The sequence below is a fragment of the Pseudarcicella hirudinis genome, from assembly GCF_900115665.1.
Lineage (GTDB): Bacteria > Bacteroidota > Bacteroidia > Cytophagales > Spirosomataceae > Pseudarcicella > Pseudarcicella hirudinis.
Map to the genome: position 1 here is coordinate 57,672 of NZ_FOXH01000012.1, position 57,671 is coordinate 115,342.

A 57,671-nucleotide genomic window follows, 5' to 3' on the forward strand; every position below is an offset into this window, starting at 1 on the left:
TTTCTGGAAAATGGAAAATCCGACAAATCAACAGATCAGTTCTTCGAGCGTCTTACCGATTTTGCTTTTTTTAATGACTTATCTGCTTTGCTTCCTCAAAATGCTGATCATAAGACAATTGCTGATTACTTTTTGACCGAAAAAGGGCTTGATTATGGCAATTTACCAAAGGGTCTGTTAAAATTTCACCCATACGAAACAGGTCCGAGAACTCCTGTTGAAGAGCATTTGGTTGAAGCTGCTCATTATGCAACAGGAAACGGCGTGGCAAAACTACATTTTACGGTTTCTCCGGAACATAAGAACAATTTCAATGATCTCATTACCAAAGTTCTGGAATCCTATAAAACAAAATTCGGCATTGATTATACTATTACTTTCTCTGAACAAAAATCATCAACGGATACCATTGCTGTAAATCCTGATAATACTCCTTTCAGAGAAAAAGATGATAGTCTTCTTTTCAGACCAGCCGGACATGGTGCTTTACTGGAAAATCTGAACGCTATCAGCGCAGATATCGTCTTCATTAAAAATATCGATAATGTGGTACCAGATCGTTTAAAGCAAACCACTTTCGATTATAAGAAGGCATTGGCAGGAATTCTTCTGGAGTATCAGACAAAGATTTTTGATTACCTGAAAAAACTTCAGTCGCCGGCATCGGATTCTTTATTGGAAGAAATTGCAGTATTTCTGGAAAATGAGCTCTGCATTCTCCCTGAGAAAGAATTATCTTCTCTTTCGAATGAAGAGAAAAGCCAGTATTTTATTACAAAGCTAAATCGCCCGATTCGTGTTTGCGGAGTAGTTCCGAATACAGGAGAACCAGGCGGTGGTCCGTTCTGGTGTAAAAATGCTGACAATACTACTTCTTTACAAATTGTGGAGTCAGCACAGGTTGACATGGATAATGCCGAACAAAAATCTATTTTCAATAACTCAACCCATTTTAATCCGGTTGACTTGATTTGTTCGTTAAAAGATCATTTGGGAAATGCATATGATTTATTGAATTTCCGTGATCCTAAAACCGGATTTATTACCGCAAAATCGAAAGATGGCAAAGACTTAAAAGCACAGGAATTACCAGGTTTATGGAACGGTTCGATGGCAGACTGGAATACATTTTTTGTAGAAGTACCGCTTATTACATTTAATCCTGTAAAAACTGTTAATGATTTGCTGAGAGAAGAACATCAGTAAATTTTAGGATTTTAAGGAATTTTAGCCAAAAAGGATTACACCTTCTTGGCTTTTTATTTCTCCTGATTGAGCAAAATTCGTTAATTTTACTGTCAGACCATACTCGGTTGCATTTATATGGAATCAGACATTTGGCTTTAGATTATTCGGGTCCGGGAAATTAAACCAGACTCTGCACTTGAAAAATAGTGTATTTGAGCAGAAAACGATATAAGAACATATGACTGAAGAGAAAGAAAAATCGCTGAATTTTATTGAAGAAATCGTAACAGAAGATTTAAAAGCCGGGAAAAACGGTGGGAAGATTGTTACACGTTTTCCTCCTGAACCAAATGGTTATCTGCATATTGGCCATGCTAAATCAATTTGTTTGAATTTTGGTTTGGCCGACAAATTCGGAGGAGAAACCAATCTTCGTTTTGACGATACAAACCCTGTAACTGAAGAAACAGAATACGTAGATTCTATCCGTGCAGACGTACGCTGGTTAGGTTTTGAGTGGGAAAATGAATTCTATACTTCAGATTATTTTGACAATCTTTACGAATTTGCCATTCAGTTAATTAAAAAAGGGCTGGCTTATGTTGATGACTCTTCAGCTGAGGAAATCGCCAATTTAAAAGGATCTCCTACTCAACCTGGATCAGATAGCCCGTTCCGCAATCGTTCTATAGAAGAAAACCTCGATTTGTTCCAGCGCATGCACGCCGGAGAGTTTCCTGACGGAGCAAAGGTATTGAGAGCCAAAATTGATATGGCTAATCCGAATATGCACCTGCGTGACCCTTTGATGTACCGTATTAAACATGCACATCACCATAGAACAGGCGACAAATGGTGTATTTACCCGATGTATGATTTTGCTCACGGACAATCTGATTCTATCGAAAGCATTACGCATTCAATTTGTACACTCGAATTTGATGTGCATCGTCCTTTATATGACTGGTATATAGAAAAGCTGGAGATTTTTCCTTCTCATCAGTACGAATTTGCCCGTTTGAATCTTTCTCATACTGTTATGAGTAAAAGAAAATTGCTGCAACTGGTACAGGAAGGAATCGTGAATGGCTGGGATGATCCGCGTATGCCAACAATCTCTGCATTACGCAGAAGAGGTTTTACGCCTTCTGCCATCAGAAATTTCTGCGAAAGAATTGGTGTAGCCAAACGTGATAATCTCATTGATGTCGGTTTATTGGAATTCTGTATCAGAGAGGATCTGAATAAGACTGCTGACAGAGTTATGGCCGTGCTTGATCCTTTAAAAGTAGTGATTACCAACTATCCTGAAGGGCAGGTTGAGGAAATGCATGTGGAAAACAATCCTGAGGATAAAGAATCCGGTTCAAGAATCGTTCCTTTCAGTCGTGAAATTTTCATTGAAAAAGAAGATTTTATGGAAGTGGCTCCGAAGAAATTCTTCCGTTTGGGCCCAGGCTTAATGGTTCGTTTAAAAGGAGCTTATATCATAAAATGTGATGATTTCGTGAAAGATGAAAACGGAGAAATTACAGAGATCCACTGCTCATATATTCCTGAAAGCCGCTCAGGATCAGATACTTCCGGCATAAATGTAAAAGGAACTATACATTGGGTTTCTGCTGCTCATGCCGAGAAAGCTGAGATCAGGTTATATGACCGTTTGCTGATCGTGGAAGATTCCAGCTCTGTAGGAAATGATTTTAAGAAATTCATTAACCCTGAGTCTTTAATAGTTATCCGGGATGTGCTGGTAGAACCAAGCTTAAAAGAGGCTGATTTAGGTACAAATTACCAATTTATCAGAAAAGGTTATTTCTGTCTGGATAAAGATTCTACTCCCGATGCGCTGGTTTTCAACCGTACGGTAACATTAAAAGATACCTGGGCAAAAGAGATGAAAAAATAAAAAAAAGGGCGAAACTGATTAATTTCGCCCTTTTTTTATACAGCAATTTGTCCAAAATATAAGACAAATCAATACACTGCCTTATAGTCAATAACAAAAGTTATCTGCGATGCCTTGCCTTTTTCTACTGTTACCGGGTAAATATTTCCTGCTATATCAAATGAATTGGCATAAAATCCTTTCTTATCTTCTTTCACAAATAATGAGTACTGGCCTTCAGGCAGATCTATGCAAAACTCTCCCTGCTCATTTGAAGTAACCTTTCCGATTAATTTTGTCGGTATAAACTGGTAAAAGCCATCTTTAGGTTTAGCAATTTCCATATTCGTTAATTCATAAATAAATAATTCCCTTACAACTGGTCTTCCCTGAGAAACAGGCCGGTCAGGAGAGGGCATCAGATTTCCTGCCTTCCACAAAATTTCACCACAAATCCCCTGTTTAACAGTCATTTCTTTAATTTTTACAGGTTGCTTTGATTGAATTTCAGACTTTTTCCGAGGTTTTTGACAACATAATGAATTCATTGATATTGTCAGAATTGATAAGATTAACCAGAATTTATTCATAGTAAAAAGAAATCCCTGAACTTTGAGCTTTCAAATCAACCTCACAGTTCAGGGATAATTATTGTTTGATAAAATTCTCAGACTATTTTCTCTTGAATAACGAATCTACAAACTCTTTCTTATTGAAAACCTGTAAATCTTCTATCTTTTCTCCGACACCAATGTATTTTACCGGAATCTTGAACTGATCTGAAATACCGATTACTACACCACCTTTGGCCGTCCCGTCAAGTTTTGTAATTGCTAAAGCCGTTACCTCAGTAACCTTTGTAAACTCCTGTGCCTGAATAAAAGCATTCTGACCCGTAGAGCCATCCAGAACCAATAAAACTTCATGAGGAGCATCAGGTATGACTTTCTGCATAACACGCTTAATCTTCGAAAGTTCATTCATAAGATTTACTTTGGTATGTAAACGTCCGGCGGTATCGATGATTACAATATCTGCATCCTGTTCCACCGCTTGTTTTACGGCATCATATGCTACTGAAGCAGGGTCAGTATTCATTCCATGATCAATTACCGGAATACCTACCCTTTGACCCCATAATTTAAGCTGATCTACTGCTGCCGCCCGGAAAGTATCTCCGGCACCTAATACGACCTTGTTTCCGGCCTGATGAAACTGAGAAGCCAATTTACCTATCGTGGTGGTTTTGCCTACACCATTCACGCCAACAACCATTAAAACAAAAGGTTTTTTGTCAGATTTGATGAAAGCATTTTCAACATCAGAGGATTTATTTTCAGCTAACAGTTCTGCGATTTCCTCCCGAAGAATTCCATCTAATTCATTCGTCGTCAGGAATTTATCTTTAGCAACCCTGTCTTCAATTCTTCTGATAATTTTGATGGTCGTTTCAACGCCTACATCTGATGAAATCAATATTTCCTCCAGTTCATCCAGAACATCTTCATCTACCTTTGATTTCCCTACAACTACACGGCTTAATTTTGAGAAAAAACCCTCTTTTGTCTTTTCAAGGCCTTTATCCAATGATTCCTTTTCTTCCTGCGCTAAGGGTGCTTCTTTTTTCTTAAAAAAATCAAATAATCCCATAAATAATATGACTGAGTGATTGAGTAATTGAAAATCAGGAAACTATGCAAAACTAAATTTGCTGTTTTTCCGGTTTTCTCTTAACAAAGATAAAACAAAAAAAGTCCCCCGAACTGATTAGACGGGGGACTTTCTGAGAAAATCTTTTATTTATAGTGTGTTTGTGAAAATTCACACAAGTATTGATTGCTTGTGTAAAAAACATCAGACTATAAAATTATCCTTTCAATGCGTTAACCGCTTCGTCTTGCAAAACGATTTCTTCTTTGAAAGTGTAAGCTCCTGTTACAGGATTCTTTACAGCTTTGATAATTTTTGCGTATTTAACGCCACCTTCTTTCTTAAGGGTTGCAACTACTTTCTTTGCCATTTTTAGATACGTTAATAGTTATTCATTAATCTGTTATTGTTATGTTTTCCGATAACTTTATAACCGATAACTGATAACTGAATAAAAATTACTTGATTTCTTTATGAACAGTTACTTTTTTCAAGAACGGATTATATTTCTTCAACTCGATACGAGCTGTTGTGTTTTTACGATTCTTGGTAGTGATGTAACGAGACATGCCTGGAACACCTGTAGCCTTTTGCTCAGTACATTCCAAAATTACCTGGATTCTATTGCCTTTCTTAGCCATTGCTTTGTTGTATGTTTTATGTATATAAGCCAAATCTACCAAAGGCACCTGGCTACTCTTTTCAAATTAGGACTGCAAAGGTAGTAAGTTTTTGAGCTATAGCAAAATAAGTTCATAACTTTTTATGTAAAATGTTTCAAAATACCTAAAAATTTCGGAAAGTTTTTTTTAAATCCGGATTCCGGGTCAAATTTGCTTCTCATAACAGGACATTTACGTTTAAATTTTACGAATTTTACAGTATGAATAAAGTCCAGTATCAGTTTCGCCCTGAAAACTTTAAACTTTCTGACCCGAACAAGTATCAATTAGAGAACCTGAAGTCAGAAGAAATGATATTATCCCTTGGTCCTCAGCACCCTTCAACACACGGAGTATTACGGGTTGAAGTTATTTCTGACGGGGAATTGATCGTTGATGTTGTTCCGCATCTGGGCTATTTACACAGGTGTTTTGAGAAACATGCTGAGTCTTTGCCTTTCAACCAGATCATTCCATACGTTGACAGAATGGACTATCTGGCAGCCATGAATTCTGAACATGCGTATGCCATGGGGGTTGAGAAAATGCTCGGAATTGATAAAGATATTCCGAAAAGAACTGAATACGTCAGGGTTTTAGTTTCTGAACTAAACAGATTGGCTTCACATTTCGTGGCGATCGGAACTTATGGCCTGGATATTGGGGCGTATACTCCGTTTTTATGGCTCATGCGTGACCGCGAGCACATTCAACGCTTACTCGAATGGGTGTCAGGTGCCAGAATGCTCTATAACTATGTGTGGATCGGCGGGCTTTTTTATGACCTGCCTCTGGGTTTTGAAGAACGTTGCAAGGAATTTATTAATTACCTGAAGCCCAAGATGACAGAGTTAAAACAGCTTGTTATCGAAAATAAAATATTTGTTCAGCGTACCGCCAATGTAGGTGTTTTGCCAATGGATCTTGCCATAAATTATGGTTGTACCGGTCCGGTACTGAGAGGATCCGGTTTAAAATTTGACCTCAGAAAAGTAGATGCCTATTCTGTCTATCCTGAAATCGATTTTGATATTCCGGTTGGAAAAGGAGAAATGGGTACTAAAGGTGATTGCTGGGACAGAAATTATGTCAGGGTGCTGGAATGTGATGAGTCTATCAAAATCATTGAACAATGTCTTGAGCAATTGATCGGAACCCATAAACGCACTGTAGATTTTGACCCTCAGGCTTTGGTTCCAAAGAAAATTCGCCCGCAGGCTATGGATTTCTATACCAGAGCAGAAAACCCCAAAGGAGAACTGGGATTTTTCTTCCGGACGGATGGTCGTTCGGATGTACCTTTAAGATTAAAAGCCAGAGCATGTTCGTTTCATAATCTTTCTGTATTACATGAAATCAGTAAGGGAGCCATGCTGGCTGATCTTGTGGCTATTATTGGTTCTCTAGATTTGGTGATGGGAGAGGTTGACCGTTAATTTGCTAAAAAATGCTATCTTTATTTCATTATAATTGAACAGATAACAAGCCTGTTCAATTCTTCAACAATCTTAAAAAATGTTCAATTTAGATCCCGATAAAACATACCCCAAAAAGTTATATTCAAAGTCAGTAATCCGTTTTCAGGACTGTGATCCTTTGAAACACCTGAACAATGCAAAGTATTTTGACTACTTTTTTAATGCGAGAGAAGATCAGGTAGCAGCGGTTTATAAGTTTGATTACAATGATTATTTCGAGCATAACATGACCTCCTGGGTGGTTTACAACCATCAGATAGCTTACATTAATTCTGCTAAAGTAAGCGAATGGGTCACCATTATTTCTTCCGTGATTTATTTCAATGAAAATACAATGGTTACCGAATGCGTCATGACGGACGAAAGTCGTCAGGTTCTGAAAGCGGTAATCTGGACGACGTCCAAATATATTGACGTTTTAACCGGAAAGAAAACAGATCATCAGCCTGAAGTAACTAAGTTTCTTGAAACAATTTGTGCAGAAGGCATTGATTTTGAAAACATTACATTCAACTCCCGCATCAAAATCATTAAACAGGAGTTAAAAGACGGTACTTTTATTTAAGAATTGGTTTTCCTGATTTTTTCAACAAAACGACCCGATTGCTATGAACAAATTTCTTGTGTTGATTGTAATTTTCTTTTCATCCGTAGTTTTTGCCAAAGCTCAGAAAATCTGCTTTTACAATGGGAAAATTTATACGGTAGATTCCAGAAACTCCACGGTCGAAGCAGTTGTTGTTCAAAACGGAAAAATAATTTACGCAGGAAACAGTCCTGAGGCCCGTTCAGTGTGGTCAGACAGTCGTACCAGAATGGTAAATCTGGAAGGCAAATTAATGCTTCCCGGTTTTATCGATAATCATACGCACTTTGCAGATGGCGGCATGTATCTGCTCGGAGTGAATCTGCGGGAAGCAAAATCAACCGCTGAATTCAAAAGTATTTTAAAACAATATGTTGCAAGCCATAAAGGAGAATGGATTAAATCAGGAAACTGGGATCATGAAGCCTGGGAAGTAAAAGAGCTTCCTACCAGGGAAATGATTGATGATTTTTCGGCAGATACACCCATTTTTGTTGACCGCTTTGACGGCCATATGGCACTGGCCAATTCCAAAGCTTTGGCGCTGGCCGGGATCACCAAAGACAGTCAGTCGCCTGACGGTGGTGAGATTGTAAAAGACCCTAAAACAGGAGAACCAACAGGGATATTGAAAGATGCTGCCATTCCATTGATGTATAAAGTTATTCCTCCTCCTACACCTGAACAAAAATTAAAATATATTCAAAGAGCTTTACAGGAGGCCCGGGAAAACGGAATCACAAGTGTTCATGACATTACATTTCAGCCAGATCTGATTGCTTATCAAAAGCTTGAAAAGGAAGATAAACTTACCTGCAGATTCTATACCAGACTTCCTCTCGAAATTTATGAAAATCTTGTAAAAACAGGTATTCAGGCCGGGTTTGGTTCTGAAAAAATAAAATTAGGTTCTTTAAAGGCCTATGCTGACGGCTCTCTTGGTTCGAGTACTGCGTTAATGTTTAAACCTTATAACCAAAATCCCAATACCCGTGGACTTGCTTCTGACATTGTGATAAATGGCAATCTTCGGAAATGGGCTTTGGATGCGGATTTAAATCATTTACAACTTTCAGTTCATGCTATTGGAGATTCTGCCAATTATCTGATGCTGAAGTTATTTGAGGAAATCACTGATAAAAACCCAAAATGGGACAGAAGATTCAGAATTGAACATGCACAACATGTTCGTTTTGAAGATATTCCAAGATTTGCAAAACTGGGTGTCATTGCTTCCGTACAGCCATATCACTGCATTGATGATGGTGTCTGGGCTGCCAAACGCATTGGTGCGCGTATTGATTACACACATCCGTACAAATCTTTTCTGGAGGCGGGTGTCAAATTATGTATGGGATCAGACTGGTCGGTAGCTCCTCTTAATGCGATATATGGAATTTATGCGGCAGTAACCCGAAGAACCGTTGACGGAGCCAATCCGATGGGATGGATTCCCAAACAAAAAATACCTGTACAGGAAGCGATCAAAGGTTATACCATCAACAATGCATTTGCCGCTTTTGAAGAAAAAATCAAAGGATCTATCGAAGTTGGTAAAATGGCTGACATGGTTGTCCTCTCAGAAGATATTTTAACCATTCAACCAGAAAAGATTCGGGATGTAAAGGTAGTTATGACTATTTTTGACGGTAATATTGTTTATGAAAAGAAATAGGTCATTTTAAAGAAACAGAAGACTTCAAAAAAGGCATTTTGAAAATTACTCGAAGCCTGAAACAAAATCCATGAATGAAATCAACGAGCTTTGGAAATATCTTACAGATTCCGAAGAAATCATACGTGCCGGATTAATAGTTATTACCCTGATTGTCTTTGCTGAAAACGGCTTGTTTTTCGCTTTTTTTCTTCCCGGCGATTATCTCCTTTTTCTTACCGGAGTTTTCGGAGGAACCGGTGTACTGAAAGAACCTTTAGGCGTTATTCTGCTAACAATCTTTACGGCAGCTTTTCTAGGTTCACTAACCGGTTATCTGACCGGAAGATTTTTTGGCAATTCTCTTCAAAATCGAAAAGAAAGCTGGTTTTTTAAGAAAAAGAATCTGGAAAATACCAATCAGTTTTTTGAAAAAAACGGAAGCCTTACATTGATTATTAGTCGTTTTTTGCCGGTAGTTCGTACTTTTGCCCCAATTCTCGCCGGAATCAGTCAGATGAGTTTTCCTAAATTCTTATTTTACAATGCTGCCGGAGGAGCTATCTGGGTTTGTGTACTGGTGGCGGGCGGGTATTATCTGGGAGAACAGTTTCCCTGGATAGTTAACTATGTACACTATGTCATTATTTTCTTCCTGGCCATTACTACTTTTACGGTAGTTAAAGGTTATTTAAACATTAGCAAAAAATAATATTGAGCACCCGCTTCTGATTTCGATCAGATTATTTCAGGTAAAACGTTTTCTATCATGGTATCAGATTTTGGTTATATCCTTTTATTTATCATTACTGCTGTTACATTCTGCGCTGTTGCACTGGGCGGAGCATTTATGTTACGACCAAACCGACCAAATATAGAAAAATTATCTACCTACGAGTCAGGCGAGGCACCTGACGGAAATGCGAGCGTGAGATTTAATATCAGGTTTTATATCATTGCCCTTCTTTTTGTACTTTTCGATGTTGAGTTAGTTTTTTTATTCCCTTGGGCTACCGTTTTTGGCAACAAAATTCTTATTGAAGAAACTGATGGTGTCTGGGGTTGGTTTGCACTTTCAGAAATGTTCATTTTTATTGGCATTCTTACCTTAGGACTGGCATATGCCTGGGTAAAAGGATATCTTGACTGGGCAAGACCTGTCGTTAAAAACAGCAATTATCAGTCTAAAATCCCTGCATCAGCCTACGAAAAAATTAATCAGAAATACTAATTCAAAAAAAAATCAGTATTTAAATGTTACCAAATCTACCATTCCCCGTCTCAAATAAATATCACATCAATCATCCCATATAAAAAATCATACATTAGTTTTTTACACCCTTGCAACCATTCCACTGTATTCAAACGTCTTTATCATTGAATGCAGAACCTAATGGCTCGTATCATGTTCAATCAATTGTTTTTGTTTTGTATTTTTTTAATACAAGTCATTCGTGGCAATTTCTTGTCATTGTTAATGGCTTTACGATAATTTAACTTTTTATTGATCGGGTTTGTATTTGATGCTATAGAAAATTCCCCTTAACTTTGGGTTATTTTTATACCTTATAGATTAAAATCTACCCTAAAATCTAATTTTTTGTAATGGCTCAATCCTTACCTACTCAACCTTTACTTTTATCAGGTAATTTGCAAAAGACCAAGTATCTTTATCTGCCTGATAGTCAGTCAATGATTAAGGTTTCTTCCAAAGAAATTATACATTTGGAAGGCATTCGCAACTACACAATTGTATATCTGAGGGACGGTAAACAACTTCTCTCTGCCCGGACGCTTAAAACGTATGAAAAAGAGCTGGCCGATCTGGATTTTGTCCGTGTACATAAATCCCATTTGATTAATCTTAATTATCTTTTGAGTTATGACCGTGAAAATGCTACCTTTCTGAAACTGAAAGATCAGAAACAGGTCCTGATTTCAAGACGTAAGCGTAAATCTTTTCAGGAGAGGCTTAATAACTTTGAATGGTCTAACAATTAGCATGTATTAATGGAGCTATATCTTCTTATCAGAATTCCTTTTTTGTGGGTTGACGGTATGGCTCTTTTTCCATTTATTCTGATAAAAGACCGCAAGCCAACCCTTCAGCTCATTACCCATGAGCGGATTCATCTCAGACAGCAAATCGAGTTGCTCATTATTCCTTTCTACCTTTGGTATATTTCGGAATATCTTTTTAATCTGATCAAATACCGAAATCACTATAAATCTTACAGAAATATCAGCTTTGAAAAAGAGGCATTCTCAAATGAATGGAATTCAAAGTATTTGAAAAAAAGAAAGTTCTGGGGATTTCTGAAATATTATTAGACTACCAGAGATTCTGAGGACAAAGCAGTTTCTGTTTATTATGAAGCATCAGACCTATTACAATTTCATGAGAACCTTTTGAACGGTCATTGAGCCCGGAAAGGGTATAATCATAAGAATAACTGAGGTTCAGATTCGAATTAATGTTCACACCAACAAGCCCCACAACCGCATCATTTCTTCGATAGGACGCTCCAAACCAAAATCTATTGTTATACATTGCCTTGATGTTCACATCATAAGACAATGGTGCCTGACGTACTCTTTTAAGCAAGACCGAAGGCACAACTGACCAAAATTCCCCAAGTTCCTGCCTGAAACCTGTTGTAACATAATATTGAGTATAAGTAGATCCTAGCCAGACATAAGGATTTGGTGTATTGCTGTCAGAAACAGAATAATTAAAATTCTCAAAAATCATATTGTTCCCTGAAAGCCCGAGAAAGAAATTGCGGGAATATAACCACGCTCCAAGATTCAATTGTGGTTGAATTGCCCTGAGTTTTCCATTGTATATAGCAGGATCCGGATTATCTTTCACAGTTAAATTATCAAAACTAAAAGTATATTGAGATATACCTACCAAAGCTCCCAAAGACAATTTAACTGCGGCAGTTAAAGGAATATGATACGCATAGGTAAGCCCTAAACTATTCATGGTACTCTGACCGATTTTATCAGAAATAAACTGAAAACCCACACCATGATGCCCGGGTACACGGGGAGAACCTTTAAAAACAGGTGAAGGATCAGAAGTTCTTCGGATAGTCTTGCTGATATAAGGCCTCGGTCCGGAACTGGTACGGTCAGGCTTTCCCATTGCCCAGTGTCCCGATAAATAATAAGTAACAGGAGCTCCCGGAAAATCAGTCCATTGATTACGATAAGAAGTTTTAAGGTCTGTATAATCTTCTATTCCGGAGATGGCGGGGTTCAGTATATAATTGTTCATCATATACTGACTATATTGGGGCTTTTGCTGAGCCAAAGTATTCAGACTAAGAAAAAGAAAGGCCGGGAGTACAAGTTTTTGCATAAATACTTTAAGAATTGTTTCAAATAGCGCAGAAATATTAATGTCTGAAAAAAAATCTTTTAAATATAAGGGGATTTCACCAGTTTTAATGAATTTTCAAAATCAAAAGAACAATCTTTACCATCAAAACGTTAGAATACTGAATTAACATTATTAATACGCTCGGATTAAATATTCGCTACTATAAAAATGCAGGTAAATACACTCCCTCTCAGAGAGATACACCAATTCTCTCCTCTTTTTCTAGATTATATCACTAAACAGGAAAAACTTAAATCCTTCTATTGTCAATTCCCGGATATTGAAGGTTTTGGTGAACAATTAAAACTTAAGACATTTGACCCTTCAAAAAGAGAAATTCTTGTTCAGGTACTTGAAGATCAATATAAAAATATTACAAACAAACCCAATATTCAGATTTTATCGGACGAAAATACTTTTACGGTTACCACAGGACATCAACTCAACATCTTCACCGGTCCTTTGTATATTATCTACAAGCTGATTACCACAATCAATCTCGCCAATTCCCTGAAAAAAGCCTATCCTGAATACAATTTTGTTCCGGTTTACTGGATGGCTACAGAAGACCATGATTTTGCGGAAATAGATCATTTTTCTTTGTTCGGCAAAACACATCAATGGCAAACAGAACAAAAGGGTGCCGTTGGTCGTATGAATCCCAATGAAATCAAAACCATTCTGGAGGAAATCTCTGAGAAAATACCTCTTTTCGAAGAAGCATATAACAGACATGATACATTGGCGGATGCGGTAAGATTCTATTTCAATGAATTATTCGGAGCACAGCATCTGGTTATTATTGATGCTGATAACAGAGCACTGAAGAAAGTATTTTCTCCAATTATCAAGGAAGATATTCTTTCTCAAACGACTTTGCCTGTTGTTCAGGAAACTTCCGAAAAATTAGAACAGCTTGGTTACAAAACTCAGGTAACACCAAGAGAAATTAATTTCTTCTATTTAAAAGACGGACTTCGGGAAAGAATTGTCAAAGAAAACGGACAATACAAAGTGTTGAATTCTGACATTCATTTTTCAGAAGAGGAGATTTTGAAAATGATAGAAAACGAGCCGGAGCATTTCAGTCCGAATGTAATATTAAGACCCGTTTATCAGGAAACTATTTTACCCAATCTGGCTTATATAGGAGGCCCTTCTGAAGTTCCGTACTGGCTGCAATTTAAAGATGCTTTCGATCATTTCAAATTGGCATTCCCGATTTTAGTTCCCAGAAACTTTGCCTTGATTATTAACAAATCTTTGTCAAAAAGGATGGAAAAACTAGGTCTTTCAACATCAGAACTATTCCTTGATGAAATAACGCTGCGCAAGAATTTTGTAGAACATAACTCTAAAAATCAACTGAGTCTTTCTGCCGAAACTGAATCTTTTTCAGAAATTTTCCAGGAAATCCTGAAAAAAGCAGTAAGAATTGATAAAACGCTGGAAGGAGCCGTAAACGGGGAGAAACAAAAGCTGATTAACGGTCTGGAAAACCTCGAAAAACGCCTGAAAAAAGCGGAAGAAAGAAATCAGGAAACAGAGGTTACCCAATTGGTAGGACTAAAACAAAAGTTGTTTCCAAACGGAGGATTACAGGAGCGTTCAGAGAATTTCCTGAATTTCTATCTCAATAATCCTGACTTTCTGCTTCAGCTCGGAGCAGTTTTTGATGCTTTGAATTTTGAGTTTTACGTACTTACCGAAGAGTAATAATCTAAAAAAGCGAGGGACATGACGGTCCCTCGCGCTGTATAGTGATATGTTAGTGTTTAAATTTTACTGGGTAATTTCCCGTATTTCTTCTTAAATGCTGAGGAAAAATTGCTCAGATTTGCAAAGCCTACATAATTTCCTGCCTCAGAAACGGTCATTTTTCCACTTACAATCAGGTCTTTGGCAACCTCCAATCTGCAATCGTTATAATGCTCGTGGACGTTCTTGCCGAAAACCTGCTTAAATATTTTCTTGAATTTTGATTCACTCATACCTGCTCCGATCGACAATCCTTTAATCGTCATAATCTTACTGAAATCATGATGCATAGAATGTTCTATTCTGACTAGATGCTGCAGATCACTGGCATTTACTTTATCTACTTTCGGCAGAATATTTCTTTCTGAAAGCTGCGAGAAAATCTGGGCCAGAAACTCATAAATTCTGCCTCTAAGCATCAGCCGTCCGGACGAAACAGTTGTATGCGTATTCAGAATTTTTTCAAACAAATCAACCATTTGAAGGCTCGGCTGGTAATTGACATTGATAGGATTGCTGTCAATAAGAAGTTTTAAAAGTGAGTCTTTGGGGTTACTATTGTCGATAAGTCCATTATTGAGCAGCCAATGTTTATTCATCAGAATCGTCAAAATCACGGCACTATCACCCTGTTCAAAGGTTTTGGAATGAGAAACAGCTCCTTTCCACAATAGCATATTGATATTCTTACTACCTCTGTTTTCTACAAAAAACTGAAATTCTTCTTTATCCTGAGGAGGGGGATGGAAAGGAGAATGTTTTTGTGTGTTAGCAAGCGTGGTAAAAGTTATTGTAAAAAAATCCTCCTGATCTAAAAAAGATTTACTGTTGAATACCAGTTTCTGATTTGCTTTAAATTGCCAGATTCTGACAAAAAAATCCTTTTCAAACTCAAAACAACTTACAAAACCCTCAGCGAGGTGAACCGGAAAGTCCAGTTTACTTTGTTGAGGTCTTGTGCTTAACTGATCAGCTAAAAACCCAAGCCATTCCTCGGCGGTATTCGAACGGCCATAAAATTCAAAATTCATATTAAATCGATCGTAATCTACCTTCTAATTTCATGAAATTACACAAACCCTCCGCAATATTCGACCATGATAAACAAAAAAGTACGAATTGGCGGATTCGTACTTTGAAGCCTCTTTACAATGGCGGTCGTAAAGCAGAAGCTAAAGTTTTAGAAATTAACAGTAAGTGCTTATTAACTTCAATCAAATTTAACAATTAAAAAATAGCCATCATTAACCGATTTGGACACATTTTTGCCCGTTATAGCTTCATTTTACCGGACAATTTATGTACTCACCATAAATACTTAACATGGATCAACTTTTATAAAACCCCGTTTAAATTATTCTCCGGGAAAAAAAGAGCGAATCCTGTGATTTTGCTTCTTACTTTTCCTATAATTTATATTGAAAAACCCTCAGTACAATTTTCATTTTTACTCTCGTTTCTGAGGTTATGAAATTCAAGGATAATCTGATGTTTCTATTCCTTTTATAAAGATTGGATTTCCGATATTGTCAGTTTTTATTCAAAATTATTTCCTTAAAAAGAATCAATTAGGCATGATAATCGTTACTATTGCAAAAAATCCAATTGATTGGGCTGGGTGAAAACAAATGAAGAGTTATTCTTTTAAAGGAACCTCTTCCATATTCGTAATAAATATGCTTCCACAAGCTTTTCTGCAACATCTTAGCTATAAGCACTCAAAAACTGAGACATTCCCTTCCACGTCAGAAGTTCAGCGTCTTTTTACAGAACTGGTATTGACTCTTTTTCCGGAGCAGACGCAAAAACATTTAAGTTGTACAGAGGAATTACAGGAAGTTTTTGACAAAATTGAATTCTCTCTGGCTAAAATGCTTGCTGGCATGCAAAACCATCTGGAGGAAAATGCAGCAGCCATTTCATCGAAGTTTTTAGAAAAAATTCCGGAGATATACAGGTTACTTAACACAGATATTCAAGCCATACTAAACGGTGATCCTGCAGCACAGAGTGAATATGAAATTGTAAGAGCTTATCCTGGCTTTTATGCCATTGCTTTTTACAGACTTGCTCATGGCCTGCATGAGTTGAACGTTCCGTTGATTCCCAGAATTTTAACTGAATATGCGCATTCCAAAACAGGAATAGATATTCACCCCGGAGCTGAAATAGATGAGTATTTTTTTATCGATCATGGCACAGGCATTGTTATCGGAGAAACGACTCATATCGGGAAACACGTAAAGTTATACCAGGGTGTAACATTGGGGGCCTTATCGGTTAGTAAGGAAATGGCTTCTATGAAAAGACATCCGACTATAGAAGACCATGTGGTGATCTATGCCGGTGCCACTATTTTAGGAGGAGAAACTATTGTTGGCCATAATAGTATCGTTGGAGGTAACGTATGGCTGACAAGGAGTTTAAAACCTTATACGAAAATTTATCATCAGGAAAGCACCAGAGTCATACAGGATTAGAAATTATTATACTTTGCTGAGAAATCGAAAAAAGAGAAAGGATATTGAGAAAGTTTCCCGGCAAATGAAATTTGTTAATTGTTTATTGTAAATATGGCAACTCTTTTAGACTTAGTAGGCAATACGCCGCTTGTTGAATTAAACAAAATCAATCCAAATCCAAACGTAAAAATTTACGCCAAATTAGAAGGAAACAATCCGGGAGGTTCTGTAAAAGACCGTGCAGCTTATAGCATGATTAAGGGGGCATTGGAGCGTGGAGAAATCAAACCCGGCATGAAACTGATAGAAGCAACTTCCGGAAATACTGGGATTGCATTGGCGATGATTGCGAGACTATATGACCTTGATATTGAACTTGTAATGCCAGAAAATTCTACAAAAGAAAGAGTTTTAACAATGGAGGCATTTGGCGCAAAAGTTACCTTAACTCCTTCTGAAGTCGGCATTGAAGGCTCCAGAGACTATGCTGAATCTAAAGTTGCAGAAGGTGGTTATTTTATGTTGGATCAGTTTGCTAATCCTGATAATTATCTGGCACACTATAAAAGCACCGGTCCGGAAATATGGAGAGATACAGAGGGCAAAATCACTCATTTTGTCAGCTCAATGGGAACCACCGGAACAATTATGGGGACTTCCTTATATTTAAAAGAACAAAATGAGCAGATTCAGATAGTAGGATGCCAACCTACTGAGGGTTCAAAAATACCAGGTATCCGCAGATGGCCGACAGAATACCTTCCGAAGATTTATAACCCTTCAAGAGTGGATAAAATTATGGATATTTCTGAAGAAGAAGCAAGGTTAATGGCCAACAATCTTGCGAAAATTGAAGGAGTTTTTGCCGGAATGAGCAGTGGAGGAGCAGTTTCTGCCGCAGTCAGATTGGCGAAAGAAATTGAATCAGGAATAATTGTTTGTATTATATGCGACAGAGGGGATCGTTACCTTTCCAGTGATTTATTCGGATAAAATATTGATTTTTGTGGAAGAAAGAGTTTCTGATTTTGAAAAGGCAGAAACTCTTTTTTTTTTATAATATCTACTGCATTACTCCGAGAATCTTAAATGTCTTTTTATCTCCCAAAATAACCTTCTGATATCCCTCAATGAAATACGATTTTATATGTCCGTTTTCACAATTCATCTGAAGTTTTTTCTCTGAAGAATACAAGTTGTTATCTGTCTGAATTATAGCCTCAATCTGAACCGGAATATCTTCATCATTGAGTTGGATAACCAGTTTTTTGACAGGTATCTTCTCACCGATTTTGAGGGAATACCATTTTAACCCATTCTCGGAAAGGTTATCATAACTCTGGCTATAAGCTGATTTATTAATGTCAGCCTGGAGAAAAAGCTCCAGTTCTTTTGCCCAGTCGATATCCTTAATCGTTTTCACCTCCTTTTTATCTCCGACAATTACAGTTTTGAGTACTGCCGGTTTAGTTTTGTCCAGTAATTTAATCTGGGCATCTATAAAACCTTTCAAATCGAAGTATATTTTGGCTTTATTCCCCGTATCAGACTGGCATGCTCCCAGATAAAAAATACAAGCCAGAAGAATAAGTTTTGATTTCATAATACAAACCTAACACAAAAGACCTGTAAGGTGTTCAATTCCTCACAGGCCTTTCTTAAAAATCCTTTGATTTTTAACCTACAAAAGACTGAATCCTGTCATTTCCTTAGGCTGATTTATTCCCATTAATGCTAAAATGGTAGGAGCAATATCCCCCAGTTTTCCATCTTTGATAGGATTCTGATAATCATTATCCACTAAGATACATGGAACCAGATTAGTAGTATGAGCAGTATTCGGTGTGCCATCTTCATTAATCATATAATCCGCATTACCGTGGTCAGCAATGATGATAAAAGTATAGCCATGTTTCAAACCTGTTTCTACTAATGCTCCGGCACATTGATCAACCGTTTCTGCCGCTTTTACTACTGCTGAAAATACACCGGTATGACCAACCATATCCGTATTAGCGAAATTCAGACAAACAAAGTCAACCTCCTCTTTCTCTAATTCCGGAATCAATGCATCTCTGAGGGCTTCAGCAGACATTTCCGGCTGTAAATCATAGGTTGCCACTTTGGGTGAATTACGCAAGATATTCACCTGACCTTCAAATGGTTCTTCACGACCACCCGAAAAGAAGAAGGTAACATGCGGATATTTCTCTGTTTCTGCAATTCTGATCTGTTTTTTACCAGCTTCTGAAACAACTTCCCCCAACGTTTTTGCCAGATTATCCTTGTCGAAAATAACATGAACTCCTACAAATTTATCATCATAGTTTGTCATGGTCAGATAGTACAAATCTAATTTGTGCATATCCTGCTCATGGTAATCCTGCTGAGTTAATGCCTGAGTAATTTCACGTCCGCGGTCAGTACGGAAATTGAAACATAATACTACATCACCATCTTTAATTTTTGCAATAGGTTCATTATTACCATCAACTGCAATAATCGGTTTGATAAATTCGTCCGTAACATTCTCTTCGTAAGATGCTTTCACTGAAGCAAGCACATCTGTAGAAGGTGTTCCGACAGCATTAACCATTGCATCGTAAGCCAGTTTTACACGTTCCCAGCGATTATCTCTGTCCATCGCATAATAACGTCCGGTAATTGAAGCAATTTTTCCGGTAGTTTTAGACAAATGCTCCTGCAAGTCTGTCAGATAACCTAAACCACCTTTAGGATCTGTATCACGACCATCTGTAAAAGCATGTACAAAAACATCTGAAAGTCCTGCCTCAGAAGCAATAGTACATAGACCTTTCAAATGATTAATATGCGAGTGAACCCCTCCGTCTGAAACCAGTCCGATAAAGTGAACCGCTTTATTATTTGTTTTTGCATAAGCAATCGCTTCCGCTAAAACAGGTTCATCCTTCAGCGTATTTTCTTCAACGGCAAGGTTTACTTTTACAAGATCCTGATAAACAATTCGTCCTGCACCCAGGTTCATGTGCCCTACTTCAGAATTACCCATTTGTCCGGCAGGTAAACCAACTGCTAATCCAGATGCTTCAAGTTTAGAATGCGGATATTTTGGGTATAATGAGTCGATAAAGGGGGTTTTGGCAGCATCAATCGCTGAAACCTCTGGTTTGGTAGCAATGCCCCAACCATCTAAAATCATGAGTACTACTTTCTTATTCACGTATTGATTAGTTATTTTCTTTCAAAAATAAACAAATCTTAGCATTATTTACTAAAGAAAAAGTTCAAGAAATATTCAATTTTAAAACTTAACAAAGGGTATGCAACCTTTTTACCGCTGTCGTTCGTCTATTTCAAAGGAAGCTGTAACCTGCTTCTTTCCTGATAGCTTAGAAAATCCTTTCAGGACATATTTTTAACTCTGATTATCACACCCATTTTGAAACAGCAAAAACTGCTTAATTATATGAAAATTGTTACCAGGTTGATTCTGTTATGTATAATTCTTCCGGTTTTCAGGGTTTTTCCGCAAAAAACAGCCAGACTTACCTGGGAAAAAGATTTACTGAAGCAGTCAGCAGTGAATTGGTATAACTTGTCTCCCGCTAAACTTGAAGTATCTCCTTCCGGCAATTCTTTAGTAAGTTTCTCATTCGAAGCCTATGATAGTACGACTCCAGGAGGGACGAATAGTAAAACACTGATAATGGCTGTTGATAATAATGGGAATACTTTGTGGCAAAGCTCAAATCTTTACAAAAACTCAAAGAATCAGATATTTTCCAATACTTCTAATCCCAATTACATGCTGCTGACATGTAATAGCACTAAAACAGGTCTCATTGAAAAAGATAGTATCTTCTTTTTCGACAGAAATTATCAATTATTGAAAGGTTTTGACGTTCATAGTCCCAATACTTATTTATCAGGTGTAGAAGATGGTGTTATTTACAGTGATCCGACGAATACGCTTATAAAGTATGACGTTACCGGAAAAGAACAATGGCGATTCAAAAATGACAGCTTTGTTTTACTCATTAGTTCTAAAGCACCATACATCGGCATGCTGCAAAATACGGAGGAAAAACACCAGTATATTTTCCTTGATAAAAACGGGCAAAGAACTGCTGCCACATTTCAAAAAGAGTCTTTTAATGCAGTATTTCCAACTTCCGATGGAGGATTCTGGCTGGAAACCAGTAATACAGCTCTGAAATATTGCAAGTTTGACGCAATCGGAAATCAGACTGCAACATTAAGTATTTCTGATCTGCCTGCATTTGCAGCGGATGGGAAAAAGACCGTTTGTGTACTGCCAGATAATTCCTTTGTAATAATGTATACTAGAAAGGATCGTCAGTTAGGATTAGCAAAAGTGGAACCTAATGGAAACATAAAAAGTCTTATTCCTGGGATATCAATTCCGCAAAATATGGTGAATACATGGCCCTGGCTTCTCAGGCCGCTCAAAGATAATTCTGTTCAGTACATTCTTGATTTGCCGGTTTTAGCAATAGAAGCCAATACTCAGTACTTCATTGGTCATTCCAACTTTGACAACTCAAATGTAAGCTGGCAAAAAGAAATCGGAGGTGGTGCATCCAACGGAATAAGCGGCCGACGTATCGTTTTCGGAGAAAATGATACTTTTTTTCAGATTTATCCGAGACCCGACAATCCTCCTTTAAAATATTTTAAGATTTACGACAATTCCGGCCAGCTTAAATGGGAAAGTACTAAAGTTGTTAACAGTCCTCTGCAAAATGCCCAGAAATGGACTCTTACCAACCATACACTTTATGCCAGCATGATATCGGATCAACAGGCTGCTTTTACGAAAACAGATTATGTTACAGAAAAGGAGTTATTTTCTATCTCTCTTGATGTAAATGACTATATCAAAGACATTCAAAAAGATACAATCTCCGGAAAAGAATATATCTCCTACCTTTCAGTATCTTCTACAGACAATACACTCGTAGAGCAAAAAATTCGTCTTGTTGACAACAATGGCGTAAATCTGTGGGAATATAAACTCCCTGGAGCAATGACATATCTTTATGCTTTATCAGGCATTTCACCTTATCTTCAGACGAGAACAGCAGAAAACGATAACTTTCTGGCACTAAGTATTGACGTAAACCGCCAGACCTACACACTCCGGAAACTCAGTCCTCCCTGCATTTCTGAATTAACGGCTCTGGCCTACTCAATGGGAAATACAAATCCCTGCCCTTCTGAAAAGGTAAAACTGGTTATTGATAAAAAAGAAGGTTTTACTTATCAGTGGTTAAAAGATAACGTAAACCTTAGTCATGAGGGGAAAGATGCCGTCCAGGATGTGTCAGAATCCGGTATTTACAAGGTAGTAGTAACAAATCCGGTTTGTCAGCAAAGTGCCGTCTCAAATGAAATTCCTATAGTTTATAAAGCTGCTCCTTCGGCATTACTTACAGTTGACACACCGAAGAAAGACTATATTTCTGTCTTCAGATTGATTGCTACTACAGAAGGTAATTCAAGCTATCGATGGAGAAAGGATGGCATTGATATCTTCAATGCCACACAATCGACTTATGATGCTACGCTTTCGGGAACATACGCGGTATTAGTCACCAAAGAAGGCTGTTCCAGCCTTTCAAACAGTGTATTGATAAATATCCTTACCCCGCTTGCTACTGAAAAAGAAGAAGGTGCTGAAACCAGAATTTTACCTAATCCCAACAATGGCTTATTTAAGATTGAAGTACCTTCTAATCTGAAAAATGCTGAACTACAGTTATTTGATAGCCTGGGCAGGGAAAAGCATTTCAAATTATCAGGAGAATATCTTGAGATTGACAATCCGCAAAACGGGATCTTTTATCTGAAAATTTACCAAAACAATAAACTAAGTACTCAGAAAATCGTAGTTCTTAATTAATATCCCGGTTTACTGAAACAGGTTGCAGGAATGGTATCCTGCAACCTGTTTTTTTTATTCCTTTTATCTGATCAACCAACTCAATTGCATGCAACCATTTAGCCTGGATGCTTCGTCTTTCTCTGTGTGTTTCCCTTTTCTCCGAAAACCATTTCCTTCACTTTTACGGGTTCGGTATCTGAAAGTATAATCCTTAAAATATAAAATTTCTAAAAGCATGAAAACAATATCTAAACTTCTTCTTTTCTACATAATACTTACCGGGTATAATATCTCCGCTCAAAAATCTGCTTCTATGGTATGGGAAAAAAAATTCTCACGTCCTTCGGAAGAAAAAAATATAGCGATTGATCCTTTTGTACCAAAGATTAAGTTGGAGGTATCACTTTCAGGTAATTCTCTTGTTTCAATCTCTACTTCAAAAACTGAAATTACAGCTATCGATAAAAACGGAAATACTCTTTGGAGGAGTTCAGATATTTATAAAAACATCAAACCTCACTTCATATACAACACTTCCAATCCGAATTACATGTTGTTAACCTGTAACACGCTTATCAATGGTCCTTTGCAGCAAGACAGTGTATTTTACTTTGATAAAAATTACCAGCTTCTGAAAGGTTTTGATGTTCATTCTCCCAACACCTATTTACTGGGCGTAGAAGATGGCATAATTTACAGCGACCCTTCCAATACGCTTATAAAATATGATGCTGATGGTAAAGAACAATGGAGACTTAAAAACGATAGTTTTACTCTATTGGTTACCTCAAAAGCACCATATATCGGAATGCTGCAAAATACAGAGGAAAAACATCAGTTCATTTATCTTGATAAAAACGGAAAAAAAATTGCCACCACAACCCAGAAAGAGTCTTTTAATAAAATTTTCCCTACTCCTGACGGTGGGTTCTGGTTGTTAACCTCCTACAGCTCAGAACAGGAATGCTGTAAATTTGATGCCATTGGAAATCAAACCTGTAAAATAAAAAGCTCAGCATTTGTTCCTGCCAACCTGTTCCCGGCAAACTTAGTAACCCTTCCCGATAATTCTCTGTTATTCTCTTATTTTAACAGCGGAGATCCTATAAAACTGGCAAAAATAAGCCCTGCGGGAGAGATTAATACTCAGGCTATACCATTTGATCCTCCCAAAGACCTTGCACAAATCATTAATTCCTACTTATCACTTAAACCCGTCAGTAGCAGTACTGTACAGTATTTCAGTAGTATTCCGCTCCTGGATCAGGCAGATGCTCAAACATTTATGATGGGCACAGTAGATTTTGCCAACCCTTCCGCCAGCTGGTTTAAAACGATTGAGGGTGGCTCCAATAATAATACTATCGCACTCACTCAGCTGCGTTCCGCAATGTCATTTGGAGAAAATAATACCTTTTTTATGGTTTATGCAAATGCCGGTTCCCCTATTCTAAAAACGCTGAAAGTTTTCTCAGATCATGGTGATTTGAAATGGGAAAGTTCATTTAAGATTAACAATTCCGGAGAAAATCCTCAGTTATGGACCCGGGGGAATCATTCAATATACGCTGCTGCCCTTGATGGTTACACAGTTCCCCGTTTTAAGAAAATACAATATGACAACGGGAAGGAGCTTATCGTAAAAGATCTGGATGTATTCAATTATACCAAAGATATTCTGAGTGATTCTCTGGGTAACGATTATATTATTCATCAATCTTTATCCGGAAATAACCAATTCGAAAGAAAAATAACAGCTTTCAGTAACAACAATATTTCCTGGGAATATTCCTTTGGCATTGAGGACTACAATTCGCAAACGGTAGTCAGCAAAGACTATCCCTATTATCCTTATTACCCGTATAATCTTCCCTATTATCCATACAATATCACTAAAATTGCGGAAAGCAATAACTTACTGGCATTATCAGAGAAAGGAGATTATTACTCTCTGGTTAAAATCAATCCTAATTGTTCTTCCAATTTAACCGCATTGGCTTATACCATGGGTAATACAAGCCCTTGCTCTTCGGAAAAAGTTAAACTTGTTACAGATAAAAAGGAAGGCTTTACCTATCAATGGCAAAAAGACGGTATCAACTTAAGCTATGAGGGAAAGGATGCGGTTCAGGATGTATCAGAATCAGGCACTTACAAAGTCATAGTAAGTAACTCCATTTGTCAGCAGACCGCTGTTTCCAATGAAATTATTCTAAAATTCAAACCATTGCCACAGGTATTGTTATCTGTTGATGCTAAAGTGACAACAAGTACTTCTGCCATCAGGCTCACAACTTCAGGAGACTCAGGTTTAACCTATCAATGGCAAAAAGATGGTGTAAATATCCCTGATGCCAATCTGTCAGCTTTTGACGCAAAAGTTTCCGGAAAATATACGGTAATGGTTACAAAAGATGGTTGTTCTAATATTTCTAATGCTTTAATGGTGGACATTTTGATTCCGCTTGGGGTAGAGGAAGAAGAAAAAATAGCTAAAATTGCTCCCAATCCAAACAATGGGAGCTTTAAACTGGAGATTCCATCAAACTTTAAAAATGCAGAACTTACTCTTTTTGACGGACTTGGTCGGGAGCGAAATTTTAAGGTAAACGGAGATACTCTTTCAATAACGGATCCTCAGAAAGGCATCTATTATTTGAACTTTTACCTTAACGGCAATATTCACGTTCAGAAAATTATCGTAATGGATTGACTTTTGTCAGAATTTTAAGACATCTTTAAGACCTTTGGAAATGCTTATCAATGAGCCTTTCCAAAGGTCTTTTCACCTGCTTCTATCGCTACAGGCAAATGGTTTTCTTTCGGAGGAACCGGGCAGCTAAACCCGTCACTAAAGGCACAATAAGGATTATAAAGTTTGTTAAAATCCAGAAGTAATCTGCCATTTCTGATATCAGTGGTCTGAATATCCAGGTATCTTCCTCCGCCGTACGTTTCTTTTCCTGAAGTCAGGTCTTTCAATGGAATGAAAAGATAGTTTTTATACTGCTTCATTTTCATAAGAACGGGGCTTCTGTAAACAGAAAGGCTTAGTTCTCTGCCATTCAGGGTAAATGTCAGAATTCCATACTTGATGTATTCTTTCGTCTTTCCGTCATACGTCTGTATTTTGAAAAAATCTGAACTTTTAACCGTTTTAAAGGCACATTCCACCCGGTATGATTCATTTGGTTCATAAAACCTCAAAAATGCAAGATCATCTTGCTTCAGGGGAGAGCGTCCGTCTTTCAGAAATTCAGCTTTATATTCTTCCCTGTGTTTTTCAAGACTGTCTCTATACGACTGAGCATGAAGTGTTTGTACAGAAAACAGGAAAAATGTTATTATTAAAAATCTCATATTGAATGTATTATGCCAAATGATGTTCTTTTATGATAAATTCAAGAAATGCCTCCGCACTGCGGTTCACAATTTCATATACCAATTCAAAATCCCTCTCTTCTCCATAGTAAGGGTCCGGTACTTCCACCTTATTATCACGGGCCTCAGGGTCATATTTACGATATAAGAAACAAACCTCTTCCGGTTGGTTAATCCCGATTGCCCTGTAACTAATCGACTGAATATTCTCCATATTATAATGGTCCATCCCCACAATATAATCAAAAACAGAAAAGTCTTCTCCTGTTAACTTTCTACAGCGGTGTATTAATTTTAACCCGTGTGACTCTGCATTTCTGCGGGTCCGATGATCAGGCAACTCCCCGATATGATAACCATGCGTAGCCGCAGAGTCACATTGTATCTCCCTTTGCAGATTACGGGCTTTAACATGCTGTCGGAAAGTCTCCTCGGCAATAGGTGAACGGCATATATTTCCGGTACACACAAATAATACTTTAACCATAGCAATTTAAGGGTATAAAACCCCGGTCTTAAGATATCTTATACAAAGTTCATTTTGAAACGCAAAAAAACCCGTAAAACGCAGGCTTTACAGGCTTCAATGTTTTCAGGTTTTATATTTACTTTTCCAGAGGCTGGTTATCTTCATCCACAATTACAAAAATCTCTTCCTTTGGCTTTTTCATCAGGTACTTTTCACGGGCAAATTTTTCAATTAATTTTGAATTACCCATTACCGCCTTTTGTTTTGCCTCAACATCCTTTAATTTTTTCTGATAAAACAACTTCTCCTCCTGCAAATGGCTTAATTCTCTGTACATTTTGAATTGAGTAAACAAGTCATTTACATCGAAAAAAAGCATCCAGACTATTAAAACCGCTGAAGTGATTTTATAAAAACGATATTTCCCCAGAAAAAAATCTTTCATATAGCTCACGGCAAAGATACTTTTTTACACCTGAATGTAACGTTACAGACAATAATTTTATTTTTTGGTTAAACTGCAACCCTTCATCTCGTATTCCGATAAAAAACAAAAAGCTGACAGAATGTTATTTTCTGCCAGCTTTTGTAACCTTCTGTTATAAAGGAAAATATTAGAATTTCAAACCAGGGAAATAAGCGTTAGCGCCTAATTCTTCTTCAATACGAAGTAATTGGTTATATTTCGCCATACGGTCAGAACGTGAAGCCGAACCAGTTTTGATCTGACCAGTGTTCAATGCTACAGCTAAGTCAGCAATTGTAGCATCTTCAGTTTCACCTGAACGGTGAGACATGATGTTTTTGTATGAATTGCGTTTAGCAAGGTTGATTGTATCGATGGTTTCAGTCAATGAACCGATTTGGTTTACTTTTACCAGAACAGCATTAGCAACACCCTGCTCGATACCCATCTGAAGACGTTTTACGTTTGTTACAAACAAATCATCTCCAACCAACTGAACTTTCTCGCCGATCAATTTAGTCTGCTCTTTCCAGCCAGCCCAATCATCTTCAGCCATACCATCTTCGATAGAAATAATCGGATATTTATCTGCCCATGTTTTCCAGTAAGCAGCCATTTCCAAAGAATTCAATTGTTTTCCATCAGATTTCTTGAAAGTATAAAGACCTGTTTTCTCATCATAGAACTCAGAAGCAGCAGCATCCATAGCGATGAAGATCTCTTCACCTGGTTTGTAACCTGCTTTTTCAATTGACTGCAATACAATTTCAATTGCTTCTTCGTTTGATTTGATGTTTGGTGCAAAACCACCTTCATCACCTACGTTAGTTGAATATCCTTTAGATTTCAACACACCTTTCAATGCGTGGAAAACTTCAGTACCCATACGCAAAGCGTGAGAGAAAGACTCTGCTTTAGCAGGCATTACCATGAATTCCTGGAAATCGATAGAGTTATCAGCGTGTGAACCACCATTAAGGATGTTCATCATCGGAACTGGTAAAGTGTTGGCATTAACACCACCGATGTAACGATAAAGAGACAAACCTGCTTCCTGAGCCGCAGCTTTAGCTACTGCCAAAGAAACACCTAGAATTGCGTTAGCACCTAATTTTCCTTTGTTTGGTGTTCCGTCCAATTCGATCATCAAACGGTCGATCATGTTTTGTTCAGAAACCTCTAAACCCCACAATTCCTGAGCGATTGCAGTGTTTACGTTTTCAACGGCTTTCAAAACACCTTTTCCAACATACGTTGATTTATCTTCATCGCGTAACTCTACCGCTTCGTGAATACCTGTTGAAGCACCTGAAGGTACAGCAGCACGGCCAAAAGCACCGTCTTCGGTACGAATATCAACCTCAACTGTCGGATTCCCGCGTGAATCTAAAATTTGTCTTGCATGAACATACTGGATAGCACTCATTTTGCTTAGATTGGTTTTGATTAAAAATTAAATACTTGTATGGCTTTTATGCCATTATTTACCTGAGAAAGTTTTATCATTCCGCAAAAAATGGCGTAAATTACCTGACAAAAGTCTTTCAAAGACATGAATTGACTTAAAAGCCAATAAATTTCAGTTAATAGTAATATCGCTTAACCGTACAAAATAAATCATTTTTCAGGTATTACGCTCACTATTTTTACGTTATCATTATATTAACACAAGAACGACTAAAAAAAATGCAAAAATATAGTCTCAGAATTACATTTGTAACCATATTATCTTTGGCATTTTCTCATTTTTGCCTCTCACAAGTTTTGTCACCAAACGATTTTGAGAAAAAATATTCCGAGAACCCCAATGCACAGCTAATTGATGTAAGAACTCCCGGAGAGTATGGAGGAGGTCATTTACCGAATGCTCAGAATGTAGATTACAGAAGTGCCGATTTTGCTCAGAAAATCCAATCACTTGATAAAGAAAAACCTGTTTTTGTTTATTGTTTATCAGGAGGAAGGAGCAAGGCCGCCAGCGATCTTCTTCGTCAGAACGGTTTTAAAGAGGTTATTGACTTACAAGGTGGTTACCTGAAATGGACTTCTTTAAATAAACCCGTAGAAGGATCCAAAGCCGAAAAAAGTACAGCTGAAGGAAGCTTTTCAAAAGAGCATATCGACAAACTGGTGAAAGAACATAAAATTGTTATTATGGATTTCTTTGCTACATGGTGTGGCCCCTGTCTGAAAATGATGCCTGATGTTCAAAAACTCAAAAAGGAATATGAAGGAAAAGTCCTGATTCAAACCATTGACTCCGATCAGAATAAAAAAATTGTTGAAGCTTATAAAGTAGATGAAATTCCAACCTTTCTGATTTTTAAGGATGGAAAACAGGTAATGAGGGCTGTAGGCTGGATGGACGAGAAAGGCTTGAGAAAAATGATTACGGATGTTCTCTAAGATCAAAAATATTTTTTAAGGCGGATAGAAGTGACATTCTATCCGCCTTTTCCTTTGAAACTATTTAAAATATGGTCTGAGATAATCAATGGTTTGAGGAACCTGGGTAATTGATCTGGAAGATTCATCCTCAATGAAATAATACTTTACTCCGTTTTTCTTAGCCTGCAATAAAATATCTCTCATATTTAAATCTCCGGTTCCGACAGTTACATCATTTTCAGGATCACTATTGCCATTCTGATTGCCAACTGTTCCTTTCTGGCGATCTTTAATGTGTAAGGCCTTCCAACGAGTTGGATAATTTTTCAGCCAAAGGGCAGGATTATGTCCCGGATGATAAACCCAGTAAATGTCCATTTCGTAATTGACATACAGAGGATTGGTACTTTGCAATAATTCATCCATCAGATAATGCAGCTTATAAGGTCTGAACTCATAGCCATGAGCATGATACAGAAAAGCAAGTCCGTTTTCCTTAAGCACTTTTCCGGCTTTATTGAAAACTTTGGCTGCTTTTACAATATCTTCAATACCAAATTCATTGCCTTTATGAGGAATCCAGTATGTTACCACATTTTTCGCTCCTAACACTTTGGCATTTTTAATGATTTCTTTCAGTTTTTCCTCGTTATCCAATTCGGAAAAATCTGCTCCTATGCCAATAGCTTTAATGCCAAATTCTTCAAGTAATTTCTTATAATCTGTGATAGATAACCCGTAAAATCCGGCAACTTCAACGTCTGTGATACCCATGTCTTTTACTTTCTGCATGGTACCACGAACATCCCTGGCAAATTCATTACGGAAACTGTACAATTGTACTCCTACAGGAGATTTCTGCTGGCCATATACAAGCTGACAAAGCATGAGGATGGCAACTAAAAATAGATTCTTTTTCATGTTAAATTATATATTAGAGAGGAATTAAGGCAACACAGCAATATGGCATAAAACAAAAACAGGAAACCCTAAAACAAATCAATATTGTTTATTTCAAGGACTTCCTGTCTGTATATTAATTTAAACTATTGCGACCATTCAGTAGGCTGGCGCTCCCAACGATGCTTTTTCAGTTCTTCCAATAAATCAGAAGAAAGACCTTTTCCATCAGATGAAGCGAGATTGGCCTCTACATTTCTGATTTTTCTCATTCCCGGAATTATCGTTCCGACATCGGGATTAGAAAGAATAAACCTTAATGCCATTTCAGGCATTGTCATTCCTGCCGGAATCAAAGGCCTAAGAGCATCTGCATGATCTACACTGCTATGAAGGTTTTCCGGAACGAAATACGTTGAACGCCAGTCATTTTCCGGGAATGTAGTTTCATGAGTAAACGTTCCGGTCAGAGTACCCTCATCAAAAGGAACGCGTGCTATAATGGCAATATCAAGTTCTTTACAAAGCGGAAATAAATTATCCTCCGGATTCTGATCAAAAATATTATAAATTACCTGAACTGAAGAAATCAGTCCTGTTTTCAATGAATTTAAACAATTATCAGGTTCCCAGCGATTTACACTAATTCCCCAATGCTGTACTTTCCCTTCCTGCGTAAGCTTTTCTACGGCCTTTTTCCATTCATCATTATCAGCCCAGCTATCTTCCCAGACATGAAACTGTTGCAAATCAATCGTTTCTACACCTAAATTCTTTAAACTCTTTTCAGTGTATTCAACAATATGATCTGCCGGAAAGCAATCACTCAGCGAAAACTCAGGTCTTGATGGCCATGTAAAGTTTTTAGGCGGGATTTTAGTGGCGGCATAAAGTTTTTTGCCAGCATGTCTTTTCAATAATCCTCCCAAAATCTCTTCACTTTTCCCTGATCCGTAGCCCCAGGCAGTATCAAAGAAATTTGCACCTAATTCAACAGCTTTGTCCAGAGACTTTTCTGTCTCCGATTGATCCGCTCCTGTCCAATCTGCAACACCCCACATTCCATAACCAACTTCACTAACCTGCCAATCTGTTCTACCGAATCTTCTGAATTGCATTATCAATACATTTAATGGTTAAAAATTTGGATTCTCTTCAAATTTGATAAAAATGTCATTGCCTTCTGGAAGGGTTTGCACTGATTGTTGCGCTAAAAATGTTCAAATCCGGGAGAAGTTACCGCTACAGCAGTTCCGGATTTCATAACCATCTGAACCGTTGCCGGATCAGCAGTCATATAACCGATAGTAGTAATATCAGTGATATGTTTTATTTTCTCATAATCATCCTGGCGAATTGTAAATAGTAATTCGTAATCCTCTCCTCCATTCAGAGCAGCCGTCAGCGGACTAAAATTAAGCTCTGTAGCAACCAGATAAGTCTGATCGTCAATCGGTATTTTATCTTCAAAGAGATTGGCACCTGTTCCAGACTGCCGGCAAAGGTGTAATATTTCTGAAGCCAGTCCGTCAGAAATATCAATCATAGAAGTTGGTATCACACCTGCTTCTTTTAATTCATGAATCATATCCATTCTTGCTTCCGGCTTCAATTGACGAAGTACGACATAATCCTTTTCTTCAAGCTCAGGCTTCATATCAGGATTTGCCAGATAAACCTGCTTCTCTCTCTCCAATGCCTGCAAACCCATAAAGGCAGCACCCAGGTCCCCTGTAACACAAATTATATCATTGGGTTTTGCCGTATTTCTATAAACAATTTCATCTTTTGCGGCGAGTCCCGTTACTGTTACAGAAATAACAAGTCCTGAACGTGAGGCAGAAGTATCTCCTCCGACAAGATCGACTTTATAATTCTCACAGGCAACCTGTATGCCTTCATACAATTCATCTATTGCTTCCACGGAAAAACGGTTACTCAGGCCCAGGCTTACTGTAACCTGCTTCGGAATACCATTCATTGCCGCAATGTCTGATACATTCACTGCAATTGCTTTATAACCTAAATGACGCAAAGGTGCATAACTCAGGTCAAAATGGATTCCCTCAATCAATAAATCGGTTGAAATCAGCAACTCCTGACCAGCGGTACTTAAAACCGCTGCGTCATCGCCAATCCCTTTGATTGTTTCGGCATTTTTTAGGTTTGTATTCTCCTGAATTCTGCGAATTAATCCGAATTCGCCCAAAGCGCTTAGTTCTGTTCTGTTTTCCATAGTGCAAAGATACATCAAAAGGAACAAAGGATACAAAACTCATCCTTTGGTGATTAGAATTGAAATACCATAAAAAAAGCCGTTCTTTTCAGAAACGGCTTTGTTGTTTTATGTAGTTTGATTTAAGGATTCACCAGCGACAATTCAACTGTGGTATTACTTGCCTTAATGTAAGGCCCATCAGTTCTTAAGCTTAAAGTTGTTTCTGTCGGTTTAGTAAGAATATTAAATTTCAAAGTACCTCCTGTTCCGGTAGGAGCACCGTCAGTACTGGTTAATGCACTTAATGTTAAAACAGATCCATCTGTTGAAACAGCATACGTTCCTGTAAACTTCTTGCCATCAAAATCAGTCAAACTTGCTGCTGGAGGTGCACTCAGATCCAGTTTATATTGCGCATATCCCTGCTTTTCGTTTGTCGATTTTGTTTTATCATATTTTACGCCGCCATCCCATTTAACGATGCTGGCGGTCCAGACTCTTTTAACTAAATCAGAAACGGAAGGATCTACAGATTTTGACCCGCATCCCGAAAGGATTACCGCCGCACAGAAAGCAAAAACACTCAAAAATAAATTTGATTTTTTCATGGCTAAAACTAAAATAGATATTTTTTTATGTGATAAAAATAGAGAAAATAAATTGAATTCTACAAATCTGGTTGAAATTTTGTAAAAGAACTACTATTGACTTACAAAATGTTAAAGGAATATACCAAATCTCAGTTAGCACTCCGGAACGGCCAGGATAAGGACGAAATCTGGGTTGCTTTTAAAGGAAATATTTATGATGTTGGTGCTTCAAGGCTATGGCGTAATGGCAAACATTATGAGCATTGGGCAGGTCAGGATCTTACTGATGAACTATCCGATGCACCCCATACAGAAAATGTTTTTGAACGTTTTAAAATAATCGGAATATTAATACCATAATTCTCAATCATTCTCAGCAACTTGTACTTTTTACCCGTTTCTGATATCAGCTTGTCCTATCACAAGTGACGGATAATTTATTTAAATGGTTGCACTCTTTTAAATTATTTAAGAACATGATTTTAATCGCTGAAAGCGGATCTACCAAAACAGACTGGAGATTAATTTCCTCAGACGGAACAATTTCTCAGGCAAAAACCATTGGTTTCAATCCATATTATCAGGACTCGGATGCTATTTCCAACGAACTTGCCAATACTTTATTACATGCTGTAGATGAAGAAGTTACGGATATTTTTTATTACGGAACAGGTATTACAAATGAAGAAAAGGCCAATGTATTAAAAGTTGCTTTTTCAAAAATATTCCCGCAAGCAGGAAACGTAGAAGTCAGCAATGATATGCTTGCAGCAGCAAGGGCTTTATGCGGACATCAAAGCGGTATTGCCTGTATTCTTGGAACAGGCTCTAATTCCTGTTTTTTCGATGGGCAAAAAATGGCCTTCCAGGTTCCACCACTTGGCTTCTGGCTTGGAGATGAAGGAAGCGGCGGTCATCTTGGAAAACTTCTTGTGCTGAGTTATCTGCATAAAGAACTTCCTGAAGAGCTAAGAGAGCGCTTTGAGAAACGGTTCGGAGCGAAAGACAGACTGGAAATCATGGAAAATGCTTATCAGAAACCTTTTCCAAACAGATACTTTGCTTCTTTTTCCAAATTTCTCTTTGACAACAGAAATCACCCTTTTACCTATGAGTTGATTTCAGGGGCTTTTGCGTCATTTTTTAATAAATATTTGTTGAAATACCCACAGATTCAGGCGCAAAAAGTTCACTTTACGGGGTCGGTTGCGTTCTACTATTCGGATATACTTCGTAAAGTAGCTCAGGATAATAATATATCGGTTGGTGTAATCATGGAAACGCCGATTGCAGGACTGACTTTGTTCCACCAGAACAAGGTTTAAATACCGGAAAAGTTGCCGGGTAACCTTATTATTTCAAAGCCTTTCACATTCCAAAGATTTTCAAAAAATTAATTGTATCTTTTCAAGAAAACAATACCATTTTGATGCTATTTATATAAATTAGTAGTGAAATTAGAATACAACACCGGCTTGGAATAAATATTCAGGATAGCTTTAATAGATAACCCGCGTTGCAATGAATTACGATAAAAATCTAGGTATAAAACAAAAAGCCCTCAGAATTAACCTCGACAGACGAATTTACGGGTCTTTCGCGGAGATTGGGGCGGGACAGGACGTTGCTGCCAATTTTTTCAAATCAGGCGGAGCATCCGGAACCATTGCGAAAACGATTTCTGCCTATGATATGGCATTTTCAGATGCCATTTACGGGGAAGAGGAGTCTGGTAGATATGTATGCGAGCCTCGTCTGATGAAGATGCTCACAAGGGAATATAAATTATTGAATGTCAGATTAACGGAAACTGCTTCTGAAAAATGCTTTTTTGCTTTTGCAGACACCGTATCAGCACTGAACTTTCAAAAAACAAATGACCCGCACGGCTGGATTGGTCTGAGATTTCAGTTAAGACCAAACGGTGAATTTAATGACGTGGTCATTCACGTAAAAATGCTTGACAATGACAATGTTTTGCAGCAGCAGGCACTTGGAATTATTGGTGTTAACCTCATTTACGGCTGTTATTATTATTACGAATCGCCTGAATTTCTGGTTAAATCACTCATGGATGATCTTTCGAGCGACAGGATTGAAGTTGATATGATTCGTTTTGAAGGACCTGATTTTGCAGATGTTGACAACAGACTGATGTCATTACACCTTGTAAAAAACGGCTTTACCAATGCAGCGCTTTTTGGTCCTGACGGAACAGTAATGCAGCCATCTGAAGCTTTTTACAAAAAGCATATTGTGGCCGTAAGAGGACGTTTCAGACCTGTTACGAATGTATTCCTTGATATGTTCAAAAAAGGCTTAAAACAGTTTGAAAATGAGCCTGACGTAGATGATGACAAAATCGTTGTTTTGTCTGAACTTACCCTTCGAAGTCTGCAGGACGGAGATGAACATATTGATGAAAAAGACTTTTTAGACCGGGTTGATATTCTTTGTTCTCTGGGACAGACGGTATTGATTTCGAACTTTCATGAATATTATCGTCTGGTAGCTTATTTAAGCCGATTTACCAAACTAAGAATGGCGCTGATTATGGGTATGCCCAATCTGGAATATATTTTCGAAGAAAAGCATTACACAAATCTATCCGGAGGAATTCTGGCGGCATTCTCAACTTTATTCGGACAAAAAATCAAATTGTATTTATATCCTTCTATCAACGCTGAAGGAAAAATTATCAATAGTACTGAATTTAAAACTTCTGAGCATCTGAAAAGCTTGTTCCAGTATCTTCTTGACAACAACAAACTGGAAGATATCAACGGATTTGACATCAATTTACTAAGTATTCATACAGATACTGTTTTGAAAATGATTCAGTCCGGAGAAAATGGCTGGGAGGAATTTGTTCCGGTTTCTGTGGCCAAATTGATTAAGGAAAACTGTCTTTTCGGGTATCCCTGCGAAATTAATCCGGTTTAGCAGAAGAAAGATTCAGATATTATTTATTTTGGGAAGGGAAGGGCAAATGCTGTCTTTCCCTTTTTTGTTTCTGAAAATATCACTCACCCTCCTTGTTGTAACTATGGAACCAAAGCTTGTCCGATATTTTTGACAATTCCTTATGCCTTTATTGCTCTCAGCACTTCCCTTTTACTTTTAGGTCCTTTATGCTTTTCAACTTGGAAACCGGAAGCCAGCATTGCCTTCCTGACAATACTTTTTGAACAATATGTAGTTAAAAAACCTCCGTTTTCCATCAAATTTACCAATTGCTGAAATATGTCCTCTGTCCACAGTTCCGGTTGATCTGTGGGTGCAAAAGCATCATAATAGACCAAATCAAATTTTTCAGAACTTTTGAAATCCTGAAGCCTTGTATTTACTTTCGTTAAAATAAAGTTGGGTGAAATTACAGCAGGGGTTCCCCATTCCGTCTGATGGATTTCAGACAGAATCCGGGTATTCATCACTTCATCATAATTTAAGGCACTGATATTTTCAGTTGAAACAGGGAAGGGTTCCAATCCTGTATATTGAATATTTAAATCATTTTTATCTGCCTCAAGGGCTGTCAGAAGGGCATTAAAGCCTGTCCCGAACCCAACTTCAAGGATCGAAATCTGTCTTTTTTCCTTCATTTTTGCCCAAAGTCCCAGCTCAATAAATATTCTGGCAGACTCCTGCAAAGCACCTTTCAAAGAATGATAGGTACATTGAAGCTGTTCATGATAAATGGTATGCGTACCATCTTCAGTCATGACGATCTTTCCCATACTAAGAACTTAAATTATATTCGCTGAAAAGAATAACGGGAATCTGCAAAAAAAGGCGGTTCCGAAGAAACGCCTTTTTCAATTCTATCTGTTTTCAACCTTTCGGTTTAAAATCAATCATTACAGCATTCCTACAAATGTATCGAATAAGTAACGGGAATCATGAGGACCAGGAGATGCTTCCGGATGGTGCTGTACAGAGAAAGCATTTTTATCTTTTCTTCTGATACCCTCAATCGTGTTATCATTCAGGTTAATATGCGTAACTTCTACATCTGCGTTTTTCTCAATTTCATCAGCTTTTACAGCAAAACCATGGTTCTGAGAAGTAATTTCTGATAAACCTGTGATAAGGTTTTTCACCGGATGATTCAATCCACGGTGGCCATGATGCATCTTATATGTTGAAATACCACAAGCCTGTGCCAGGATCTGATGACCAAGACAAATACCGAAAATCGGCTTATCCGCTTCAAGAATCTGCTCAACAGTCTCAACGGCATAAGGCATTACAGCCGGATCACCAGGTCCGTTAGAGATAAAATATCCGGCAGGATTCCATTTCTCCATTTCTTCGAAAGAAGTTTTCGCAGGGAATACCTGTAAATAACAATCTCTGTCCGAAATATTAGACAAAATACTTTTCTTCACACCCAAGTCTAATACCGCTACCTTTTTTGAGGCTTCCGGATTACCTAGGAAATAAGATTCCTGAGTACAAACTTTTGACGAAAGTTCAAGTCCTTCCATTTGCGGGACTTTCGCCAATTCTTTTTTCAACTCTTCAACGTCCAGAATTTCAGACGAAATAATACAATTCATTGCACCAACCGAGCGGATATGGCGAACGATCTGACGGGTATCTACTCCTGAAATCCCAACAATTCCGGCTTTTTCAAAATAGTCCTGCAAAGAACCGTCAGAGGTTTTGCGGGAATGGATTGGAGAAAACTCATTACACACCATTCCGGAAATTTTCACCGAACCCGATTCTTCTTCTAATTCATTCACGATACCGTAATTTCCGATATGTGAAGTGGTATTCACAATTACCTGCCCGAAGTATGAAGGATCAGTATAAATTTCCTGATAACCTGTCATGCCCGTATTAAAGCAGATTTCACCGCCATGCGTTCCGATCTTCCCGAGGGCATTACCTCTAAAAACTGTGCCGTCTTCCAACAGCAAAATAGCAGGTTGACTTTGCGTTACTTTCATTTATTGTTTTTTGGTTAAAAAATCATGCAAATTTACGCTTTTAAGTTTTCAGACAAAAGAAGAAGCCTAAAAGAAAATAATCTGAATTTTAACGGATTAAATCCTCCGCTTAATTTACCTTGTTTTACTTCTTTGCCGAATACTTAAAAAAAAGCCGTTTGAGAAAAACTCAAACGGCTTAACAAAATTATTCTTTCATGAACGGGTAGTCCTCGACATAAACATCTTTATAAGCTTCATCAGCTGTAGGGAACGGAGAATTCTCAGCAAAATCAACCGATTCCTGAACTCTCACCTTGATTTGTGCGTCAATCGCATCCAGATCCTCCTGCGTTGCAATTCCATTTTCAAGGATAGTTGCTTTAACCTGCTCGATAGGATCACGCATTTTATAAGCTTCAACTTCTTCTTTTGTACGGTATTTCTGAGGATCTGACATAGAGTGACCTCTGTAACGATACGTACGGAATTCAAGGAAAGTTGGTCCTTCACCTGCTCTGGCACGTTCTGCTGCGCGGGATACCGCTTCGTGAACGTCCTCTACATTCATAGCATCAACTGGTTCAGAAGGAATATCATATGCCTCTCCTAATGTATAAAGTTCTGTTACATTAGAAGTACGTGCTACTGAAGTACCCATTGCATAACCGTTGTTTTCAACTACGAAAATTACTGGTAATTTCCAGGTCATTGCCATGTTGAAAGCCTCATGAAGTGCTCCCTGACGGCTTGCTCCATCACCAAAGTAACAAATAGCAAGGTTTCCGGTTTTATTATATTTCTCAGCAAAAGCCAGACCGGCTCCCATTGGAATCTGAGCTCCTACGATTCCATGACCACCAACAAATCCTACAGACTTATCGAAAATGTGCATTGAACCACCTTTACCTTTAGAGGCTCCGGTCTGTTTTCCGTACAATTCTGCCATAATAGCATTTGGGGATGTTCCTAATGCCAAAGGGATACCGTGGTCACGGTAAGCGGTAATATATTTGTCGCCTTCACGAAGAGCCGATTTAGAACCTGATGAGCAGGCCTCTTGTCCGATGTAAAGGTGACAGAAACCTTTGATTTTCTGCATACCATAGAGTTGACCGCATTTTTCTTCAAATTTGCGTTGCAACTGCATCGACTCGTACCAGTACATGTAGGTTTCTTTCGAGTATTTTACTTTGTTTTCAGCCTTCTTTGCCATTTTTGTTAAATTGTGAAAGAGTTAGTGAAAGACGTAGTCTTCATTAATTTTATACCGTCTTTTCAGAAAGTTGACAAATCTCTTTTCATTAATCTTTGATGAATCAGGATTAACTTTGCGAAATTAGTACAAAACCAAGAACCAACAAAGCAAATTGGGCGAAAAGCCTTTTATTAGATTCCTTTTTAGTCATAAGGAAACTCAGATTTTACCATTTTAAGTTAATAACCATGTATTTAGAAAGAATCAGTTTAACCAATTTTAAAAGTTACGGATATGATTCTTTTCAGTTTTCGGAAAGAGTAAATTGTATAGTAGGAGAAAACGGAGCAGGAAAAACCAATTTACTTGATGCCATTTATTTTTTATCTCTTACAAAAAGTGCCTCTTCCAACCAGGATGCCCTCAGCATTAATCATAATGAAGAATTTATGATTATTGACGGCTTATTTGTAAAAGAAGATACCCTTTCTTTAGATAATTCACCAAATACAAACATTGAAACCTCAGATCTGACGCAGCAGCTTGTCTCTACACAGATTACCTGTTCATTGCAGAGAGGGCAGAAAAAGGCTGTGCTGCACGACAGGAAATCATACGAGAGGATTTCTGACCATATCGGTAAATTTCCGGTAGTATTACTTTCCCCCAACGATACGGATATTGTAAGAGACGGGAGCGAGGAGAGAAGAAAGTTTTTTGATGGCGTGATTGCACAGCTCGACACGGAATATCTTGAAAATTTACTGCAATACAATCGCTTATTACTGCAAAGAAATTCTTTACTGAAGCAGTTTTCAGAAAGAAATTATATTGACGAAGATTTACTGGATATTTATTCTGAGCCCCTTGTTGAATATGCCTTAAAACTTTATGAAGCCAGAAGCAGCTTTTTGAAGGAATATTTACCGATTTTCCAGAAACATTATGCAAATCTCTCAGAAAGCCGGGAAAAAGTGGAAATGATCTATGAGTCAGAAGTTGGCAGTTCTGATTTCTCATTTGATTTCAGGAAAAACCGTCACCGGGACATTGCCGCTCAGCGAACAACGAAAGGTTCTCATAAAGATGATTATACTTTTGAAATCGATGGTTTCACGTTACGGAAGTTTGGGTCTCAGGGTCAGCAAAAATCTTTTGTGGTAGCACTTAAGTTAGCTCAGTTTGAGTTACTTTCTCTCAAAAAGGCCAAAAAGCCAATACTACTGCTGGATGACATTTTTGACAAACTCGACGATCGCAGAATACAAAAACTCATTGAAATGATGACTAATGGTACATTCGGGCAGGTTTTTATCACAGATGCACGCCCGGAAAGAACCCGTCAGCTATTGGAGCATCTGAGTTTTGAAGTGACATATTTTGAGATTTCCCGTTAAAAAAACCTAAAAGATCTCTTCCTGAAAAATCATTTCTATTAAACCTTCTTTACAAACCTTAACTTTGTATTCTACTTATCTCAGAAATGAGATTGACAGACAAAATTACCAATGACTGAAAAACGCTGGATTTATAAACCCTATCCCTCTCAAAATATAGTTGATGAGCTTGTTAAGAGTATCAACCTTTCTCCTGAACTGGCAACTTTGCTTGCTCAAAGAGGGGTTACTTCTTTTGATAATGCCAAAGCTTTTTTCCGGCCAGACTTATCACAACTGCATCATCCTTTTCTGATGAAGGATATGGATATAGCTGTGGAACGTCTCTCTGCTGCCATTGAAAATCGTGAAAAAATTCTGATCTATGGAGATTATGATGTTGATGGCACCACCTCTGTTGCTACCTTTTATGGTTTTCTGAAAAAGTATATTTACGAAAATACCGAAGACAGCCCCTTAGAATTTTATATCCCGGACCGGTATCAGGAAGGTTATGGCGTTTCCCAGAAAGGGGTTGAATATGCTGCTGACAATGGCTTTAAGTTAATCGTCAGTCTCGACTGTGGAATCAAATCTAAAGATAAAATTACCTGGGCAAAGGAAAACGGTGTGGATTTTATTGTCTGTGATCACCATCGTCCTGATGATAATGACCTGCCTCCTGCTGTAGCGATTCTCGATCCCAAACGTTCTGATTGTGAATATCCTTTTAAAGAATTAACGGGATGTGGTGTGGGATTTAAGTTGCTTCAGGCTTATTGTCTGACAAAAGGTATTTCTCAGGAATTTTTATTGCCATATCTTGACCTGGTGGTAACCAGTATTTCCTGTGATATAGTTCCGATAGTAGGAGAGAACCGCGTTATGGCATTTTTTGGATTAAAACAGCTAAATTCCAATCCCCGAACTGGGCTAAAAGCTTTGATGCGTTCTGCCAGTCTGGAAGGACAGATGGATATTACCAAAGTGGTTTTTGGTCTTGGCCCGAGAATCAATGCTGCCGGGAGAATTAAACATGCCTATGATGCAGTCAATCTTCTTCTGACTGAAAATGAGGAAGAAGCGCTGGAATTTGCCGCTATAATCGGAAAGCATAATACCGACAGAAAAGGACTTGATTCAAGCATTACCCAGGAAGCCCTGGAAATGATTGAAGAAAATGCCGGACTGTTAAATGCCAAAAGTACCGTTCTTTTCAATAAGGAATGGCATAAAGGCGTTATTGGAATTGTTGCCAGCCGCTGCATAGAAAAATACCACAGACCAACCATTATCCTGACAGAGTCACACGGACAAGCAGCCGGCTCTGCCCGTTCTGTTCCAGGATTTGATGTTTATGAAGCTATTGAAGAATGTGCAGAACATTTAATACAATTTGGGGGACATACTTTCGCCGCAGGCTTATCTTTGGAACTTAGTCAAATAGAATTTTTCAGACAGAAATTTGAGGAAGTCGTTTCCAGAAAAATTCTCCCGGAACAATTATCTCCGATGATTGAAGTTGATATGAAAATTAATCTGGGAGAAATTACAGAGAAGTTTCATCGGATTATGTCTCAAATGTCACCCTTCGGACCACAGAACATGACTCCGGTCTTTGTCTCTGAAAATGTTCAATTGTATGGAAATCCTGTGAAAATGAAGGAAAAGCATCTGAAAATTAATGTTCTTCAGCAAGGCTCTCCGGCATTTACCTGCGTAGGATTTGGAATGGTTGAAGACTTTTATGAAGAATTATTACATGGGAATCCGTTCTCAATCTGTTATACCATTGAAGTAAATGAATGGCAAGGCAAAAAAAGTCTGCAATTGATGCTGAAAGATATAAAAGTTTAGTTTTTTCAAGAAAATAGGCCGTTAAGGATTATGATACTTAAAACAGAAAATTTAGTCAAAAAATATGGACAACGTCTGGTAAATAACAATGTTAGTTATCAGGTTGCCCAAGGTGAGATCGTAGGCCTTCTGGGACCAAACGGAGCTGGGAAAACAACATCTTTCTATATGGCAACGGGTCTGGTTAAACCTAATTCCGGAAAAGTATATCTCGACGATATGGATGTAACCGATCTTCCCATGTATAAGCGGGCACGGTTGGGGATTGGCTATCTGGCACAGGAAGCTTCTGTTTTCAGAACGTTATCTGTAGAAGAAAATATCCTGGCTGTACTTGAAATGACTTCCCTTTCAAAAAAAGAGCAGAAAGAGAAGACGGAAAAACTTTTGGAAGAGTTTTCTTTAACACATGTCCGCAAAAATTTAGGACAAGTTCTTTCAGGAGGAGAACGACGCAGGACAGAAATTGCCCGGGCGCTTGCCGTTGATCCGAAATTTATACTTTTGGACGAACCCTTTGCCGGAGTCGACCCGATCGCCGTAGAGGAAATTCAGGGAATTGTAGCGAAGTTAAAATACCGCAACATCGGTATTCTGATTACCGACCATAATGTGGACGAAACACTTTCCATTACCGACCGGGCTTATCTATTGTTTGAAGGAAAAATCCTTAAAGCCGGCACCCCGCAGGAACTCGCTGACGATGAACAGGTAAGAAGACTTTATCTTGGTAAACATTTTGAGCTGAAACGTAAAATTTAGCAATAAAAGCTTGTCCGGAAATGCATATTTACCGGCAGGCTTTCGTTATTATTCTGCATATACCTTAAGGTTAAAGAAATATTCTCTTTGACTTCATTATACCTCTTTTTCAACGCTAAATTTTTTTAATAATGAAATCTCTACTCCTCTCTATTGCCCTTATTTCACTGGTTGCTACTTCTCTCTTTTCTCAGGATCTTTCAGGACGCAGAATTATCAGCGGTAGTATAAATGCTCAATTTACAAGCAATTCTTCAACTGACGCAGGCTCGGTGCAAACCAGGGAACAAAATTCCAATACGGTGAACTTCACCTTACTTACCGGAAAAATCAAAGAAAATAATACCTATCTGGGATGGGGAGCAAACATTGCTTATTCCAAAACTACAGCAAGTGGCATCCCTTCTATTGGCATATATTCTGTAGGACCCGCTGTTGAGTTCGGGAAATTCTCAAAGATTTTTGAAAATTTCTTCTTTGCACCAACCATTGGCGGAAGGGTAAACTATACCTGGTCGACAATGGATCCCAATCCTTCAAATATTGATACCAAAGGTTTTTCTATCGGAGCTTCAACGCAGCTCATCCGATTCATGTATCAGTTTCATGAAAAATTTCTGTTAAGTGCCGGATTTGGTTCTGCAAGCATTAATTATTCCCATACCAAAACATCTTCAGACAGCGGTTCATCAAGCTCTTACAGCAATTTTAATATAAGCGGTTTTGTATCTAATTCTGCCAATTTCACTGTCTTTTATACTTTTTAGAAGGTTTCTTACTTTAACACTTCCTGGAGTACAGTTAAAGATTTAATCTCTCCTAATGTGTCAATATGAAGTTTGTAGAAAAGAATTATACTGTTGAGAATGGTGTTTCTCGACAATCTGTCAAGTTTGGGGGCATTATGATACTCTGAGGAAATCAGAGCATTCAGATGTTTTTCTGCATTTGAGTCTAATGGCGGGAGTTTATGCAGAGAAAGCTCATTTGAAACCTCTGAAGCTGTTTCAGGAGAAAAACCCAGAAAAGATGCCAGTTTGATAAGAAATTGCAGGTGAAAGTTTTCAAAATCATCTTCAGCAGCGTCAAGCCAAAGGATAGAATTGAGAAGAAACCGGAATAGAGAAATATTTCCGGTTTCTTCTTTCATACATTTTCCTAATATCTCTGTAATGAACAGGGCAATAGAAGATTTGTAAATGTTAAAGGGCAGCGTTTGAAAAGGAATAAGGCATTTCAACTCAGAAATCCTGTGTAAATCCTTGCCTTCTTTATGATAAACCACAAGATCTAGTAAAGTAAGTGGCTGAAAAAGAGCGATCTTATTTTTAGACTTCGCACTTCTCACCCCATTTTCAATAAAGGTCTGAATCCCGAATTCCTCTGTGAAAATCTTTACTATTATCGAGGTTTCCCGATAACGGATATAATTAATTACAATTCCTTTTGTCTTTCTTAACATCCTTTCTACGGGTTTTCAGGAATTTGTCAACATTTTCGGACATTCCTTCTTCCTTTCTGCTATTATTCCTCCTCTTTACGCCAGATCAGTTTTTCAACCGGAATCTTTTGTTCTATTTCATTCCTGAGCCTTTCAATAATATCTTCTACAGAATCTTCCGGTTTAAAGCGGATAGGTTCTTTGAACGTCACACTTAAAGTCGTATTCCTCTTTTTAAAAAGCAGCCCTTTTTTGTCAAAAGCTCTTCTGAAACCATTAATTACGACGGGAACAACAACCGGATTATGAGCCTTTATCAGATGGGCAGTTCCTTTACGCAAAGGCGCATAAGGAGTTGTTGTTCCTTGTGGAAAACTTACTACCCAACCATAGGAAAGCCCTTTTCCGACTTTGTCATTTGCAGCAGTATCAACTTCTCTTTTAACATTCTGCCCTTTTGCTCTCCAGGAACGGTTAATGAGAATTGCTCCTGCCTGAGCCAGTACTTTGGGAATCAGTCCTCCTTCCTTCATCGTTTCTGAGGCTGCAACATAAAAAACCCTTGACCGGGGAGCCAGCAAATAGATCGGAAAATTGATAGAATTCCGAAAACCCCATTTCACACTGAAGAAGATATGATACAGACAAATCACATCCATAAAATAAGTCTGATGATTTGAGAGAAATAAAACGCCGTTTCGGGGGAGCGTCTCAAGGTGTTCTGTTCCTCTGATTCTTGTCCGGTTATAAATTCTCAGACGCGCATAGGTAACCCATCCCAATATCATCATTATGACTCTTTTCACAAACATCGGATTACCAAAAGGGTCTCTCTCAAAGAACCCGAATACATCCAGCATGGAAAAGAATTTTCGTAGTTGTAAATTCATCTTTATTTCTCTCTTATCTGCTCAAAAGCCGTTTTTTGTTTGTATAGCAGATATTCTATTTAAAATCGAAGATAGAAAAAATTCATTAATTTGTTTTAAAACTGACTTTGATTGCTTGTTTCAATAGTTTTCAGGCTTTTTCAAATGAAAAAGCATTTATTTAAAAACTTGTTTGTTCCATTTTGGTTTAATGAGGAGTATCGGAATACTTAATGCTTAATTTTTGATCCATGAATGTACTTATCACTGGCGGCACAGGCCTGATCGGCAAGCGACTTACTGAAAAATTACTGGAAATGGGTTTTACCGTTTCACATTTAAGCCGAAGTCCGTCTGATTCTAAAATGGTTAAAACTTACCGGTGGAACATTGATAAGCAGGAAATTGATGATAAAGCCATTGCTGAGGCCGATTTTCTCATTCATCTGGCAGGTGCAGGTGTTGCGGATCAGCGTTGGTCTCCTGCCAGAAAAACAGAAATTATTAACAGCCGGACGAAATCTCTTGAATTAATTGCCGGAAGATTATCTAAGATTCCGCATAAAATCAGGGCTTTCAGCTCTGCTTCAGGTATTGCCTATTATGGAATTGATACCAAAAATGAAAAAATTTCAGAACAGCATTCTGCCGGTTCAGATTTTCTGGCAAAGGTTTCTGTCGATTGGGAAAAAGCGGCTGATCTGATCCAGCATGCGGGAATTCGTACCACTAAATTGCGCACGGGAATTGTTTTGACTAAAGAAGGAGGGGCATTGGGTAAAATGACTATGCCTGTCCGCCTGGGTATTGGTGCACCATTAGGAAGTGGTCAGCAGTTTCAGTCATGGATCCACATCGATGATTTATGTGAAATGTATATTAAATCTTTATTAGATGAAAAAATGTGCGGTGCTTATAATGCTGTCGCACCTAATCCGGTAAAGAATGCTGAGCTTACAAAAATTGCTGCGGAAGTTCTAAAAAAGCCACTTTGGCTGCCTAATATTCCGGCATGGGTTTTAAAACTCATTTTTGGTGAAATGTCAGAGATTATTTTAGGCAGCAGCTATATTCTTAACCAGCGAATTGAACAGGAAACTGATTTCATTTATCAATATTCTGACATTAAATCTGCCTTACAGGCCTTAACAGGTAAATAAATTTTACCCTGAGATCATATCAGCTTCAACGAATTTTCCACTGGAAAATCCTTGAATTTCATCCCTCATTTTGCCAATATTTCTCTGAATAATTCCTTTAAAGGCTTTGTTTTCTAAGAAATGCCTCAAAAAACAACTAAATTGCTAATAAATTACCATTTAGACTTTGCCAATATTTATGAAAAACATTTTAGTGTATTGCGGCTCATCAGCTGGTTTTGATGAAGTATATAAAAATGCAGCCATCGAATTAGGAAAACTAATGGCAGAGCAAGGAATGAGGCTGATTTATGGAGCCGGAAGCGTTGGACTTATGGGAATTATTGCTGATTCAATTCTTGAAAACGGGGGAGAAGCTATCGGAGTTATTCCTTCTTTCATGGAAAAATGGGAAGTTCAGCACAAAGGCCTAACAGAATGCCATGTGGTTGAAACCATGCATGTAAGAAAACAAATGATGGCAGAAATGGCCGATGGCGTAATTGCTATGGCTGGAGGATTCGGTACGCTGGATGAGCTTTTTGAAATTTTAACCTGGCGTCAGCTTAGTTTACATGCTATGCCAATCGGACTCTTAAATACCAGCGGTTTTTATAATCCGCTTTTAGAAATGACTGAAAGAATGGTTTCTGAGGGCTTTTTGAAAAACGTAAATAAAGAAATGATGATGGTATCCTCCACTCCGGGAGAGCTTCTTGAAAAACTGAAAGGGTATACCTCAGACAATCAGACTGTTGGAAAATGGATAGAAAAAGCGTAATACAATCTTTCGGCCTGAAATTCGTTCTGAAAAAGTCTTGTTAATATTGTTCAATTATGAAATCTGTTATTCCTTTTTATTGCCTGACTCTTTTACTTTCACCACTTTTTTTACAAGCACAAAACGTTCCTGAAAGTCTTGGTTCTGCTATAAACTCTGAATATTCCGAACTCAACCCGGTAATGTCTCCGGATGGGAAAATACTTTATTTTGGAAGAAAGAACCATCCCCAGAATAAATATGGCATTACGGGGACAGAACAAATAGCAGGTTCTCAGGATATTTGGTTTTCTGAAAACATATCGGGTGCCTGGACGACTGCCCGCCGGATGCCGGAAACTTTAAACCGGGATCAATACAATACCATTCTGAGCATTTCTCCTGATGGACAAACGATGTTGCTGAAAGGTGCTTATCTGAATGGCCAGTATGAAACCAGAGGATTTTCCATTGCCAGAAGAAATGCCGGAGGCTGGGGTATTCCACAGAAATGTAATATTCCAAAATACGAAAGAATGAGTCGGGGGAAAAATGATTTTGGATACCTTTCAAATGACGGGAAAGTGCTGCTAATGGCTTTTTCAGAGAAAAAGAACTCTGAGGAAGATGATTTATATGCTTCATTTCTTGAAAAGGACGGAACCTGGTCTGAACCAATGAACCTTGGAGATGTAAATACGGAATTTACTGAAACTACTCCTTTTCTTGCCGCAGACGGGAAAACCCTTTATTTTTCAAGTAATCGTAAAGGGGGTAAAGGAAGTAATGATATTTATGTCTGTAAAAGAAAAGATGAATCCTGGATTCATTGGACTGACCCTGAAAATATCGGCGAGCCAATCAATACTGAAGAGTATGATGCCTATTATACCATTGCCGCTTCGGGAGAATATGCCTATTTTATTTCAAGCAAAAATTCGGTTGGAAAAAAAGACATTTTCCGTCTTAAATTAGACAAACCGATACCGTCTGACGCAAAACCCAGTACAAGTGCTCCAATGACAGCAGGTGGGCCAAAACCTGGTAAAAAACCGGAAAGCTCAACTCCAACCAAAACAGATCCTGTTGTTTTGGTAAGTGGAAAACTCCTTGATCCTAAAACTGGAAAAGTACCGGCTAATACTCAGATTATTTATGAAGACCTGACAAACGGACAGGAACTGGGCGTAGCCACACCTGACCCCGTTACAGGCATATATAAAGTAGTTTTGCCTTATGGCAGAAACTATGGAATTACCGCTAAGGCTGATGGATTTGTAGGAAGTTCTGTGAACATCGATCTTAGTAAATTAAACGGGAAATACCTCGAAGTTGAAGGAAAAGATTTAGTGGTTACTCCGATCGAAGCAGGAGCCAAAATTACTATGAATAATATCTTCTTCGAATTCGGAAAGGCCCTGCTGCGTTCTGAATCTTATCCGGAATTAAACAGAATCGCTGATTTCCTCAAAACGAATACCAAAATCATAATCGAAATCGGAGGACATACAGATAACGTAGGTACGGATGAAGTAAATAATAAACTTTCGCAGGAAAGGGCGGAAGTGGTAAGAAATTATTTACTAACCAAAAATATAAAACCAGAAAGAATCTCAGCGAAAGGATACGGCAAAACACAGCCAAAAGTTTCCAATGATACTCCGGAAGGTCAGCAGATTAACCGTAGGGTAGAATTCTCTATTCTGAAAAATTAGTTTTCAAAAAACCCGCAGACCAAAAGTCCGCGGGTTTAAATACACTACCTTTATTTACTTATATCTTTTTAGTGAAAAAAACTCAGGGGGAATACTTGATTTAGTGCCTTTTTTACTGAAATTTTGGTAAAAAAGCTCTGTTCAAATCTGTTATATTCTCCTAACTTTCCACAGGAAACACATCTTTGAATTTTCCTCCTGATTTGAAGTATTCAATTTCTTCCGGTGAACAAAGACATTCCTCCAATTCCTTTACCAAAAGTTCTTTGTCCAGATCCTGGCCAATAATGACCAGTTCATTTGTTCTGTCTCCAAAATCCTTATGCCATCTTGATAAAATAAAATCCTTGCTCTCTTTCCAGGCAGGATAATATTCTCTCTCCCATTCAGGTACACCTGCCCACCAGGTTCCTGCTGATTCTGCTCTGAGAGAACCTCCGGCCTGTCCCCAATTTAAGGCTGAATCAGGCCGGGAAGCCAGCCAAAACAGGCCTTTGCTCCTGATGATACCCGCATGCCAGTGATGATTCAGATAATTCCAGAAACGGGAAGGGTGAAAAGGACGGGCATCCCGAAAAACGAAAGAACTTATACCATATTCTTCAGTCTCCGGAGTATGTTCTCCACGAATAAGTTCCTTCTGCCATCCTGCAGACAAAGAGGCTTTTTCAAAATCGAATAGTCCGGTATTTAATATCGCTTGCGGATCAACCTTTCCGAATTCGGATTCTATTAATTTCGCTTCAGGATTCAGTTTATGAATTATTGCTTTTAATTCCCCTAAACTATGTCCGGAAAGCAAATCCGTCTTATTCAGTATGATGACATTCGCAAATTCAATCTGATCTGTCAAAAGGTTTACAATCGTTCTGTTGTCTGCCTCGTCATCATTCATTCCTCTGGTCTGCACAGTATCAACAGAACCAAAATCTTTAGGGAAATTATAGCAATCGACCACCGTTACGAGAGTATCAAGGGTAGAGAATCCAGACAAATCTATCCCGCTTTCTTCATCGACGTAATTGAAAGTCTGCGCAATCGGTAACGGTTCTGATATACCGGTTGACTCAATAATCAGATAATCAAATTTCTCTTCTTTTGCCAGTCTTTCAACTTCAATCATCAAATCCTCTCTTAGTGTACAGCAAATACATCCGTTTGACATTTCTACCAGTCTTTCATCCGTTCTGGAAAGCGTTCCTTCCTGTTTTACCAATTGAGCGTCAATATTCACTTCACTCATATCATTCACAATTACCGCTACTTTCATATTTTGTTTATTGTGCAAAATATGATTCAGTAAGGTTGTCTTCCCGGCACCAAGAAAGCCGCTTAATACCGTTACAGGGAGTTTTTTAGAATGTTTCATATGCGATATATTTTCTGTCTGAAACTATTGTTTTTGAATGTTGGGAGGTAAGACGTCTAATTTTTAAGACAATTTTTATCTATTGCGAAGCATGTCCATCTGCAATGTCAAACTTTTTCTGTTGATGAGTTTTATGCAAATGAATTCTGCAAATGCGGATGTTCAGCACGTGCGTAACAACTAGGCCAAAGGAAGACAGATATCCCAGGTATTTAAAAATCTCTGAAAAATCCTCCAGTAAAAGAGACCCAGAAAAAAGTATTAGTAAACTCCAGAACGCCCATTTAAATCTTGTATCTGCATGATGTCTGGTAGCATGATACACGGCAAATACATTCAGGAGGATAAAAACATAATCCAGACTCAAAAAACCGACCTTAAGATGCTCATTTCTAAAGATTCCGGTCATTAAAATAATAGGTGTAGCTATACAATGAATCAAACACAAAGTAGATCCTGTTATTCCCAGATAATCATAAAAAGAGTTGTGCGGTGATTTCTTCATTTTTAATTTCATTTAATGCAACAATGTTGCAAATATAGAATTAAAACATTTGTTTTTGCAACATTATTGCGAATTATATTTGCAAAGCATTATATTTGCAACACAATTGCATAAGCGTTTATATTTCCATCTCTGAAATGTTTTAATCAATCGAAAAATCATGAAACTCTTACAAAAATCTATTTGGACAGCAGCTTTGCTGGGATTAATGATGACAAGCTGTAGTAAAAAAGATGATCCTCAGCCTGTTGATGACAATGAACTGATAACTGCCGTAAAATTAAGTTTTACAGAAGGGGGCGTAACTAAATCTTTCAATGCAAGATCTTCTAAAAAGAATGATGTATTTGATATTTTTGATACCATCTCACTTCAACCGAATAAAACTTACAGTTATTCTATTGAAATTCTGGACGAAAGTAAAACGCCTGTAGATGATATTACAGCGGGAATCAAGGAGGAAAAAGATATGCACCTTTTTGTATTTAAACCTAATCCGGCTAGTTTAATTGCATTTACTGATCTGGATAAAGACTCAAGAAATTTACCTGTCGGACTTACTGCCACAGTAAAAACAGGAGCCGCAGGAACCGGGAAACTTCAGGTTATTCTTCGTCACCAACCTCCGGTAAACGGAAAACCTGTAAAAGATGGCACAGAAACCCCTGGAAGTACTGATATGGATATTACACTCAACGTTGAAGTAAAATAACCAGAACTTTTCAAAATGGCATCGTGTAAAATCGTTGCCATTTTTCTTTGCAATATTGTTGCGAAATAGTAAATTTGCAACACCATTTCATTTTCCGAGAATTAACATGTAAAATTCTCATTTCAAAAACACAGGGTAATATTCTTGCTGAACGTTAAGATTTGGTATTTAATATAAAAGCTTCTGCACAAAAATAGAGATTTTCAATAGTTTTCATGAGACACAGGCATCAACATATTCATACACATAAAATTGAGAAAGTAGGTTTCTACCTATCTTTAATCTGTGCTATACATTGCATTGCCACCCCATTATTTATTACTCTTCTTCCATATATTGGCGGGCAGTTATTTTTGAATCATGAATGGGAAATCTGGTTTATTTCAGGAAGTCTGATTCTGGCGGGAGTAATCTTATACATTGATTATTTAAAACATCACAATACCTTACCACTTTTGTTACTTTTAGGCAGCCTTTTGGTTAAACTTATTGAAATAATCTGGTTAGGCCACTCCTTTGAATTTGTGACAGGCACATTGGGTGCGCTGCTGATTGCGATAGCTTATTATATGAACTGGAAATACAAATCCGCCTGCGATTGTTAGAAACCTTTTCTTGTCTGATATAAAAATCCCCTCTGCATCGCTGAGGGGATTTCTTTTTCCTAACCCTAATGGTTTTCTCCGAATCACTATTTAAGAATACAGGGTAAATAATTCACCCCACAGATCTTTCCTTTCTTACGGTGCTTTGTAAACTAATTTCTTGTTGCCCGCTGTTTTTTCAAAGTCCGGACAAGTATTGAATCCGGCAATTCCACCAAACTGACAAAGTGTTTTACCATCACAATCATATACAATGGTCATATTGTCTGCGCAACCGATACAAGTGTCAAATAGATAAACTGTTTTTCCCTTATATTCATAGCTGTAAACCTCTATTTTATTCCCTCCTGATTTAGCTTCTTCAATTTTTTCAGCAATAGCGGTACAGGTAATTGTAGTGACAGACAAGTTGGAAGAATCGGATTGTTTTACTTCTTCTTTTTTACATCCTGCCATCAGTATCAATGCAGCAAAAAGTACTTTTTTCATTTATTTTTCATTTTGAGGTTATAATATTCAATCGCATTATTAATATTTTCAGGCTTAGAGGTAAATTTAACCTTAAATTCATTTCGTTGATTTTCAAAAACTTACACCAATACGAATACTCATTCTATCATATCTGTTGTTATTGACAGAGGTTTGTCCATAAATATTATCGGTGCCCTGTGTAATGGTCAGTTCATTATGTTTATAACCTGCACTAACTGTAATAAAAGCATCTCCTCCGGTTGGAATCATTAGTCCGGCAGCGGGAGAAATATTAATACTTCCCTTTATTGTTTGCCAGGGTATTTCATCATTAAGCCAGGTAAAACCATATCCTGCATCCAATCCTAAAAACGCCTTTACTCTGTTGCTTTTTTCCAACCCGAAAGTCTTTCTTAACCCAGCAGAGATTGGCAGTATCTGATATTTGCCAAGCCAGTCGATACCAACAGTTATTCCTGCAGCCAAATTAGGAATCAATCTCAAGCCATTAAACGTCTGCACAGAGAAACTGGTTTTAGACAAAACCGGAGAACTATAACCGGAGGAATTAGTTATCTGATATGCATTGCCCAACAACACTCCTAATTCTGTAAAATTTACAAACCGACTCTTACGTGTCACTATTTTATCCTGTCCGGAAACAGCATGAAATCCTGTCAAAAACAATAAAACAATCAATACCTTTTTCATAGCCATAACATTACCATGTATCATAATGACAATTTTGTTCTTACTGTATCAATCGTTCAGATAGATTTCACAGGAATTTTACTGATTAGTTTTAAGTTGTCAGTGTTTGAGTAATCATATTGATATAGCCCGTCTTTACCGATCAGCATTAAAGTATTATTCAACGGAATTACATCATAAGCATCTATGTTTTTGAATTGCTGTAACAATTTCACATCCATAGGATTTGAAGCATTAAAATATTTCAGGCCTTTATTTCCCTCACAGATAAAAAGTTTCCCTTTATCAATTCCCAGACCATATGGATTTTCCATTTCATAGCTTTTCTTCAACACCGGGTTAGAAAGAACGGACACATCAATTACATCAAGCTGGTTCGCAACAGCGGCACCGCAACGTCCAAAATTATTGACAGACCGAAGTGTCACATATGCAATGTCATTCTCAACCACCACCGGATCACATGCTCTGGCATGTTCAAGGCGGGAAACGAAGTATGGTTTTTTCGGATCAAGGTTATTCCAGATTTGCAAACCTGTAGTTGTTCCGACGAACAAATGATCTTTGTAAGGAAATATCGTTTCAATCCCGAAGCCAAGCTTAACAGAAGATTCCATTACAGGCTGGTTCGGAGAATTAATATTAAAAAGCAGCATCTCATCTCCCTGTGAAATGGCATAAAGTCTGTTTTTATCTATGGCAAAACGAGCTGTTGAACCTGCTGTTCCGGCGAGAGAAGCATTATTAGCCCCCGAAACAGGTATCTGAGCTCCTGCCATATCATAATAAAGACAGTTCGGGCAATTTCCCCAATAGTAATTGTTTGGCTGTCCATCACAATCAACTTCACGGGTTTCTATGACGGTTTTCCATTGGTAATCAACAACCGTATTTCTATAGGTATCAAAATACCAGTAAATCCCATCAATCTGGCCGTTTTTAAAAGCTCCCTGAACCCTGCCGACTTCCTTTACAGCTGTTGGATTACTGATGTCGATTGCCACGAAATCAAGATAGCTGTCAGCATATAGAATATTCCCGTAAACTGCCATGTCAGAATTACCCGGAATCTGAATAAAAGCCACCTGAACCGGAGAAGAGGTATTCGTATTGTCAATAATATGAATGCCTTTCCTCAATTCATTAATAAACAGGTAATTCCCCTTGACATAAATTTTTCCGGTAGAGGTCAGATCTGTAACCGGAACAGACTTAACAGATTTCCTTAAGTCCTCAAGAGAAACGTTAAATGGAACCGTCGTTCTGTACGTAATTGTCTGTTTACAATTATCATGACAAGAACTGAGTCCTGTCAGGCAAAGCATCCCAAGTAATAATACCAGTAGAGAATGTTTCATAACTTTAAACAGTTAGATGATTACTTTTGTGTACAAATGCCATTTACACAATCTACCTGAGGAATCGCAATCATAGCGCAGTTCGAAATTCTGTTATATCTCTCATTGATCACCTTTTCAAAATCAGAATAAGCCTTTACTTTATCTGTCAAAACCTTTTCGTCAACTTTTGAAACAGAATAAATCAGAAAAGATGAGGGGCCTCCACATGCTTTTGCCCCCATAGCAATTACCTTACAATCATCTCCGGAACATGCTTTATTTTTGGCAAAATCCTGAATATCTGCACCCATCTGCTCCAGTTTCTTCTCATCAGCCAACTTATTATCTGACACTTCATCCTTTTTACAGGAAGAAACAAGGATGAGGGATAATGCCATGCATTTCAAAATCAAAAGTGTTTTCATAGCAGTCCGTTTATTTATTTTTCAAACTCTGTATAACATTAAAAGCAATGAGTCCGTATTTGGGTAAATACTCAGGAAAAGCATTATTTAGCACATCTGTTCCTCTGTAAAATACAGAATCATCAACCCGCCAGCTTTTCAGTGCCACACCTTTCTGTTTCAATTGGAGAAAAAGCATTCCTCCGTCTGCACAGCCTGGACAGCCAAATGTTGTCCCGGAAACAGACCTCATTGCCTCAGGAAAAAACTCAACCATTCCTTTCGCTTTAACATACTGACTGTCAGGAAGCTGTACACCATTGAAAACATATTCATTCCCCTTCTGGCAATATGCCCCGGTCGTATCAACATAGAGTTTATTACCATTAATAAGATAAAGTGCTTCGGTGCCACATCCCCAACCAAGGCCGACGTAACCGAATACAAGGTATTCATCCAGTTGAGAGGCATCAATCCGGGCAGAACTGTTTTCTTTTTTGCCAATAGGTTCTGTATCATTTGTATCCTTTCTACAGGAAATAAAAGTCAGAACACCTAAAAGCACAATCATTAGACTTCTTACGTTTTTCATAGCTTATTGTTGATATGCGCCCACACCTACAGAGACTTTTACTTTACTGAGAATTGATTTTTTCTTAGGTTTAGGCTTAGGTTTTTCATAATACGGCGTTTTGTCAATTTCGTGAATTTCTGGTTTAGAGGTAACTGTAACTTGTAATGACTTTGTTGTGGAAATCGGTAATGTTTTTATCGTATCAAGAATTATCCGTTCTTCTGCTATATCCTCAGGAACCGTATTCTCCTTAAGCTGAGGAAGCGCGTCAGGCAATTTTTGTGTTACTTTTTCTTCAATTTTTATACTTTTCACCTGAGTTTTAGCAGGTAAAATACTTTGTTCTTCTTTTATTTCTACAGGAGCTTCCGGTACTTTATTCACCGGTTTTTCCAGAATGATTTCTTTCGTAATGACTGGTTTGGTTTCAACTTCCTTCTTCTCCGAATTATTAAAATACCACAAAGCAGTTATGGCAGTCAAAACTCCTCCAACCAAAACTCCTCCGATATAATACGCAGGAAGTCCTCCCCCTGATGGTTTCAGAGGTGTTGCAGCAATTTTGTCAAGCTGAGAATCAATCCCATCCCAAACCATATCGGAAGGAGTCAGGGAAGATTCATCAAAAGCCTGGCGCCATTGTTCTTCAAAGCTATGTTTATTATCATCAGTCATATTTAAGCTGTAAAGTATCTCTCATATAGCAATTAGCGCATTTTTGTGTCAGGGTTAAATAAATGAAGGTGTAAAACCTGCTCATTAAAATCTATATTAACTAATCTTTTTTCTGGGGTAATAATCTAAAGCCACAGCAGCCTGCAAAAGTTGTTTGGCTCGTGAATACTGTGATTTTGATGTTCCTTCTGAGATTCCGAGCATTTCAGCAATTTCATGATGCTGGTATCCCTCTATAGCATAAAGGTTAAAAACTGTCTGGCAACCTTTAGGTAATTTTTGAATCATATTAAGCAGATCCTGAAAATGTATTCCGTCAAGACTCAGCCCCTCATCGGAAATGAAATTTGCCTGGTCTTCAATATCCGACTGATTCTGCCAGTGTTGTCCGGCCCTCAAATGGTTAAGTGCTGAATTAACTACAATGCGTTTAATCCAGGCGCCTAATGTACTTTCGCCTCTGAAATTTTTTAGATTCTGAAAAACCTTTATAAACGCTTCCTGCAAAATATCTTCCCCTTCTGCCTTATCAGAGGCATAGCGACAACAAACCACCAGCATCTTCCCGGCGTAAGCATTATATAGCTGACGCTGGGCTATGCGGTCGTTCTGCAAGCATGCTTTTAGTATATCCGATTCAGATTGCAAATGCCAGGTTAATGATGTTTTGTGTGTTTCAATAGAAAGACGCTTTTTCCGGCAAAACAGTTGGAACGGATCAGATATTTTTTTCGAAAAATCTTAAAAAAATCTGATGACCGTCAGAATTGCAGTTCTATGCCTCGGTTTTTATTATCTTTGCGAACCAGTGTTCTATAATGAAACACTAAATTATTGTTAATCATTGTCCCGGAAACATTTTAACCCGGCACTCGAAACATAATATTTCAACAGTGAATCCAGAAATTCGTAGCAAATACGAGGTTGTTATCGGCCTTGAAGTTCATGCTCAGCTACAAACTGAGACAAAAATTTTTGCGGCAGACCCGGCTTCTTTCGGGGCTTTGCCCAATACTCATATCTCACCCATTACCCTTGGACATCCGGGAACATTACCAAAGCTAAATCGCAAGGCTGTAGAATATGCGATCAAGCTTGGCCTGGCAGTTGGTTCTAAAATTTCAGACCGTCAGTATTTCGACCGGAAAAATTATTTTTATCCGGATCTTCCGAAGGGATATCAGATTACCCAGGACAAAACGCCTATCTGTATTGGCGGAGGAGTGAAGGTAAAGCTGAAA

General features: G+C 38.0%; 58 protein-coding genes (2 of these 58 cut by a window edge). 28 read left to right on the forward strand and 30 right to left on the reverse strand.

The features are described 5' to 3' along the window. Positions 1-1,206 carry the 3' portion of a DUF4301 family protein gene (locus BM179_RS18210; RefSeq protein WP_092018596.1) on the forward strand. 267 nt of this gene lie to the left of the window's left edge, so the window shows 1,206 of its 1,473 coding nt (coding positions 268-1,473); its start codon lies off the left edge, out of view; it ends in the stop codon at positions 1,204-1,206. Between the two features lie 220 nt (positions 1,207-1,426). Further along, entirely contained in the window at positions 1,427-3,097 is a 1,671-nt protein-coding gene (locus BM179_RS18215) for a glutamine--tRNA ligase/YqeY domain fusion protein (RefSeq protein WP_092018597.1), read from the forward strand. 68 nt (positions 3,098-3,165) lie between these two features. Here BM179_RS18215 and BM179_RS18220 read toward each other — a convergent pair whose 3' ends face one another. The 4 genes from BM179_RS18220 to rpmG form a co-directional block, all read right to left on the reverse strand. Further along, positions 3,166-3,549, reverse strand: coding sequence for a carboxypeptidase regulatory-like domain-containing protein (locus tag BM179_RS18220; RefSeq protein ID WP_143095264.1), 384 nt, complete (start codon positions 3,547-3,549; stop codon positions 3,166-3,168). Positions 3,550-3,748: 199 nt separating this feature from the next. Continuing rightward, a complete protein-coding gene (gene ftsY / locus BM179_RS18225) occupies positions 3,749-4,726 on the reverse strand; it encodes a signal recognition particle-docking protein FtsY (protein ID WP_092018599.1) in 978 nt (325 codons plus the stop codon). 217 nt (positions 4,727-4,943) lie between these two features. Further along, positions 4,944-5,096 carry a DUF4295 domain-containing protein gene (locus tag BM179_RS18230; RefSeq protein WP_092018600.1) on the reverse strand — a complete coding sequence of 51 codons (153 nt, stop codon included), beginning with the start codon at positions 5,094-5,096 and terminating at the stop codon, positions 4,944-4,946. 88 nt (positions 5,097-5,184) lie between these two features. Then, positions 5,185-5,367: a 50S ribosomal protein L33 gene (gene rpmG / locus BM179_RS18235; protein WP_092018711.1), complete on the reverse strand. Its 183-nt coding sequence runs from the start codon at positions 5,365-5,367 to the stop codon at positions 5,185-5,187. Between the two features lie 242 nt (positions 5,368-5,609). Here rpmG and BM179_RS18240 point away from each other — a divergent pair, with 242 nt between their 5' ends. From BM179_RS18240 to BM179_RS18270, 7 genes are all read left to right on the forward strand, one after another. After that, positions 5,610-6,824, forward strand: coding sequence for an NADH-quinone oxidoreductase subunit D (locus BM179_RS18240; RefSeq protein WP_092018601.1), 1,215 nt, complete (start codon positions 5,610-5,612; stop codon positions 6,822-6,824). Positions 6,825-6,903: 79 nt separating this feature from the next. After that, positions 6,904-7,431: an acyl-CoA thioesterase gene (locus BM179_RS18245; protein ID WP_092018602.1), complete on the forward strand. Its 528-nt coding sequence runs from the start codon at positions 6,904-6,906 to the stop codon at positions 7,429-7,431. Positions 7,432-7,474: 43 nt separating this feature from the next. Then, positions 7,475-9,127 carry an amidohydrolase gene (locus BM179_RS18250; protein WP_092018603.1) on the forward strand — a complete coding sequence of 551 codons (1,653 nt, stop codon included), beginning with the start codon at positions 7,475-7,477 and terminating at the stop codon, positions 9,125-9,127. Positions 9,128-9,197: 70 nt separating this feature from the next. Next, entirely contained in the window at positions 9,198-9,818 is a 621-nt protein-coding gene (locus tag BM179_RS18255) for a DedA family protein (RefSeq protein WP_092018604.1), read from the forward strand. A 57-nt stretch (positions 9,819-9,875) separates the two neighbouring features. Then, positions 9,876-10,337: an NADH-quinone oxidoreductase subunit A gene (locus BM179_RS18260; protein ID WP_092018605.1), complete on the forward strand. Its 462-nt coding sequence runs from the start codon at positions 9,876-9,878 to the stop codon at positions 10,335-10,337. A 374-nt stretch (positions 10,338-10,711) separates the two neighbouring features. After that, positions 10,712-11,107, forward strand: coding sequence for a LytR/AlgR family response regulator transcription factor (locus BM179_RS18265; protein WP_092018606.1), 396 nt, complete (start codon positions 10,712-10,714; stop codon positions 11,105-11,107). Between the two features lie 9 nt (positions 11,108-11,116). Further along, positions 11,117-11,437, forward strand: a complete 321-nt coding sequence (locus tag BM179_RS18270) for a hypothetical protein (RefSeq protein ID WP_092018607.1) — start codon at positions 11,117-11,119, stop codon at positions 11,435-11,437. Position 11,438: 1 nt separating this feature from the next. On the opposite strand, the gene BM179_RS18275 is transcribed toward BM179_RS18270, so the two are convergent. Continuing rightward, positions 11,439-12,473 carry a PorP/SprF family type IX secretion system membrane protein gene (locus BM179_RS18275; RefSeq protein ID WP_092018608.1) on the reverse strand — a complete coding sequence of 345 codons (1,035 nt, stop codon included), beginning with the start codon at positions 12,471-12,473 and terminating at the stop codon, positions 11,439-11,441. A gap of 189 nt (positions 12,474-12,662) precedes the next feature. On the opposite strand from BM179_RS18275, the gene bshC reads away from it, so the two are divergent. Then, positions 12,663-14,210, forward strand: a complete 1,548-nt coding sequence (gene bshC / locus BM179_RS18280) for a bacillithiol biosynthesis cysteine-adding enzyme BshC (protein ID WP_092018609.1) — start codon at positions 12,663-12,665, stop codon at positions 14,208-14,210. A 59-nt stretch (positions 14,211-14,269) separates the two neighbouring features. On the opposite strand, the gene BM179_RS18285 is transcribed toward bshC, so the two are convergent. Beyond that, positions 14,270-15,283, reverse strand: a complete 1,014-nt coding sequence (locus BM179_RS18285) for a helix-turn-helix domain-containing protein (RefSeq protein ID WP_092018610.1) — start codon at positions 15,281-15,283, stop codon at positions 14,270-14,272. Positions 15,284-15,880: 597 nt separating this feature from the next. Between BM179_RS18285 and BM179_RS18290 the strand changes: the two genes are divergently transcribed. Together BM179_RS18290 and cysM are read left to right on the forward strand one after the other, a co-directional pair. Further along, complete coding sequence (locus tag BM179_RS18290) at positions 15,881-16,732, forward strand: serine O-acetyltransferase (RefSeq protein ID WP_229632980.1); 852 nt, start codon at positions 15,881-15,883, stop codon at positions 16,730-16,732. 93 nt (positions 16,733-16,825) lie between these two features. Continuing rightward, positions 16,826-17,707 (forward strand): cysteine synthase CysM, encoded by an 882-nt coding sequence (cysM, locus tag BM179_RS18295; protein WP_092018611.1) that lies wholly within the window; start codon positions 16,826-16,828, stop codon positions 17,705-17,707. A 70-nt stretch (positions 17,708-17,777) separates the two neighbouring features. On the opposite strand, the gene BM179_RS18300 is transcribed toward cysM, so the two are convergent. Both BM179_RS18300 and gpmI read right to left on the reverse strand, forming a co-directional pair. Next, complete coding sequence (locus BM179_RS18300; protein WP_092018612.1) at positions 17,778-18,317, reverse strand: hypothetical protein; 540 nt, start codon at positions 18,315-18,317, stop codon at positions 17,778-17,780. 78 nt (positions 18,318-18,395) lie between these two features. Next, the gene (gene gpmI / locus BM179_RS18305) at positions 18,396-19,916 is read right to left on the reverse strand and encodes a 2,3-bisphosphoglycerate-independent phosphoglycerate mutase (RefSeq protein WP_092018613.1); all 1,521 of its coding nucleotides are present in this window, start codon (positions 19,914-19,916) and stop codon (positions 18,396-18,398) included. Positions 19,917-20,162: 246 nt separating this feature from the next. Here gpmI and BM179_RS18310 point away from each other — a divergent pair, with 246 nt between their 5' ends. Next, on the forward strand, positions 20,163-22,619 hold the full coding sequence (locus tag BM179_RS18310; protein WP_092018614.1) for a T9SS type A sorting domain-containing protein: 2,457 nt from the start codon (positions 20,163-20,165) through the stop codon (positions 22,617-22,619). A 217-nt stretch (positions 22,620-22,836) separates the two neighbouring features. Then, positions 22,837-25,314, forward strand: coding sequence for a T9SS type A sorting domain-containing protein (locus BM179_RS18315; protein ID WP_092018615.1), 2,478 nt, complete (start codon positions 22,837-22,839; stop codon positions 25,312-25,314). Positions 25,315-25,361: 47 nt separating this feature from the next. Here the strand turns inward: BM179_RS18315 and BM179_RS18320 are convergent, their stop codons facing one another. From BM179_RS18320 to eno, 4 genes are all read right to left on the reverse strand, one after another. Further along, complete coding sequence (locus BM179_RS18320) at positions 25,362-25,961, reverse strand: DUF1684 domain-containing protein (RefSeq protein WP_092018616.1); 600 nt, start codon at positions 25,959-25,961, stop codon at positions 25,362-25,364. Between the two features lie 10 nt (positions 25,962-25,971). Next, positions 25,972-26,469, reverse strand: coding sequence for a low molecular weight protein-tyrosine-phosphatase (locus BM179_RS18325; protein WP_092018617.1), 498 nt, complete (start codon positions 26,467-26,469; stop codon positions 25,972-25,974). A gap of 118 nt (positions 26,470-26,587) precedes the next feature. Beyond that, entirely contained in the window at positions 26,588-26,896 is a 309-nt protein-coding gene (locus BM179_RS18330) for an FtsB family cell division protein (RefSeq protein ID WP_092018618.1), read from the reverse strand. Positions 26,897-27,065: 169 nt separating this feature from the next. Beyond that, entirely contained in the window at positions 27,066-28,343 is a 1,278-nt protein-coding gene (eno, locus tag BM179_RS18335; RefSeq protein WP_092018619.1) for a phosphopyruvate hydratase, read from the reverse strand. A gap of 260 nt (positions 28,344-28,603) precedes the next feature. Between eno and BM179_RS18340 the strand changes: the two genes are divergently transcribed. Next, positions 28,604-29,323 (forward strand): thioredoxin domain-containing protein, encoded by a 720-nt coding sequence (locus BM179_RS18340; protein ID WP_092018620.1) that lies wholly within the window; start codon positions 28,604-28,606, stop codon positions 29,321-29,323. Positions 29,324-29,383: 60 nt separating this feature from the next. Here the strand turns inward: BM179_RS18340 and BM179_RS18345 are convergent, their stop codons facing one another. From BM179_RS18345 to BM179_RS18360, 4 genes are all read right to left on the reverse strand, one after another. Continuing rightward, positions 29,384-30,226: a sugar phosphate isomerase/epimerase family protein gene (locus BM179_RS18345; RefSeq protein ID WP_092018621.1), complete on the reverse strand. Its 843-nt coding sequence runs from the start codon at positions 30,224-30,226 to the stop codon at positions 29,384-29,386. 125 nt (positions 30,227-30,351) lie between these two features. Then, entirely contained in the window at positions 30,352-31,323 is a 972-nt protein-coding gene (locus tag BM179_RS18350) for an aldo/keto reductase (protein WP_092018622.1), read from the reverse strand. Between the two features lie 92 nt (positions 31,324-31,415). Beyond that, entirely contained in the window at positions 31,416-32,441 is a 1,026-nt protein-coding gene (gene thiL, locus BM179_RS18355; RefSeq protein ID WP_092018623.1) for a thiamine-phosphate kinase, read from the reverse strand. A 122-nt stretch (positions 32,442-32,563) separates the two neighbouring features. Further along, positions 32,564-33,031: a hypothetical protein gene (locus BM179_RS18360; protein ID WP_092018624.1), complete on the reverse strand. Its 468-nt coding sequence runs from the start codon at positions 33,029-33,031 to the stop codon at positions 32,564-32,566. A gap of 108 nt (positions 33,032-33,139) precedes the next feature. On the opposite strand from BM179_RS18360, the gene BM179_RS18365 reads away from it, so the two are divergent. The 3 genes from BM179_RS18365 (at position 33,140) to BM179_RS18375 (ending at position 35,956) form a co-directional block, all read left to right on the forward strand. After that, the gene (locus tag BM179_RS18365; protein WP_092018625.1) at positions 33,140-33,373 is read left to right on the forward strand and encodes a cytochrome b5 domain-containing protein; all 234 of its coding nucleotides are present in this window, start codon (positions 33,140-33,142) and stop codon (positions 33,371-33,373) included. Between the two features lie 116 nt (positions 33,374-33,489). Next, positions 33,490-34,338 carry an N-acetylglucosamine kinase gene (locus BM179_RS18370; protein WP_092018626.1) on the forward strand — a complete coding sequence of 283 codons (849 nt, stop codon included), beginning with the start codon at positions 33,490-33,492 and terminating at the stop codon, positions 34,336-34,338. A 196-nt stretch (positions 34,339-34,534) separates the two neighbouring features. Continuing rightward, a complete protein-coding gene (locus BM179_RS18375; protein ID WP_092018627.1) occupies positions 34,535-35,956 on the forward strand; it encodes a nicotinate-nucleotide adenylyltransferase in 1,422 nt (473 codons plus the stop codon). A gap of 140 nt (positions 35,957-36,096) precedes the next feature. Here the strand turns inward: BM179_RS18375 and mnmC2 are convergent, their stop codons facing one another. From mnmC2 to pdhA, 3 genes are all read right to left on the reverse strand, one after another. Next, the gene (gene mnmC2 / locus BM179_RS18380; RefSeq protein WP_092018628.1) at positions 36,097-36,750 is read right to left on the reverse strand and encodes a tRNA (5-methylaminomethyl-2-thiouridine)(34)-methyltransferase MnmC2; all 654 of its coding nucleotides are present in this window, start codon (positions 36,748-36,750) and stop codon (positions 36,097-36,099) included. Positions 36,751-36,870: 120 nt separating this feature from the next. Then, positions 36,871-37,968 (reverse strand): glutamine-hydrolyzing carbamoyl-phosphate synthase small subunit, encoded by a 1,098-nt coding sequence (gene carA / locus BM179_RS18385; protein WP_092018629.1) that lies wholly within the window; start codon positions 37,966-37,968, stop codon positions 36,871-36,873. A 187-nt stretch (positions 37,969-38,155) separates the two neighbouring features. Then, positions 38,156-39,163 (reverse strand): pyruvate dehydrogenase (acetyl-transferring) E1 component subunit alpha, encoded by a 1,008-nt coding sequence (pdhA, locus tag BM179_RS18390; RefSeq protein ID WP_092018630.1) that lies wholly within the window; start codon positions 39,161-39,163, stop codon positions 38,156-38,158. A gap of 230 nt (positions 39,164-39,393) precedes the next feature. On the opposite strand from pdhA, the gene recF reads away from it, so the two are divergent. The 4 genes from recF to BM179_RS18410 all read left to right on the forward strand — a co-directional run bounded on the left by recF (position 39,394) and on the right by BM179_RS18410 (position 43,907). Then, a complete protein-coding gene (recF, locus tag BM179_RS18395; RefSeq protein ID WP_092018631.1) occupies positions 39,394-40,542 on the forward strand; it encodes a DNA replication/repair protein RecF in 1,149 nt (382 codons plus the stop codon). Between the two features lie 111 nt (positions 40,543-40,653). After that, a complete protein-coding gene (gene recJ / locus BM179_RS18400; protein ID WP_092018632.1) occupies positions 40,654-42,378 on the forward strand; it encodes a single-stranded-DNA-specific exonuclease RecJ in 1,725 nt (574 codons plus the stop codon). A gap of 30 nt (positions 42,379-42,408) precedes the next feature. Beyond that, a complete protein-coding gene (gene lptB, locus BM179_RS18405; RefSeq protein ID WP_092018633.1) occupies positions 42,409-43,140 on the forward strand; it encodes an LPS export ABC transporter ATP-binding protein in 732 nt (243 codons plus the stop codon). A gap of 131 nt (positions 43,141-43,271) precedes the next feature. Continuing rightward, positions 43,272-43,907 carry a hypothetical protein gene (locus BM179_RS18410; RefSeq protein WP_092018634.1) on the forward strand — a complete coding sequence of 212 codons (636 nt, stop codon included), beginning with the start codon at positions 43,272-43,274 and terminating at the stop codon, positions 43,905-43,907. A gap of 8 nt (positions 43,908-43,915) precedes the next feature. On the opposite strand, the gene recO is transcribed toward BM179_RS18410, so the two are convergent. Next, a complete protein-coding gene (gene recO, locus BM179_RS18415; protein WP_092018635.1) occupies positions 43,916-44,602 on the reverse strand; it encodes a DNA repair protein RecO in 687 nt (228 codons plus the stop codon). A 62-nt stretch (positions 44,603-44,664) separates the two neighbouring features. Continuing rightward, positions 44,665-45,471: a lysophospholipid acyltransferase family protein gene (locus BM179_RS18420; protein ID WP_092018636.1), complete on the reverse strand. Its 807-nt coding sequence runs from the start codon at positions 45,469-45,471 to the stop codon at positions 44,665-44,667. 230 nt (positions 45,472-45,701) lie between these two features. Here BM179_RS18420 and BM179_RS18425 point away from each other — a divergent pair, with 230 nt between their 5' ends. From BM179_RS18425 to BM179_RS18435, 3 genes are all read left to right on the forward strand, one after another. Next, positions 45,702-46,610, forward strand: coding sequence for a TIGR01777 family oxidoreductase (locus BM179_RS18425; RefSeq protein ID WP_092018637.1), 909 nt, complete (start codon positions 45,702-45,704; stop codon positions 46,608-46,610). 178 nt (positions 46,611-46,788) lie between these two features. Beyond that, positions 46,789-47,370 (forward strand): LOG family protein, encoded by a 582-nt coding sequence (locus BM179_RS18430; protein ID WP_092018638.1) that lies wholly within the window; start codon positions 46,789-46,791, stop codon positions 47,368-47,370. Positions 47,371-47,426: 56 nt separating this feature from the next. Continuing rightward, positions 47,427-49,064 (forward strand): OmpA family protein, encoded by a 1,638-nt coding sequence (locus tag BM179_RS18435; protein ID WP_092018639.1) that lies wholly within the window; start codon positions 47,427-47,429, stop codon positions 49,062-49,064. A gap of 160 nt (positions 49,065-49,224) precedes the next feature. On the opposite strand, the gene BM179_RS18440 is transcribed toward BM179_RS18435, so the two are convergent. Further along, positions 49,225-50,433: a GTP-binding protein gene (locus BM179_RS18440; RefSeq protein WP_092018640.1), complete on the reverse strand. Its 1,209-nt coding sequence runs from the start codon at positions 50,431-50,433 to the stop codon at positions 49,225-49,227. Between the two features lie 79 nt (positions 50,434-50,512). Beyond that, complete coding sequence (locus tag BM179_RS18445) at positions 50,513-50,938, reverse strand: MerC domain-containing protein (RefSeq protein WP_092018713.1); 426 nt, start codon at positions 50,936-50,938, stop codon at positions 50,513-50,515. A 160-nt stretch (positions 50,939-51,098) separates the two neighbouring features. On the opposite strand from BM179_RS18445, the gene BM179_RS18450 reads away from it, so the two are divergent. Continuing rightward, on the forward strand, positions 51,099-51,650 hold the full coding sequence (locus tag BM179_RS18450) for a hypothetical protein (RefSeq protein ID WP_092018641.1): 552 nt from the start codon (positions 51,099-51,101) through the stop codon (positions 51,648-51,650). A gap of 215 nt (positions 51,651-51,865) precedes the next feature. Then, positions 51,866-52,255, forward strand: a complete 390-nt coding sequence (locus tag BM179_RS18455; protein ID WP_092018642.1) for a MerC domain-containing protein — start codon at positions 51,866-51,868, stop codon at positions 52,253-52,255. A 135-nt stretch (positions 52,256-52,390) separates the two neighbouring features. On the opposite strand, the gene BM179_RS18460 is transcribed toward BM179_RS18455, so the two are convergent. The 7 genes from BM179_RS18460 to BM179_RS18490 form a co-directional block, all read right to left on the reverse strand. Continuing rightward, a complete protein-coding gene (locus BM179_RS18460; protein WP_092018643.1) occupies positions 52,391-52,744 on the reverse strand; it encodes a DUF6970 domain-containing protein in 354 nt (117 codons plus the stop codon). 93 nt (positions 52,745-52,837) lie between these two features. Further along, complete coding sequence (locus BM179_RS18465; protein WP_143095265.1) at positions 52,838-53,461, reverse strand: hypothetical protein; 624 nt, start codon at positions 53,459-53,461, stop codon at positions 52,838-52,840. 32 nt (positions 53,462-53,493) lie between these two features. Then, a complete protein-coding gene (locus BM179_RS18470) occupies positions 53,494-54,795 on the reverse strand; it encodes an LVIVD repeat-containing protein (protein WP_092018645.1) in 1,302 nt (433 codons plus the stop codon). A gap of 20 nt (positions 54,796-54,815) precedes the next feature. After that, complete coding sequence (locus tag BM179_RS18475) at positions 54,816-55,202, reverse strand: hypothetical protein (protein ID WP_092018646.1); 387 nt, start codon at positions 55,200-55,202, stop codon at positions 54,816-54,818. 10 nt (positions 55,203-55,212) lie between these two features. Then, positions 55,213-55,773: a hypothetical protein gene (locus BM179_RS18480; RefSeq protein ID WP_092018647.1), complete on the reverse strand. Its 561-nt coding sequence runs from the start codon at positions 55,771-55,773 to the stop codon at positions 55,213-55,215. A gap of 3 nt (positions 55,774-55,776) precedes the next feature. Next, a complete protein-coding gene (locus tag BM179_RS18485; RefSeq protein ID WP_092018648.1) occupies positions 55,777-56,430 on the reverse strand; it encodes a hypothetical protein in 654 nt (217 codons plus the stop codon). Positions 56,431-56,526: 96 nt separating this feature from the next. Further along, on the reverse strand, positions 56,527-57,078 hold the full coding sequence (locus BM179_RS18490; protein ID WP_092018649.1) for an RNA polymerase sigma factor: 552 nt from the start codon (positions 57,076-57,078) through the stop codon (positions 56,527-56,529). Positions 57,079-57,323: 245 nt separating this feature from the next. Here BM179_RS18490 and gatB point away from each other — a divergent pair, with 245 nt between their 5' ends. After that, positions 57,324-57,671, forward strand: partial view of an Asp-tRNA(Asn)/Glu-tRNA(Gln) amidotransferase subunit GatB gene (gene gatB / locus BM179_RS18495; protein WP_092018650.1) — the beginning only. It continues 1,110 nt past the right edge of the window; 348 of the gene's 1,458 nt are visible here — the first part of the coding sequence; its start codon is at positions 57,324-57,326; its stop codon lies off the right edge, out of view.

What these genes read in the sequence shown, in the direction of transcription:
- BM179_RS18215 (WP_092018597.1), top strand. Translation starts at nt 1,427, where the DNA reads ATGACTGAAGAGAAAGAAAAATCGCTGAATTTTATTGAAGAAATCGTA.
- BM179_RS18220 (WP_143095264.1), bottom strand. Translation starts at nt 3,549, where the DNA reads ATGACTGTTAAACAGGGGATTTGTGGTGAAATTTTGTGGAAGGCAGGA.
- ftsY (WP_092018599.1), bottom strand. Translation starts at nt 4,726, where the DNA reads ATGGGATTATTTGATTTTTTTAAGAAAAAAGAAGCACCCTTAGCGCAG.
- BM179_RS18230 (WP_092018600.1), bottom strand. Translation starts at nt 5,096, where the DNA reads ATGGCAAAGAAAGTAGTTGCAACCCTTAAGAAAGAAGGTGGCGTTAAA.
- rpmG (WP_092018711.1), bottom strand. Translation starts at nt 5,367, where the DNA reads ATGGCTAAGAAAGGCAATAGAATCCAGGTAATTTTGGAATGTACTGAG.
- BM179_RS18240 (WP_092018601.1), top strand. Translation starts at nt 5,610, where the DNA reads ATGAATAAAGTCCAGTATCAGTTTCGCCCTGAAAACTTTAAACTTTCT.
- BM179_RS18245 (WP_092018602.1), top strand. Translation starts at nt 6,904, where the DNA reads ATGTTCAATTTAGATCCCGATAAAACATACCCCAAAAAGTTATATTCA.
- BM179_RS18250 (WP_092018603.1), top strand. Translation starts at nt 7,475, where the DNA reads ATGAACAAATTTCTTGTGTTGATTGTAATTTTCTTTTCATCCGTAGTT.
- BM179_RS18255 (WP_092018604.1), top strand. Translation starts at nt 9,198, where the DNA reads ATGAATGAAATCAACGAGCTTTGGAAATATCTTACAGATTCCGAAGAA.
- BM179_RS18260 (WP_092018605.1), top strand. Translation starts at nt 9,876, where the DNA reads ATGGTATCAGATTTTGGTTATATCCTTTTATTTATCATTACTGCTGTT.
- BM179_RS18265 (WP_092018606.1), top strand. Translation starts at nt 10,712, where the DNA reads ATGGCTCAATCCTTACCTACTCAACCTTTACTTTTATCAGGTAATTTG.
- BM179_RS18270 (WP_092018607.1), top strand. Translation starts at nt 11,117, where the DNA reads ATGGAGCTATATCTTCTTATCAGAATTCCTTTTTTGTGGGTTGACGGT.
- BM179_RS18275 (WP_092018608.1), bottom strand. Translation starts at nt 12,473, where the DNA reads ATGCAAAAACTTGTACTCCCGGCCTTTCTTTTTCTTAGTCTGAATACT.
- bshC (WP_092018609.1), top strand. Translation starts at nt 12,663, where the DNA reads ATGCAGGTAAATACACTCCCTCTCAGAGAGATACACCAATTCTCTCCT.
- BM179_RS18285 (WP_092018610.1), bottom strand. Translation starts at nt 15,283, where the DNA reads ATGAATTTTGAATTTTATGGCCGTTCGAATACCGCCGAGGAATGGCTT.
- BM179_RS18290 (WP_229632980.1), top strand. Translation starts at nt 15,881, where the DNA reads ATGAAGAGTTATTCTTTTAAAGGAACCTCTTCCATATTCGTAATAAAT.
- cysM (WP_092018611.1), top strand. Translation starts at nt 16,826, where the DNA reads ATGGCAACTCTTTTAGACTTAGTAGGCAATACGCCGCTTGTTGAATTA.
- BM179_RS18300 (WP_092018612.1), bottom strand. Translation starts at nt 18,317, where the DNA reads ATGAAATCAAAACTTATTCTTCTGGCTTGTATTTTTTATCTGGGAGCA.
- BM179_RS18310 (WP_092018614.1), top strand. Translation starts at nt 20,163, where the DNA reads ATGAAAATTGTTACCAGGTTGATTCTGTTATGTATAATTCTTCCGGTT.
- BM179_RS18315 (WP_092018615.1), top strand. Translation starts at nt 22,837, where the DNA reads ATGAAAACAATATCTAAACTTCTTCTTTTCTACATAATACTTACCGGG.
- BM179_RS18320 (WP_092018616.1), bottom strand. Translation starts at nt 25,961, where the DNA reads ATGAGATTTTTAATAATAACATTTTTCCTGTTTTCTGTACAAACACTT.
- BM179_RS18325 (WP_092018617.1), bottom strand. Translation starts at nt 26,469, where the DNA reads ATGGTTAAAGTATTATTTGTGTGTACCGGAAATATATGCCGTTCACCT.
- BM179_RS18330 (WP_092018618.1), bottom strand. Translation starts at nt 26,896, where the DNA reads ATGAAAGATTTTTTTCTGGGGAAATATCGTTTTTATAAAATCACTTCA.
- eno (WP_092018619.1), bottom strand. Translation starts at nt 28,343, where the DNA reads ATGAGTGCTATCCAGTATGTTCATGCAAGACAAATTTTAGATTCACGC.
- BM179_RS18340 (WP_092018620.1), top strand. Translation starts at nt 28,604, where the DNA reads ATGCAAAAATATAGTCTCAGAATTACATTTGTAACCATATTATCTTTG.
- BM179_RS18345 (WP_092018621.1), bottom strand. Translation starts at nt 30,226, where the DNA reads ATGAAAAAGAATCTATTTTTAGTTGCCATCCTCATGCTTTGTCAGCTT.
- BM179_RS18350 (WP_092018622.1), bottom strand. Translation starts at nt 31,323, where the DNA reads ATGCAATTCAGAAGATTCGGTAGAACAGATTGGCAGGTTAGTGAAGTT.
- thiL (WP_092018623.1), bottom strand. Translation starts at nt 32,441, where the DNA reads ATGGAAAACAGAACAGAACTAAGCGCTTTGGGCGAATTCGGATTAATT.
- BM179_RS18360 (WP_092018624.1), bottom strand. Translation starts at nt 33,031, where the DNA reads ATGAAAAAATCAAATTTATTTTTGAGTGTTTTTGCTTTCTGTGCGGCG.
- BM179_RS18365 (WP_092018625.1), top strand. Translation starts at nt 33,140, where the DNA reads ATGTTAAAGGAATATACCAAATCTCAGTTAGCACTCCGGAACGGCCAG.
- BM179_RS18370 (WP_092018626.1), top strand. Translation starts at nt 33,490, where the DNA reads ATGATTTTAATCGCTGAAAGCGGATCTACCAAAACAGACTGGAGATTA.
- BM179_RS18375 (WP_092018627.1), top strand. Translation starts at nt 34,535, where the DNA reads ATGAATTACGATAAAAATCTAGGTATAAAACAAAAAGCCCTCAGAATT.
- mnmC2 (WP_092018628.1), bottom strand. Translation starts at nt 36,750, where the DNA reads ATGGGAAAGATCGTCATGACTGAAGATGGTACGCATACCATTTATCAT.
- carA (WP_092018629.1), bottom strand. Translation starts at nt 37,968, where the DNA reads ATGAAAGTAACGCAAAGTCAACCTGCTATTTTGCTGTTGGAAGACGGC.
- pdhA (WP_092018630.1), bottom strand. Translation starts at nt 39,163, where the DNA reads ATGGCAAAGAAGGCTGAAAACAAAGTAAAATACTCGAAAGAAACCTAC.
- recF (WP_092018631.1), top strand. Translation starts at nt 39,394, where the DNA reads ATGTATTTAGAAAGAATCAGTTTAACCAATTTTAAAAGTTACGGATAT.
- recJ (WP_092018632.1), top strand. Translation starts at nt 40,654, where the DNA reads ATGACTGAAAAACGCTGGATTTATAAACCCTATCCCTCTCAAAATATA.
- lptB (WP_092018633.1), top strand. Translation starts at nt 42,409, where the DNA reads ATGATACTTAAAACAGAAAATTTAGTCAAAAAATATGGACAACGTCTG.
- BM179_RS18410 (WP_092018634.1), top strand. Translation starts at nt 43,272, where the DNA reads ATGAAATCTCTACTCCTCTCTATTGCCCTTATTTCACTGGTTGCTACT.
- recO (WP_092018635.1), bottom strand. Translation starts at nt 44,602, where the DNA reads ATGTTAAGAAAGACAAAAGGAATTGTAATTAATTATATCCGTTATCGG.
- BM179_RS18420 (WP_092018636.1), bottom strand. Translation starts at nt 45,471, where the DNA reads ATGAATTTACAACTACGAAAATTCTTTTCCATGCTGGATGTATTCGGG.
- BM179_RS18425 (WP_092018637.1), top strand. Translation starts at nt 45,702, where the DNA reads ATGAATGTACTTATCACTGGCGGCACAGGCCTGATCGGCAAGCGACTT.
- BM179_RS18430 (WP_092018638.1), top strand. Translation starts at nt 46,789, where the DNA reads ATGAAAAACATTTTAGTGTATTGCGGCTCATCAGCTGGTTTTGATGAA.
- BM179_RS18435 (WP_092018639.1), top strand. Translation starts at nt 47,427, where the DNA reads ATGAAATCTGTTATTCCTTTTTATTGCCTGACTCTTTTACTTTCACCA.
- BM179_RS18440 (WP_092018640.1), bottom strand. Translation starts at nt 50,433, where the DNA reads ATGAAACATTCTAAAAAACTCCCTGTAACGGTATTAAGCGGCTTTCTT.
- BM179_RS18445 (WP_092018713.1), bottom strand. Translation starts at nt 50,938, where the DNA reads ATGAAGAAATCACCGCACAACTCTTTTTATGATTATCTGGGAATAACA.
- BM179_RS18450 (WP_092018641.1), top strand. Translation starts at nt 51,099, where the DNA reads ATGAAACTCTTACAAAAATCTATTTGGACAGCAGCTTTGCTGGGATTA.
- BM179_RS18455 (WP_092018642.1), top strand. Translation starts at nt 51,866, where the DNA reads ATGAGACACAGGCATCAACATATTCATACACATAAAATTGAGAAAGTA.
- BM179_RS18460 (WP_092018643.1), bottom strand. Translation starts at nt 52,744, where the DNA reads ATGAAAAAAGTACTTTTTGCTGCATTGATACTGATGGCAGGATGTAAA.
- BM179_RS18465 (WP_143095265.1), bottom strand. Translation starts at nt 53,461, where the DNA reads ATGATACATGGTAATGTTATGGCTATGAAAAAGGTATTGATTGTTTTA.
- BM179_RS18470 (WP_092018645.1), bottom strand. Translation starts at nt 54,795, where the DNA reads ATGAAACATTCTCTACTGGTATTATTACTTGGGATGCTTTGCCTGACA.
- BM179_RS18475 (WP_092018646.1), bottom strand. Translation starts at nt 55,202, where the DNA reads ATGAAAACACTTTTGATTTTGAAATGCATGGCATTATCCCTCATCCTT.
- BM179_RS18480 (WP_092018647.1), bottom strand. Translation starts at nt 55,773, where the DNA reads ATGAAAAACGTAAGAAGTCTAATGATTGTGCTTTTAGGTGTTCTGACT.
- BM179_RS18485 (WP_092018648.1), bottom strand. Translation starts at nt 56,430, where the DNA reads ATGACTGATGATAATAAACATAGCTTTGAAGAACAATGGCGCCAGGCT.